At 69.9% G+C, this 55,356-nt stretch carries 58 protein-coding genes and 1 pseudogene (2 of these 59 cut by a window edge); 31 read left to right on the top strand and 28 right to left on the bottom strand.

Features of this window, described 5'->3' with window-relative positions:
• Together EAS64_RS27305 and dmpG are read left to right on the top strand one after the other, a co-directional pair.
• A protein-coding gene (locus tag EAS64_RS27305; protein ID WP_145856960.1) for an acetaldehyde dehydrogenase (acetylating) crosses the window boundary here: on the top strand, positions 1–577 show its 3' portion. The gene continues 323 nt to the left of window position 1, outside the view; only the last 577 of its 900 coding nucleotides appear in the window; its start codon lies off the left edge, out of view; the stop codon is at positions 575–577.
• Positions 578–598: 21 nt separating this feature from the next.
• Entirely contained in the window at positions 599–1,624 is a 1,026-nt protein-coding gene (gene dmpG / locus EAS64_RS27300; RefSeq protein ID WP_145857564.1) for a 4-hydroxy-2-oxovalerate aldolase, read from the top strand.
• A 116-nt stretch (positions 1,625–1,740) separates the two neighbouring features.
• Here dmpG and EAS64_RS27295 read toward each other — a convergent pair whose 3' ends face one another.
• On the bottom strand, positions 1,741–2,589 hold the full coding sequence (locus EAS64_RS27295) for an IclR family transcriptional regulator (protein WP_145857562.1): 849 nt from the start codon (positions 2,587–2,589) through the stop codon (positions 1,741–1,743).
• Positions 2,590–2,857: 268 nt separating this feature from the next.
• On the opposite strand from EAS64_RS27295, the gene EAS64_RS27290 reads away from it, so the two are divergent.
• Both EAS64_RS27290 and EAS64_RS27285 read left to right on the top strand, forming a co-directional pair.
• The gene (locus EAS64_RS27290) at positions 2,858–4,000 is read left to right on the top strand and encodes an acyl-CoA dehydrogenase family protein (RefSeq protein WP_187366213.1); all 1,143 of its coding nucleotides are present in this window, start codon (positions 2,858–2,860) and stop codon (positions 3,998–4,000) included.
• Positions 4,001–4,059: 59 nt separating this feature from the next.
• Positions 4,060–4,533, top strand: a complete 474-nt coding sequence (locus tag EAS64_RS27285) for a nuclear transport factor 2 family protein (RefSeq protein ID WP_145857558.1) — start codon at positions 4,060–4,062, stop codon at positions 4,531–4,533.
• Positions 4,534–4,549: 16 nt separating this feature from the next.
• Here the strand turns inward: EAS64_RS27285 and EAS64_RS27280 are convergent, their stop codons facing one another.
• Entirely contained in the window at positions 4,550–5,359 is an 810-nt protein-coding gene (locus tag EAS64_RS27280) for a FadR/GntR family transcriptional regulator (protein WP_145857556.1), read from the bottom strand.
• Positions 5,360–5,700: 341 nt separating this feature from the next.
• On the opposite strand from EAS64_RS27280, the gene EAS64_RS27275 reads away from it, so the two are divergent.
• From EAS64_RS27275 to EAS64_RS27265, 3 genes are read left to right on the top strand one after another with little or no spacing between them, the layout of a single operon-like run.
• Complete coding sequence (locus tag EAS64_RS27275; RefSeq protein WP_145857554.1) at positions 5,701–7,278, top strand: class I adenylate-forming enzyme family protein; 1,578 nt, start codon at positions 5,701–5,703, stop codon at positions 7,276–7,278.
• On the top strand, positions 7,275–8,528 hold the full coding sequence (locus EAS64_RS27270) for an FAS1-like dehydratase domain-containing protein (protein ID WP_145857552.1): 1,254 nt from the start codon (positions 7,275–7,277) through the stop codon (positions 8,526–8,528). Before EAS64_RS27275 ends, EAS64_RS27270 begins: the two co-directional genes overlap by 4 nt.
• Before the next feature lie 31 nt (positions 8,529–8,559).
• Positions 8,560–9,636 carry an acyl-CoA dehydrogenase family protein gene (locus tag EAS64_RS27265; protein WP_145857550.1) on the top strand — a complete coding sequence of 359 codons (1,077 nt, stop codon included), beginning with the start codon at positions 8,560–8,562 and terminating at the stop codon, positions 9,634–9,636.
• 83 nt (positions 9,637–9,719) lie between these two features.
• On the opposite strand, the gene EAS64_RS27260 is transcribed toward EAS64_RS27265, so the two are convergent.
• The 6 genes from EAS64_RS27260 to EAS64_RS27235 form a co-directional block, all read right to left on the bottom strand.
• Positions 9,720–10,886, bottom strand: coding sequence for an RNA-guided endonuclease InsQ/TnpB family protein (locus EAS64_RS27260; RefSeq protein WP_145857549.1), 1,167 nt, complete (start codon positions 10,884–10,886; stop codon positions 9,720–9,722).
• 211 nt (positions 10,887–11,097) lie between these two features.
• Positions 11,098–11,508: a nuclear transport factor 2 family protein gene (locus EAS64_RS27255; RefSeq protein WP_145857547.1), complete on the bottom strand. Its 411-nt coding sequence runs from the start codon at positions 11,506–11,508 to the stop codon at positions 11,098–11,100.
• Between the two features lie 28 nt (positions 11,509–11,536).
• Positions 11,537–13,060: a class I adenylate-forming enzyme family protein gene (locus EAS64_RS27250; protein WP_145857545.1), complete on the bottom strand. Its 1,524-nt coding sequence runs from the start codon at positions 13,058–13,060 to the stop codon at positions 11,537–11,539.
• Between the two features lie 13 nt (positions 13,061–13,073).
• Entirely contained in the window at positions 13,074–13,385 is a 312-nt protein-coding gene (locus EAS64_RS27245) for a hypothetical protein (protein WP_222849641.1), read from the bottom strand.
• 91 nt (positions 13,386–13,476) lie between these two features.
• A complete protein-coding gene (locus EAS64_RS27240; RefSeq protein ID WP_145857543.1) occupies positions 13,477–14,241 on the bottom strand; it encodes a crotonase/enoyl-CoA hydratase family protein in 765 nt (254 codons plus the stop codon).
• Between the two features lie 30 nt (positions 14,242–14,271).
• Positions 14,272–15,255, bottom strand: a complete 984-nt coding sequence (locus EAS64_RS27235) for an NADPH:quinone oxidoreductase family protein (protein ID WP_145857541.1) — start codon at positions 15,253–15,255, stop codon at positions 14,272–14,274.
• Positions 15,256–15,345: 90 nt separating this feature from the next.
• On the opposite strand from EAS64_RS27235, the gene EAS64_RS27230 reads away from it, so the two are divergent.
• Both EAS64_RS27230 and EAS64_RS27225 read left to right on the top strand, forming a co-directional pair.
• A complete protein-coding gene (locus tag EAS64_RS27230) occupies positions 15,346–16,380 on the top strand; it encodes a thiolase C-terminal domain-containing protein (protein ID WP_222849640.1) in 1,035 nt (344 codons plus the stop codon).
• A gap of 3 nt (positions 16,381–16,383) precedes the next feature.
• Positions 16,384–16,890, top strand: a complete 507-nt coding sequence (locus EAS64_RS27225; protein ID WP_145857539.1) for a Zn-ribbon domain-containing OB-fold protein — start codon at positions 16,384–16,386, stop codon at positions 16,888–16,890.
• Here EAS64_RS27225 and EAS64_RS27220 read toward each other — a convergent pair.
• The 5 genes from EAS64_RS27220 to EAS64_RS27200 form a co-directional block, all read right to left on the bottom strand.
• Entirely contained in the window at positions 16,872–17,528 is a 657-nt protein-coding gene (locus EAS64_RS27220; protein ID WP_187366212.1) for a cysteine hydrolase family protein, read from the bottom strand. The two genes, EAS64_RS27225 and EAS64_RS27220, sit on opposite strands and share 19 nt — an antisense overlap.
• 29 nt (positions 17,529–17,557) lie before the next feature.
• On the bottom strand, positions 17,558–17,881 hold the full coding sequence (locus tag EAS64_RS46890; protein WP_145857535.1) for an SDR family oxidoreductase: 324 nt from the start codon (positions 17,879–17,881) through the stop codon (positions 17,558–17,560).
• Positions 17,878–18,354, bottom strand: a complete 477-nt coding sequence (locus EAS64_RS46885; RefSeq protein WP_145857533.1) for an SDR family oxidoreductase — start codon at positions 18,352–18,354, stop codon at positions 17,878–17,880. The genes EAS64_RS46890 and EAS64_RS46885 overlap by 4 nt, the downstream gene beginning before the upstream one ends.
• A 22-nt stretch (positions 18,355–18,376) precedes the next feature.
• Positions 18,377–19,555: an acetyl-CoA C-acyltransferase gene (locus EAS64_RS27205; RefSeq protein ID WP_145857531.1), complete on the bottom strand. Its 1,179-nt coding sequence runs from the start codon at positions 19,553–19,555 to the stop codon at positions 18,377–18,379.
• Positions 19,556–19,660: 105 nt separating this feature from the next.
• The gene (locus EAS64_RS27200; RefSeq protein ID WP_145857529.1) at positions 19,661–20,506 is read right to left on the bottom strand and encodes an enoyl-CoA hydratase/isomerase family protein; all 846 of its coding nucleotides are present in this window, start codon (positions 20,504–20,506) and stop codon (positions 19,661–19,663) included.
• Between the two features lie 112 nt (positions 20,507–20,618).
• Here EAS64_RS27200 and EAS64_RS27195 point away from each other — a divergent pair, with 112 nt between their 5' ends.
• Positions 20,619–21,422: an NAD(P)-dependent oxidoreductase gene (locus tag EAS64_RS27195; protein WP_222849639.1), complete on the top strand. Its 804-nt coding sequence runs from the start codon at positions 20,619–20,621 to the stop codon at positions 21,420–21,422.
• 299 nt (positions 21,423–21,721) lie between these two features.
• Here the strand turns inward: EAS64_RS27195 and EAS64_RS27190 are convergent, their stop codons facing one another.
• On the bottom strand, positions 21,722–22,528 hold the full coding sequence (locus tag EAS64_RS27190) for a sugar phosphate isomerase/epimerase family protein (RefSeq protein ID WP_145857527.1): 807 nt from the start codon (positions 22,526–22,528) through the stop codon (positions 21,722–21,724).
• Positions 22,529–22,602: 74 nt separating this feature from the next.
• Entirely contained in the window at positions 22,603–23,658 is a 1,056-nt protein-coding gene (locus tag EAS64_RS27185; RefSeq protein WP_222849638.1) for a phosphotransferase family protein, read from the bottom strand.
• A gap of 108 nt (positions 23,659–23,766) precedes the next feature.
• Here EAS64_RS27185 and EAS64_RS27180 point away from each other — a divergent pair, with 108 nt between their 5' ends.
• The 6 genes from EAS64_RS27180 to EAS64_RS27155 all read left to right on the top strand — a co-directional run bounded on the left by EAS64_RS27180 (position 23,767) and on the right by EAS64_RS27155 (position 31,708).
• Entirely contained in the window at positions 23,767–25,068 is a 1,302-nt protein-coding gene (locus tag EAS64_RS27180; protein WP_145857525.1) for an acyl-CoA dehydrogenase family protein, read from the top strand.
• Positions 25,065–25,829, top strand: a complete 765-nt coding sequence (locus EAS64_RS27175; RefSeq protein WP_187366211.1) for an SDR family NAD(P)-dependent oxidoreductase — start codon at positions 25,065–25,067, stop codon at positions 25,827–25,829. The genes EAS64_RS27180 and EAS64_RS27175 overlap by 4 nt, the downstream gene beginning before the upstream one ends.
• A 33-nt stretch (positions 25,830–25,862) precedes the next feature.
• Positions 25,863–26,897 carry an NAD(P)H-dependent amine dehydrogenase family protein gene (locus EAS64_RS27170; RefSeq protein WP_145857523.1) on the top strand — a complete coding sequence of 345 codons (1,035 nt, stop codon included), beginning with the start codon at positions 25,863–25,865 and terminating at the stop codon, positions 26,895–26,897.
• A gap of 70 nt (positions 26,898–26,967) precedes the next feature.
• On the top strand, positions 26,968–27,813 hold the full coding sequence (locus EAS64_RS27165) for a mycofactocin-coupled SDR family oxidoreductase (protein ID WP_145857521.1): 846 nt from the start codon (positions 26,968–26,970) through the stop codon (positions 27,811–27,813).
• 47 nt (positions 27,814–27,860) lie between these two features.
• Positions 27,861–29,375 carry an aldehyde dehydrogenase family protein gene (locus EAS64_RS27160; RefSeq protein ID WP_145857519.1) on the top strand — a complete coding sequence of 505 codons (1,515 nt, stop codon included), beginning with the start codon at positions 27,861–27,863 and terminating at the stop codon, positions 29,373–29,375.
• Between the two features lie 161 nt (positions 29,376–29,536).
• On the top strand, positions 29,537–31,708 hold the full coding sequence (locus EAS64_RS27155) for a sensor histidine kinase (protein WP_187366210.1): 2,172 nt from the start codon (positions 29,537–29,539) through the stop codon (positions 31,706–31,708).
• A gap of 19 nt (positions 31,709–31,727) precedes the next feature.
• On the opposite strand, the gene EAS64_RS27150 is transcribed toward EAS64_RS27155, so the two are convergent.
• The gene (locus tag EAS64_RS27150; protein WP_145857515.1) at positions 31,728–32,297 is read right to left on the bottom strand and encodes an alpha/beta fold hydrolase; all 570 of its coding nucleotides are present in this window, start codon (positions 32,295–32,297) and stop codon (positions 31,728–31,730) included.
• A gap of 83 nt (positions 32,298–32,380) precedes the next feature.
• Positions 32,381–33,676, bottom strand: a complete 1,296-nt coding sequence (locus EAS64_RS27145; protein ID WP_145857513.1) for an amidohydrolase family protein — start codon at positions 33,674–33,676, stop codon at positions 32,381–32,383.
• Positions 33,677–33,938: 262 nt separating this feature from the next.
• Here EAS64_RS27145 and EAS64_RS27140 point away from each other — a divergent pair, with 262 nt between their 5' ends.
• The 7 genes from EAS64_RS27140 to EAS64_RS27110 all read left to right on the top strand — a co-directional run bounded on the left by EAS64_RS27140 (position 33,939) and on the right by EAS64_RS27110 (position 39,876).
• Positions 33,939–34,403 carry a VOC family protein gene (locus EAS64_RS27140; RefSeq protein ID WP_145857511.1) on the top strand — a complete coding sequence of 155 codons (465 nt, stop codon included), beginning with the start codon at positions 33,939–33,941 and terminating at the stop codon, positions 34,401–34,403.
• Between the two features lie 126 nt (positions 34,404–34,529).
• Entirely contained in the window at positions 34,530–35,225 is a 696-nt protein-coding gene (locus EAS64_RS27135) for an SDR family NAD(P)-dependent oxidoreductase (RefSeq protein ID WP_145857509.1), read from the top strand.
• 169 nt (positions 35,226–35,394) lie between these two features.
• Entirely contained in the window at positions 35,395–36,486 is a 1,092-nt protein-coding gene (locus EAS64_RS27130; RefSeq protein WP_145857506.1) for a Gfo/Idh/MocA family protein, read from the top strand.
• Positions 36,487–36,577: 91 nt separating this feature from the next.
• A complete protein-coding gene (locus EAS64_RS27125) occupies positions 36,578–37,366 on the top strand; it encodes an SDR family oxidoreductase (protein ID WP_145857504.1) in 789 nt (262 codons plus the stop codon).
• Between the two features lie 108 nt (positions 37,367–37,474).
• Positions 37,475–38,770, top strand: coding sequence for an amidohydrolase family protein (locus tag EAS64_RS27120; RefSeq protein WP_187366209.1), 1,296 nt, complete (start codon positions 37,475–37,477; stop codon positions 38,768–38,770).
• A 105-nt stretch (positions 38,771–38,875) separates the two neighbouring features.
• Positions 38,876–39,241: a nuclear transport factor 2 family protein gene (locus tag EAS64_RS27115; protein ID WP_145857500.1), complete on the top strand. Its 366-nt coding sequence runs from the start codon at positions 38,876–38,878 to the stop codon at positions 39,239–39,241.
• Positions 39,238–39,876, top strand: a complete 639-nt coding sequence (locus EAS64_RS27110; RefSeq protein ID WP_145857498.1) for a TetR/AcrR family transcriptional regulator — start codon at positions 39,238–39,240, stop codon at positions 39,874–39,876. Before EAS64_RS27115 ends, EAS64_RS27110 begins: the two co-directional genes overlap by 4 nt.
• 20 nt (positions 39,877–39,896) lie before the next feature.
• On the opposite strand, the gene EAS64_RS27105 is transcribed toward EAS64_RS27110, so the two are convergent.
• The gene (locus EAS64_RS27105) at positions 39,897–40,355 is read right to left on the bottom strand and encodes a putative glycolipid-binding domain-containing protein (RefSeq protein ID WP_145857496.1); all 459 of its coding nucleotides are present in this window, start codon (positions 40,353–40,355) and stop codon (positions 39,897–39,899) included.
• A 99-nt stretch (positions 40,356–40,454) separates the two neighbouring features.
• On the opposite strand from EAS64_RS27105, the gene EAS64_RS43865 reads away from it, so the two are divergent.
• Positions 40,455–40,595, top strand: coding sequence for a hypothetical protein (locus EAS64_RS43865; RefSeq protein WP_187366208.1), 141 nt, complete (start codon positions 40,455–40,457; stop codon positions 40,593–40,595).
• A gap of 14 nt (positions 40,596–40,609) precedes the next feature.
• Here the strand turns inward: EAS64_RS43865 and EAS64_RS27100 are convergent, their stop codons facing one another.
• Entirely contained in the window at positions 40,610–41,530 is a 921-nt protein-coding gene (locus tag EAS64_RS27100) for a TIGR03619 family F420-dependent LLM class oxidoreductase (protein ID WP_145857494.1), read from the bottom strand.
• Positions 41,527–42,378 carry a sugar phosphate isomerase/epimerase family protein gene (locus EAS64_RS27095; protein ID WP_145857492.1) on the bottom strand — a complete coding sequence of 284 codons (852 nt, stop codon included), beginning with the start codon at positions 42,376–42,378 and terminating at the stop codon, positions 41,527–41,529. Before EAS64_RS27095 ends, EAS64_RS27100 begins: the two co-directional genes overlap by 4 nt.
• A 128-nt stretch (positions 42,379–42,506) precedes the next feature.
• On the opposite strand from EAS64_RS27095, the gene EAS64_RS27090 reads away from it, so the two are divergent.
• The 3 genes from EAS64_RS27090 (at position 42,507) to EAS64_RS27080 (ending at position 45,136) form a co-directional block, all read left to right on the top strand.
• A complete protein-coding gene (locus EAS64_RS27090; protein ID WP_145857490.1) occupies positions 42,507–43,583 on the top strand; it encodes a zinc-binding dehydrogenase in 1,077 nt (358 codons plus the stop codon).
• Complete coding sequence (locus EAS64_RS27085; RefSeq protein WP_145857488.1) at positions 43,580–44,086, top strand: nuclear transport factor 2 family protein; 507 nt, start codon at positions 43,580–43,582, stop codon at positions 44,084–44,086. The genes EAS64_RS27090 and EAS64_RS27085 overlap by 4 nt, the downstream gene beginning before the upstream one ends.
• Positions 44,087–44,248: 162 nt before the next feature.
• Positions 44,249–45,136: an NAD(P)-dependent oxidoreductase gene (locus EAS64_RS27080; protein WP_145857486.1), complete on the top strand. Its 888-nt coding sequence runs from the start codon at positions 44,249–44,251 to the stop codon at positions 45,134–45,136.
• 79 nt (positions 45,137–45,215) lie between these two features.
• Here the strand turns inward: EAS64_RS27080 and EAS64_RS47610 are convergent.
• The 8 genes and pseudogenes from EAS64_RS47610 to EAS64_RS27040 form a co-directional block, all read right to left on the bottom strand.
• Positions 45,216–45,479, bottom strand: a pseudogene (locus tag EAS64_RS47610) (muconolactone Delta-isomerase family protein); the annotation flags it as partial.
• 110 nt (positions 45,480–45,589) lie between these two features.
• Entirely contained in the window at positions 45,590–46,153 is a 564-nt protein-coding gene (locus EAS64_RS27070; RefSeq protein WP_145857484.1) for a nuclear transport factor 2 family protein, read from the bottom strand.
• On the bottom strand, positions 46,150–47,013 hold the full coding sequence (locus EAS64_RS27065) for an SDR family NAD(P)-dependent oxidoreductase (protein WP_145857482.1): 864 nt from the start codon (positions 47,011–47,013) through the stop codon (positions 46,150–46,152). Before EAS64_RS27065 ends, EAS64_RS27070 begins: the two co-directional genes overlap by 4 nt.
• Complete coding sequence (locus tag EAS64_RS27060) at positions 47,010–47,933, bottom strand: LLM class F420-dependent oxidoreductase (protein ID WP_222849637.1); 924 nt, start codon at positions 47,931–47,933, stop codon at positions 47,010–47,012. The genes EAS64_RS27065 and EAS64_RS27060 overlap by 4 nt, the downstream gene beginning before the upstream one ends.
• Entirely contained in the window at positions 47,930–48,943 is a 1,014-nt protein-coding gene (locus tag EAS64_RS27055) for an LLM class flavin-dependent oxidoreductase (RefSeq protein ID WP_145857480.1), read from the bottom strand. Before EAS64_RS27055 ends, EAS64_RS27060 begins: the two co-directional genes overlap by 4 nt.
• A complete protein-coding gene (locus tag EAS64_RS27050; protein WP_145857478.1) occupies positions 48,940–50,130 on the bottom strand; it encodes an acyl-CoA dehydrogenase family protein in 1,191 nt (396 codons plus the stop codon). The genes EAS64_RS27055 and EAS64_RS27050 overlap by 4 nt, the downstream gene beginning before the upstream one ends.
• Before the next feature lie 33 nt (positions 50,131–50,163).
• Complete coding sequence (locus EAS64_RS27045) at positions 50,164–51,357, bottom strand: acyl-CoA dehydrogenase family protein (RefSeq protein WP_145857476.1); 1,194 nt, start codon at positions 51,355–51,357, stop codon at positions 50,164–50,166.
• Positions 51,358–51,366: 9 nt separating this feature from the next.
• Positions 51,367–52,482 (bottom strand): acyl-CoA dehydrogenase family protein, encoded by a 1,116-nt coding sequence (locus EAS64_RS27040; protein ID WP_145857473.1) that lies wholly within the window; start codon positions 52,480–52,482, stop codon positions 51,367–51,369.
• A gap of 125 nt (positions 52,483–52,607) precedes the next feature.
• On the opposite strand from EAS64_RS27040, the gene EAS64_RS27035 reads away from it, so the two are divergent.
• From EAS64_RS27035 to EAS64_RS27020, 4 genes are all read left to right on the top strand, one after another.
• Positions 52,608–53,387 (top strand): SDR family NAD(P)-dependent oxidoreductase, encoded by a 780-nt coding sequence (locus EAS64_RS27035; RefSeq protein ID WP_145857471.1) that lies wholly within the window; start codon positions 52,608–52,610, stop codon positions 53,385–53,387.
• Between the two features lie 78 nt (positions 53,388–53,465).
• A complete protein-coding gene (locus EAS64_RS27030; RefSeq protein ID WP_145857469.1) occupies positions 53,466–54,263 on the top strand; it encodes a FadR/GntR family transcriptional regulator in 798 nt (265 codons plus the stop codon).
• 20 nt (positions 54,264–54,283) lie between these two features.
• Positions 54,284–55,060: an enoyl-CoA hydratase gene (locus EAS64_RS27025; RefSeq protein WP_145857467.1), complete on the top strand. Its 777-nt coding sequence runs from the start codon at positions 54,284–54,286 to the stop codon at positions 55,058–55,060.
• A protein-coding gene (locus tag EAS64_RS27020; RefSeq protein ID WP_145857466.1) for an enoyl-CoA hydratase-related protein crosses the window boundary here: on the top strand, positions 55,057–55,356 show its 5' end (the start). Its footprint extends 513 nt past the window's final position; the window shows 300 of its 813 coding nt (coding positions 1–300); its start codon is at positions 55,057–55,059; the stop codon falls past the right edge of the window. Before EAS64_RS27025 ends, EAS64_RS27020 begins: the two co-directional genes overlap by 4 nt.

The raw sequence follows: 55,356 nt of genomic DNA, 5'->3' as shown, positions 1-55,356 counted from the left end.
GGTCAACCTCGGCGAGCACACGAGCGCGCCCAACGTCAGCCTGATCACCTGCGGCGGCCAGGCGACCATCCCGATGGTCTACGCGGTATCCCGCATCGTCCCGGTGGAGTACGCGGAGATCGTCGCCAGCGTCGCGTCCCCGTCCGCGGGCCCCGGCACCAGGGCCAACATCGACGAGTTCACCAAGACCACCGCGCGGGGCGTGGAGACGATCGGCGGCGCGCAGCGCGGCAAGGCCATCATCATCCTGAACCCGGCCGAGCCGCCGATGCTGATGCAGGACACGATCTTCTGCGCGATCCCGGCCGACGCCGACAGGGACGCCATCGCCGCCTCCATCAAGGAGATCGCGGCCGACGTCGCCGCCTACGTGCCCGGCTACCGGCTGCGCACCGAGCCGCAGTTCGACGACCCCACGCCGATGAGCGGCGGTCGCGCCCGCGTCGCGGTGTTCGTCGAAGTGGAGGGCGCCGGGGACTTCCTGCCGCCGTACTCGGGCAACCTCGACATCATGACCGCCGCCGCCACCAGGGTCGGGGAAGGGTTCGCCACGCGGATCCTCGCCGCGCGCGCCTAAGCCGGACAGGAGACCCCATTCATGTCATACAGCGCAGACCTCGATGTCCGCGTCACCGACTCCTCACTGCGCGACGGCTCGCACGCCATCAGGCACCAGTTCACCATCGAGAACGTGCGGACCATCGTGGCCGCGCTCGACGGAGCCGGCGTGCCGGTCATCGAGGTGACGCACGGCGACGGCCTTGGCGGCTCCTCGTTCAACTACGGCTTCAGCGCCGTGCCCGACCAGGACCTGATCTCCACCGCCGTGGCGACCGCCAGGCAGGCCAAGATCGCGTTCCTGATGCTGCCGGGCCTTGGCATCACCGACGACATCCGCCAGGCGGCCGGCAACGGCGCCTCGGTCTGCCGGATCGCCACCCATTGCACCGAGGCCGACATCTCCATCCAGCACTTCAAGGTGGCCCGCAGCATCGGCCTCGAAACGGTCGGCTTCCTGATGATGGCACACAGCCAGCCCCCCGAGGTGCTGGCGAAGCAGGCGCGGATCATGGCCGACGCCGGCGCCCAGTGCGTCTACGTGGTGGACTCGGCAGGCTCGCTGATCATGGACGGGGTCAGCGAGCGGATCGCCGCGCTGGTCGCCGAGCTCGGCGACGACGCGCAGGTCGGCTTCCACGGCCACGAGAACCTCGGGCTCGGCGTGGCCAACTCGGTGCTCGCCGCCCGGGCGGGCGCCAAGCAGATCGACGGTTCCACCCGCCGCTTCGGCGCCGGGGCGGGCAACACGCCGGTCGAGGCGTTCGCCGCGGTCACCGAGCGGCTCGGCATCAAGACCGGCATCGACACCGTGAAGATCATCGACGCCGCCGAGGAAACCGTCGCGCCGGTCCTCGCGAGCAACCCGCCCGAACTGAACCGGCTCTCGCTCACCATGGGCTACGCCGGCGTGTACTCAAGCTTCCTCAAGCACGCGGAGATCCAGGCGAACAAGTACGGCGTGTCCGGCGCCGAGATCCTCATCGAGGCCGGCCGCCGCAAGCTCGTCGGCGGCCAGGAAGACCAGCTCATCGAGATCGCGGTGGGCCTCGCCCAGCGCAAGTAACACCAAACCGATCGGTCCGAACGGGTGCGTGGTGACTCCTCCGGGTCACCGCGACCCGCGGGCGGGCTGGTCGCGCGGGACGCTTCTTGCTGTTATCGGATAGCGGCAGCGCGGGGCTAGCGGGCGGCGGCCAGCGGGCGGGGCAGCGGGACGACGTCGCCCGACCAGACGGCGGCGGCGGTGTTCCGCACCTCGTGGACCAGGGAATGCGCCCGGATCCTGGCGATCGGCCCGGTCACCGAGACGGCGCCGATGACCCGGTCGCCGCTGCGGATGGGGGACGCGACGCAGCCCAGGCCCTTGTAGGCCTCTTCCCTGTCGTAGGCGATACCGGTCTGCCGCGCGCTGTCCAGGCTGGCCTGGATCGCCCGCGGCTCGATGACGGTGAACTCGGTGCGGCGCCGCATGCCGGAGAGCGCCGACGCCTGGCGGGCCGGGTCCTCGAACGCCAGCATCACCTTGCCGAGCGCGGTGCAGTAGGCGGGCTGGCGGCCGCCGACCCGGGTGGGCAGCGAAACCCGGGTGGTGCTCACCCGGTCGAGGTAAACCACCTCGCCCTGGTCGAGGATGCCGAGGTGCACCACCAGGCCGGTGCGCAGGGCGAGGGAGTGCAGGTGCTTGAACGCGGCCTCGCGCAGCCCGGTCCGCTGGAGGGCGACGCTGCCGAGCTCGAGCAGCCTGAGCCCGACCCGGTAGCCGCCGCTGTTCCGCTCCAGCCAGCCCACCGCGCACAGCTGGTTGGCCAGCCGGTGCACGGTCGACTTGGGCAGGCCGACCCGGTGGCTGATCTCGCTCAGGCCCAGGGAATGGTCGCAGCCGTCGAACGAGGCGAGGATGGCCTCGAGCCGGCCCACCACCGTGCTCGCCTGGCCGTCGTCTTCCATGTCTTGGTTCGCTTTGCCGATCGGCCGGACGTTTCCGCGCCGGACCGCGGACGAGCCACCTGGGTACTGAAGCGCAGCCACTACCTGGTCACCTCCGTCTTCACTGACTGGTCAGTACATAATAAGAACACCCAGACGGCGACCGCAATGCACTGACGTGGTCAAAAGCTTACGAGTCGTCCCGGCCAGCCTGACCGACCAGTCAGTCTTGCTGGAAGCTGGCCTGGCCGCCCGAGCCGGGGCAACTGCGTCCCGCCTAGCAGAACGGCCAGCGTGACACCGGCGGGCGGCCACGGTAGCTTCGCGCTTGGTGAATAGTGTTTGGCGTGGCGACACGATGAGGAAGCCAATGACTGAAAACGCAGCATCTCAGCCGCAAAGCAGCGTGCTCGGCAACGTGCGGGCGCTGCTGCCAGAAATCAGCGCGCGTGCCGAGGAGATCGAGCAGGCGCGGGCGGTGCCGCGTGACCTCACGGAGAAGCTGCGGACTGCTGGCGTCTTCCGGCGGTACGTGCCGCGCTCGCACGGCGGTGACGAGATGTGGCCGGATGAGGGCCTGACCGTGATCGAGGAGCTGGCCAGGGCCGACGCCTCGGTCGCCTGGGTGGCGGCGGTCGGCTCTGAGGGACCGAGCTTCTACGCGTACCTGCCGCAGGACACCTACGACAAGATCTTCGCCGACGGCCCCGACGTCATCCACTCCGGCGTGATCAACCCGACAGGCAAGGCGGTGCGGGACAAGGGCGGGTTCCGCTTCAGCGGCCGGTGGTCGTTCGCCAGCGGCTCCAACAACGCCGACTACATCTGCATCCACGGCGTGCTCGACGACGGGTCAGGCACCAGGCTCGGCGTGGTCCCCGCCAGCCAGGTGCAGATCGACGACGTCTGGCACGTGAGCGGGCTCAAGGGGACCTCGAGCAACGACGTGGTGGTCAGCGACCTGTTCGTACCCGAAGAGTGGACCGGAACCTTCGCCGAGCTGCCGAAGGTCGCCCGGCATCCGCTCGACCAGCGGCAACTCGGCGCCCGCTTCGGTTCTGAGTTCGCCGCCGTCGCCATCGGGATCGCCCAGGCGGCGCTCGACGACATCACTGGTATCGCCCGCAACAAGATCCCGGCCACCTCGCGCAGCAAGCTCGCGCAGGACCCGGTCGCGCAGTACATGACCGGCCAGCTGGCCACCGACCTGTACATGGCGCGGACGCTGCTGCACCAGGTCGCCCGCGATGACCAGGCAAGCGTGGCGTTCGGCCCGCCGGACGACACCGCGACGATCATCAGGCGCGCCCGCCTGTCGCGGGCGGCGTCGGTGGCGGCGACCGTCGTCGAGGGCGCCTACAGCATCTCCGGCACCACCGGGCTGTTCGAGTCCTGCCCGCTGCAGCGCCGGCTGCGCGACGTGCGCGCCGTCACCCAGCACTACATGCTGTCCGCCCGCAGCGCCTACGGCCCGGTCGGCACCGCCATCCTGAGCGAGGACTCCGCGGGCTGAGCTTCCGCGGCCTGAGATTCCGCGGTCTGAGACTCGGCGGGCTGAACCTGGAGGTTGCGATGCCGGCCAGCGATTTGAGCAGGGTAGCCGTGGAGGCGATGCGGCTGCAGAACGGGTATGCGCTGGCGATCGACGCCCGCGACTGGGAACTGTTCCGCACCGTCTTCACCCCTGATGTGCAGGCCGACTACCCGCACAGCACATTCGACGGCATGGAAGCGTGGCTGGAGAACTTCATCCCGTTCCACGACACCTGCGCGTGGACGGTGCACGAGATCACCAACCATGTGGTCGGCGAGGACAGCCACGGAATCTGGGCCACCTGCTACGGGTGGGTGCGCTGGACGATGAAGGACAAGCCCGGCTACATCAACCGGGCCGAAGTGCTGTTCCGTGACCGGCTGCACGAGGACGGCGGTACGTGGCGCATCGCCCGGCGCAAGCTGCGGATGCTGTCGTCCATGCCGCAGGCGCCAATTCCCGCCGGGTACAACCTGCTCCAGTCCGTGCTTGACCTTGCCGACTGGACCTGACGGGCCTCGCGGCCCGTCAGGTGAACAGCTCTACCACCGGCGTGTCCCCCAGCTCGTCCTTGAGCAGGAAGACCGCGGCCGAGTCCATGTGGCTGCGCCACAGCCGCCGCGCGCCGTCGGCGTCGCCCGCCTCGATCAGCGCGACAAGCTTCCGGTACGACCTGACCGCCCGCCGGAACCGTTCCGGCGACTCGGCCGGGTCGAAGCTGCGCGACACCCGCAACTCGGTGTGCATCGCGACGATGTCGCGCAGCACCGCGCCCTGCAGCGCGAGTGTCTTGTTCCCCGACCGCTCCATGATCAGCTCATGGAAGCGGTGGCTGTGGCGCGTCCACTCGGCTAGGTCGGGCGCCCGGCCCTCGGTGGCGTCGATCGCGGCCTCGGCCTCGGCGATCACCGCGGCCAGGTCGGCGATGTCCTGCTCGGTGCGGCATTTGGCGAGCATGCCCGCGCAGTACGGCTCGGCCACCTTCCGCGCCTCGTATACGTCGTCGATTGTCGCACCCTGAAGCTGCAGCAGCAGGCCCACGTAGCGGGCCGCCACCGACGGATCAGGCGCCACCACCAGGGCGCCGCCGCGGCTACCGGGCCGGACCACGATCAGCCGTTCGGTCTCTAGAATGCGGAAGGCCTCGCGGATCGTCGGCCGGGAGACGCCGAAATGCTCCATCAGCTGGGTTTCCGGCGGCAGCTTCTCCCCCGGTCGCACCGCGCCCCTGACGATCTGGCGGCGCAACTGGGCCGCGATCAGCTCGGATGTCTTCGGTGCGCGCACCGGCTGGCCGATCTTGCCGTCAGGCAGCCGGGTGTGGTTGATCGCTGTCATCGCGGCTAGACCTTGCTCCTCGGGCAGAACTCATCTCTTGGATACATTAGAAGAGTTATCTAAATTAAACAACTGCGCGCGAAGGACGGCATGACCTCGGGTGCGGCCAGCTGTTCCTGCCAGGTCCCACCCGGCATGGCGAAGCCGGCCGGGCCATTTCGACAGCCCGGGCACACCTGTCCAGAGCTTCACCGTCACCTCTTCCGCCACACTGGCACCGCGGGCTGAGTAGACGATCTATGTTTTTGTTTAGTAATATGAATGTACCTTATGATCTCATGGACGGCCGGTAGCCGGAGCATGAGAGCACCACCCAGCCAGCTGACTGGAGGCCCGGACGGATGATCGACAACAGCTCTCGGGTACCCGACTCGTTGCTGTCGCGCCGGATCTGCCAGATGGTGAAGCTGGATCCGGACGCGCCAGCGGTGTTCTTCGACGGCCAGACGTTTACCTGGTCGTTCTACGCGGACGCGGTGGCAGACCTCGCATCGCTGCTTGCCGCCTATCCCGGCGCCCGGCGCGTCGGCATCGTGCTGCGGAACCGGCCGGGCCCGATCGCGGCCCTGATCGCCACCCTCGGCACCGGGCGCGAGGTAGTGACGCTGAGCCCGCACCTGGGTGACATCGGCCTGGAGCAGGACATCCTCGACTTGGCGCCTGACGTGATCGTGGCGGAGGATGCCGACTGGGCACGCGCGGCCGTGCTCGGCTCATCCGAAATGGTCGGCGCGATCGCGCTGCGGACCGGGGCCGACCGGGGCCTGGCAGCCCAGCCCGTCTCATGGTCGCCGCGCCCGTCCCTGCGGGACCCTGGCGATGTCGCGGTGCTGATGATGACGAGCGGCACCACCGGGCGGCCGAAGCGGGTCGAGCTGACCTACGACCGGATGACGGCGGCGTTCCGTGCGGCCGGGCTTGTCTTCGACGATGCGCACGAGCCGCACCTGCGCGGCCGCACCGACATCTTGTGGGCGTCGGTCGCGCACATCAGCGGCCTGTACTTCGCGGTCGCGCACGTGGTCGAAGGCCGCACCATCGCCCTGCTTGAGAAGTTCGAGGTCGTGGCGTGGACCGAGCTGGTCAGGCGGCACCGCCCCGGCTACGTGCGGCTGCCGCCGACCGCACTGCGGATGGTGCTGCAAGCCGGAGTGGACACCGAGACGTTCGACAGCGTGCGCGCGGTCGGCTCGGGCACCGCGCCGCTGCCGCCTGAGCTGATGGATGAGTTCGAGGCGCGCTACGGCATTCCCGTGCTCGGCAACTACGGCGCGACCGAGTTCGCGGGCGCGATCGCCGGGTGGACGCTGAAGGACAAGAAGCAGTGGGGACCGCGCAAGCGCGGCAGCGTCGGTCGTGCCCACCACGGCATCGAACTGCGCATCGTCGATGGGGAAACCGGCTCCGTCCTGCTGCCCGGCGAGACCGGCCTGCTGGAGGCGCGCGGCGGCCAGCTGCCGGGAGCGGACGGCGCCTGGCTGCGCACCACCGATCTCGCCACCATCGACGACGAGGGATTCCTGTTCATCCGCGGCCGGGCCGACGAGGCGATCAACCGGGGCGGCTTCAAGATCCCGCCGAGCGTGATCGAGGACGCGCTCGCCGCGCACCCGGCCGTCGACGAGGTCTCGGCGGTCGCGCTGCCCGACCCCCGGCTCGGCCAGGTGCCCGTGGCGGCCGTGACGCTGCTCAGCCCGGCCACCGAGGAGGAGCTCATGGAGTACCTCACCAGCCGGCTGACCAGGTACCAGCGCCCGGTGGCGATCAAGGTGGTGGACCAGATGCCACGGACGCCGTCGCTCAAGATCAGCCGCGCACTGGTCCGCGAGCACTATTTCGACGGCGACACCCAGCACGAAGCCGTCGAGGTACCCGAAACTTCGCCTGGGGACACGGCGATGACAGGAGAGCCCTCATGACGACTGATCAGGCCGGGTACGGGGTCCTCACCGACGAGTCGTTCGAGCGCTCGCGGCAGCGGATCGGCATTCCGATGCGGATCAACCCGGCGCACATCACCGAGGTGACGCCCGACGCCACCCGGCACTTCGCCTACGGGTACGGCGACGACAACCCGCTCTACTGCGACCCCGAGTACGGCAAGAACACCCGCTGGGGCGGGCTTGTCGCGCCGCCGAATTTCACCTACTGCATGGGCGAGAACGCGGCGCCGCCGCTCACCCCCGCGCAGAAGGAGCTGCTCAAGGGCGACCCGTTCGCCGGCCTCGGCTCCTACCAGGCGGCGATGGAGTTCGAGTACTACCGCCCGCTGACCGCGGGCGACCGCTGCCAGGTCATCCGCGCCCAGGTCGGGGTGGCGGACAAGCCGAGCCGGTTCGGCGGCCGCACCGCGCACGTGACCCACGACTTCCTGTACGCCAACGGGCACGGCCAGATCGTGACCGTCCAGCGCGGCACCTGGATCAACGCGGAACGGCACACGTCCCGTGAGCGATCTGCGGGGGCGGGCGGGGCGGGGGACAAACAGCCTGTCACCTTCGACGCCTACACCGACGAGCAGATGGCGGAGATCGATGCCGCCTACGACGCCGAGACCCGTCGCGGCCCGCGCACCAGGTACTTCGAGGACGTCGAGATCGGCGAGGAGATACAGACACGGGTCAAGGGCCCGCTGGTGGTCACCGACCTGGTGGTATGGCATCTCGGCTGGGGCATGCAGCTGACGCCGCCGGGCGCGTTCGGCATCGCGCGCAAGATCCGCCGCAAGGCGCCCGGCCTGTACCCGCCGAACGCGCGCAACATCCCTGACACCGTGCAGAGGCTGCACTGGGACCCGTCCCGGGCACAGGAACTCGGCATCCCGATGAGCTACGACTACGGCGCCATGCGGGAGACCTGGCTGACCCACGCGCTGACCGACTGGGCGGGCGACGACGGGTGGCTGGCGCGGCTGCGCTGCCAGCACCGCAAGTTCAACTACATCGGCGACACGACCTGGGTGCGCGGCAAGGTCGTGGACAAGGTCCAGGTAGACGGCCGTAACGAGGTCCACCTCGAGGTGGCATGCTGGAACCAGCGTGGCGAGCAGACCACCCCGGGCAGCGCGGTGGTGCTGCTGCCGACGCGGGACAGTGCGGTGGAGCTGCCGGCGCCGCCGGCCAGCTCGCTCGACGAGCTCCTCGCATCCGAGATCGCCCGCCACGCGTGACCGCGGGTACCGACATGACCATGGAGCCCAGGTGGACTTCGAGCTGACCGAGGAACAGGCCGCGCTGCGCGAGGTATCGCGCGGCATGCTCGCGGCGAACTGCCCGCCTCAGCTGGTGCGCTCGCTAGCGAGCGCGGGCAAGGACGTCGACGACAAGCTGTGGCGGCGCGGCGCGGAGCTTGGCTGGACCGGCCTCGCCGCCCCCGAGGAGTACGACGGCGCGGGCCAGGGGCTGGTCGAGCTGTGCCTGGTGGCCGAGGAGCTCGGCCGGGCGGCGGCGCCGGGTGCGTTCACCGACAGCGCGCTGACGGCGCTCGCCCTCGCACGGCTCGGCAAGCCGGAGCTGGTCCCCGCCCTCGCCGCGGGCGACGTCAAGGCCAGCCTCGCCTGCCACGGGGCGGTGGCGGCGCACGACGACGCGGACGACCTGGTGCTCAGCGGCCGCGCCACGGCCGTGCAGGCCGCCGCGGCGGCCGACTGGCTGCTGGTGACGGCGGCCAGCGACCGGGGCTCCGGTTCTCTGGCGGGCCGGCGCCTGGTTCTTGTCGAACGGGCCAAGGCCGCGGTCGAGCCCCGGCGGACGCTCGACGAGACCCGCCGCTGGTATGACGTGGTATTCGACGGGCTGCGGGTTCCCGCCACGGCGGTGGTCGCCGCCGACGAGGCGCAGATCCGGTGGCTGATCGACGCGGCCGCGGTGCTGAGCGCGGCCGACTCGCTCGGCGCGGGTGAGCGGCTGCTCGGCATGACCGTCGACTACGTCAAGGTGCGCGAGCAGTTCGGCCGCCCGCTCGGCAGCTTCCAGTCGGTGAAACACAAAGTGACCGACATGCTGACCACCCTGAAGGGCGCCCGGGCGGCGACGTATTACGCGGCGATGGCGCTGGACGCCGGGGACGCCGAGGCCACGATGGCGGCAAGCGCCGCCAAGGCGTTCACCGCCGAGGGGGTGGCCGCGCTGGCGGGCGAGGCCCTGCAGACCCACGGCGGCATCGGCTTCACCTGGGAGCACGACCTGCACCTGTACCTGCGGCGTGCGAAGGTCAACGAGATGCTCTTCGGGTCGCCCGCCGAGCACTACGAGCGGATCGCCGCGCTGATGGAGTAGGGCCTACCGTTGACGCGCTCCCCCGCCTGAAGGCGGGGACTCAGTCCGTGCCGGTTCACGCGGCACCTCTGCGGCTTCCCGCTTCACCGGCCGGCGCCGGCGTTTCCGCTGGTCTTACCTGGCCTCCACGGGCGTTGAGCCTCCCTGCGTCCCAGGGCGGCGATGTTCCTCGCGGCGTTCACGTCACGGTCGTGGACCATGCCGCACGCGGCGCACTGCCATTCGCGGACGCCGAGCGGCTTGGGGCCGTCCTTCACCCCGCACGCGCTGCACACCTGGCTCGTGGGCTCGAACCGGCCGGTCTTCCGGAACTGCCGCCCGTACAGCGTCGCCTTGTACTCCAGCATGCTCACGAACGCCGACCATCCGGCGTCGTAGACGGACTTCGCCAGCCGCGTCCGCGCGAGCCCCCGCACCGCAAGGTCTTCCACGGTCACCGCTTGGGTTTCGCGGATGACCTGGGTGGAGAGCTTGTGGTGGAAGTCGCGCCTTGCGTCGGCGACGTGCGCGTGCGCCCGCGCGACTCGCACACGGGCCTTCTCCCTGTTCTTGCTTCCTTTCTGCTTGCGGGACAGGTCCCGCTGCGCCGTCTTCAGCTTCCTTTCCGCCCGGCGCCAGAACTTCGGGGCGGTGACCTTGGTCCCGTCGTCCATGACGGCGAAATGGCTGAGCCCCAGGTCGATGCCGCATTCGCGGTCAGTCTCCGGCAGCGGACGGGGGGTGACCTCCACGACGAACGAGACGAAGTAACGGCCGGCCGCGTCGCGGGTGAGCGTGACCGACGTCGGCGCGGCGGGCAGCGGACGGCTCCACCGGACCTCGACGTCGCCGATCTTCGGCAGCCTCAGGCGCCCGTTCGGGAGGATCTTGAACCGGCTGTTGGCGGTGAACCGCAGCGACTGGCGGGAGTCCTTACGGGACTTGAACCGGGGCGCTCCAGCCTTCCGCCCCTTGCGCTTGCCGCTGAGGGAGCTGGAGAAGGCCCGGTAGGACTTGTTCAGGTCGGCGAGGGACTGCTGCAGGACAACCGAGGAGACCTCGTTCAGCCACGCCCGGTCCGGGGTCTCCTTCGACTTGGTGAGCCGGGCCGACATCTCCGCGTCCGTCGGGTACTTCTCCCCGGCCTCGTGCGCGGCCGTGCGGTGCGCGAGCGCGTCGTTCCACACAACGCGGGCGCACCCGAACGCCCGGCCGGCCGCGGAGCGCCCAGCCGGGGTCAGGTTCGCACGGTAGCTGTAACGAAGCTGCACGCCGCCAGTATGGCTGGCATGTCTGACAGCGACGATTGCCCGCACTGGCAGGCACCGTGCCTTCATCCCACGGCCGCCCTGTCGAAGCTGGTCAACTCCCTCAAAGGGGTTTCCTCACGGCGGATGCGGCTACATCGAGCAGCAAGGACCGGCCGGCGTAGTCACGGGCTGAGGCCCGGCCCCTTTCACCACCAGCCTGAAGGCCGGCGCACTAGGGGCCAACCCGGTAGCCGCGGATGGACTTGTCCTTGATTCGCCAGCCGGCCGGCGTGCGTACAAGGACATCGCGGTAGGCGATGTCGGCGATACCGCCCTCGTGCAGCGGAATCAGTGCCTTGGTTCGCGTGACGACCTCGTCGCCGGACGCGCTGTCGATGGTGTGGCTGACCAGCATGTGCTGAACCGGATGCCGCAGGGTGCGCATCGCACGGTCTATCTCAGCCAGTCCGGCGAACGGCCCCTCGCCTGACGGACGATAGTCAACGACCGCGTCGTCGGTGAATACCTCGCCCAGGCGGTCGAACTCGCGATCGTCGATGAGAAATCCGTACTTCATGATCACGTACTGGATGGCGAGGACGTCCTCGCTGCTGAGTCCGTGCAGATCGGATGGAACGGCCACGGCGAGCTCCCTGTTCGTAGACTGGTGCTTAGGGCCGGGGTGCGGCCGTCCGCTCGTCGCTATCGGCCTGTGCGACCAAGCCGGGGACCATGCGGCGCAGCAGCTTGCCTGTCTCGGTGCGCGGCAGCGCGTCGAGCACCCAGAAGCGGTCCGGGGTCTTGCTCGACCGCAGCGCCTGCAGGGTGAAGTCGCGCAGCTCGGCTGGATCGAGATCGGCATCCGGGCGGGCGACGACGGCGGCCTCGATCCGCTGTCCCCACTCGGAGTCGGGCACGCCGAACGCCACCGCGTCGAGCACCGCCGGGTGCCTGAGCAGGACGTCCTCAATCTCGGCGGGCGCGATGTTCTCCGCGCCGCGGATGATGGTGTCGTCGGTGCGCCCGCTGATGAAAAGGTATCCGTCGGAGTCCAGGTAGCCGTCGTCCCTGGTGTCAAAGAAGCCGCGGTCGTCTACCGCACGCCCAAGGCCCGCATACTCCGCCGACACCTGGCCGCCGCGCACGCAGATACGGCCGGGCTGCCCGGGGCCGACGACCTCACCGCCGGGGCCGCGGATTTCCAGTTCGATCCCGGGAAGCGGCCGGCCGACGGACGACAGCCGTGCCCGCACGGCGGGATCTGCCGACGCCAGCGCGGCCCGGTGGTCCTCCGGCCCGAGCAGGGCCACGGTGGAACTGGTCTCTGTCAGCCCGTAAGCGTTGACGAAAGCCACGCCTGGCCATTCCCGCAGTGCCCGCTCGATGAGCGCGGCAGGCATCGGGGCCCCGCCGTAGGAAAGCGAGCGCAGGGAAGGCACCGACCGGTCGGCGGCGCTTTCGATGATCCGGGCGAGCATGGTCGGCACCACCATCGCGCTGGTGACCGCCTCCTCGCGGACCGTGCGCAGCCACTGATCGGGGGTGAACCCCTCGAGCACGAGGGTGCGGCGGCCGGCGTAGAGGTTGGTGATCACGTTGGCGACGGCGGCGATGTGGTACGGGGGAACGCTGACCAGCGCCGCCTCCGTCTCGTCGGCCGCGGCGAACTCCACAGAACCGAGCACGTAGGAGACCAGGTTCTCGTGGCGCAGCAGCACGCCCTTGGGCGCGGATGTGGTCCCGCTGGTGTAGATGACGACGGCGACCGGGTTCTCGTCGCCGTCCGCCGGTTCGCCGGCCTCGCCGCGGTCGGCCGCGGTTTCCCGCAGCCACCCGTCGGCGGTCATCGCGTTGCGCCCTGCCCGCTCGAAATTGGCCAGCGCTCCCGGCGCGGCGATCGCCAGCGCATTCGGGTGCTTGGCGAGCAGGTCGTCGAGTTGCCGCTGCCCAAGCCGGTAGTTGAGCGGGACGAGCGGCACCCCGGCCCGGGCGGCCGCGAACAGGGCGACGGGAAAGGCGGGCCCGTTGACATCCAGGTAGACCAGGGAGTCGGCCGCGCGCTCGCGGATCAGCGCGGCACCGGAATGCGATCGCCGGGCAAGCTCGGCGGCGGTCATGCCGCCGGACCGCCGCCCGGCCAGGATTCGGTCGCCGAACCCGTCGGCGGCCATGTCGAGCAGCAGCGTCAAACGCACGGGAAATCCTTGCTCAGTCGGAGGCCGGCAGCGGCTTGGCCGCCTGGATCAGCAGCGCCTTGCCGTCAAGGGCCAGGGTGCCGCTGCCCGCCTTGGTGCACAGCAGCTGGATGGTCTCCGCCTCGTCCACGTAGCGCTTGCCGATCTGGGTGCCGCCCATCAGTGCCGGGTCGGCTTGTGCGGCCGTGACCGGCTCGTCGGGGGCCGCCATCGGCACCCCGCCGCAGGTCAGCGTGCACTCTACCGCGGGCGCCTTGATGACGATCACCGCGGTGCTGTCCACCGCGCTGACGAGCTGCTGCCCGGCCCGAAACTTCACAGCCATTCGCTGAACTCCCTGAACTGATAAGCCCGCCATCGCACTCGGCCTGCCGGCCGGATGACATCGATCGATAATATCAGTTTACTGATTTGAATTAAACACCGCGCCAGACCGGGGCTCGCTTCTCCGCGAAGGCGGCGGCGCCCTCGCGGGCGTCGGCCGATTCGAACACCGGCTTGTACAGTTCCTCTTGCCGCTGCCAGCCCTCCGCAACCGTCCAGTCGGCCTGGGCCCTGGCGATCTGCTTGGTGACCGCCACCGCCAGCGGTCCGTTGGCGGCGATCAGCCCGGCGAGCGCGAGCGCGCCGTCGAGCGCCGTGCCGTCAGGCACCAGGCGGTTGACAAGACCGAGCTCCGCGGCCCTGGCGGCGGTGATCTGTTCTCCGGTCAGCAGCAGCTCCATCGCCGCCGCGAACGGGATGCGGCGTGGCAGCAGCAGGGCCGCGCCACCGCCGGCCACCAGGGCGCGCTTGACCTCGGGCACGCCGAACTTGCTGCTCTCCCCCGCCACCACCAGGTCGCACGCCAGCATCAGCTCGAACCCGCCGGCCAGCGCGTAGCCTTCCACCGCGGCGATCAGCGGCTTGCGCGGCGGCGTGATGGTAATGCCGCCGAAGCCACGGCCCGGGATCATCGGCTTGTCGCCGCGCATCCAGGCCTTAAGGTCCATCCCCGCGCAGAACGTGCCGCCCGCCCCGGTCAGCACCCCGACCCGCAGCTCGTCGTCGCCGTCGAGCTCGTCGGCCGCCGCCGCCATGGCGCGGGCGGCGGCGCCGTCGAGCGCGTTCCTCGCCTCGGGCCGGCTGATGGTGATGACCTGAACATGGCCGCGCCGCTCGACCGTTACTGGCTCCGCCACTGTTCTCCTCCTGTTGTCGGGTCCTTGTGTCTACGCCAGGTCTGGGTTCACCCGGATGACGACCTTGCCCGTCGGCAGCCGGTCGGCGACCCGCCGCAGCGCTGTGCCGATGTCGGCCAGATCGTGCACCTCGGACACGGCGGGCCGCATGCCGCCGGCGACCAGGTCGGTCAGCGCCTGCCTGGCGCGTGCCGTTTCCTCCGGCATGCGCTCGGTCCATGTCCGCAGCTCAAGCCCGCGGACGGTGATGTTCTTGAGCAAGACGATGTTAAGCGGTATGCGGGGGATGTCGCCCCCGGCGTAGCCGACGGTCACGAACCGCCCGCCCCACCGGATCGCGCGCAGCGCGGGCTCGGCCCAGCGGTCGCCGACCGGGTCGACCACCAGGTCGGCGCCCTCGCCGGTGATCTCCTTGATCCGCTGCTTGAGGTCCTCGGTCACGTAGTCGACGCCCGCCTCGGCGCCAAGCTCCGCGCAGACCTTGAGCCGCTCGGCCGAGGAAGCCGCCGCGATCACCCTGGCGCCCAGCCGGACCGCGACATCGACCGTGGCCGAGCCGACGCCGCCGGCCGCGCCGAGTACGACCACCCACTGCCCTGGCCGCAGCTCCCCGGCGGTGACCAGCGAGTGGTAGGCGGTCAGATAGGTGACACGGAAGGCGGACGCCTCGGTGAGCGACAGGCCAGGCGGCACCGGCGCGACCGCGCGGGCCGGCACAAGCACCTGATCGGCCATCGCCCCGGTGAATACCGACCCGTAGACCAGGTCGCCGGCGGACACCCCGGTCACTCCCTCGCCCACCGCCGCCACCCGGCCGGCGAACTCGCTGCCGGGGGTGAACGGGAGCGGTGCGGGCACCTGGTACTTGTTGGCGATGAAGAGCAGGTCGGGGTAGTTGACCGCCGCCGCCGCGACGTCGACGAGCACGTGACCGGGGGTAACCTCCGGACTTGGTATGTCACGGATGACCACGTTCTCCGGACCGCCGTACTCCTCGCAGCGCGCTGCCCTCATGCGTCCTCCAGGTCTCGGCTTGCCGCAAATCGTATCACTAAATATATAATCATGCCCATTGGACGAAGAGCTCCCTTGGAGGTCACGGCAGTGCGCGAGGCAGCGGTGGCAGGCATCGGCCGGACCGAGTTCAGCAAGTGCTCAGGCCGCACGCCGCTCTCGATGGCGGCAGAGGCGGCGCGGGCGGCGCTTGCCGACGCGGGACTGCAGCCTTCTGACGTGGACGGGATCATCGACTTCAGCACCGGCGACTCGGCGTCCGGCCCGGACGTGGCCCGGGCGATCGGCGCGGTCGACCTGGGACTGGCGATGGACCTGCAGGGCGGCGGCAACCTCGCGGTCACCGTGGTCGGCCAGGCGTTCGCCGCCGTGCGATCGGGCACCTGCGACGTGGTGGTGGTGGTCCGCTCGCTCAACGGCCGGTCGGGCAGCCGCTACGGGCGCGGTGACAGGCCCGCCTTTGCGATGCGGAGCGAGATGCAGTTCGCCGCGCTGAACGGCTACGTCATCCCGCCGATGTGGATTGCCATGTTCGCGCAGCGCCACAAGCACGTGTACGGCACCACCGACGAGGACTTCGGGCAGATCGCGATCACCTTCAGGCGGCATGCCGCCGCCAACCCGCATGCGATGCAGCGCCAGCCCATCGGCATGGACGACTACCTGTCCGCCCGGTGGATCTGCGAGCCGTTCCGGCTCTACGACTGCTGCCTGGAGACCGACGGGGCGGTCGCGCTGGTCGTGACCAGCCTGGACCGGGCGAGGGACCTGCGGCACGTTCCGGTCCGGATGGCGGGCTTCGGCGAGGCCCACACGCACGGCGGCTCGTGGACGAATTTTCCCGACCTGTCCGAGATGTACTCGGCCTACGCGGCCAAGCGGCTGTGGTCGAGCACCGGGCTGCGGCCGTCCGACATCGATGTCGCCTGCATGTACGACTGCTTCACCGGCACCGTCATGGCGACCTTCGAGGACTTCGGGTTCTGCCCCAAGGGCCAGGTCGGGGCGTTCTTCGCCGAGGGGCGGGCAACTTACGGCGGCGACGTGGTGGTCAACCCGCATGGCGGGCTGCTGGGTAACGGCCGGGGCCGGCCCGGCAGGCGGGGCGCTCATCTACGAGGATGACCAGTGAGCGAGGCGCGGCCGGTGCTGATGAGGTCGGTGAACGAGGCGGGGCCAACAGGAACCAGTTCAATACGCGGGGAAGCGCGGGTGAGCGCGGACGGGCCGATGCCGCCCGCGCCGCCGGCCCCGCTGATCGACGCCGACAGCGCCGGGTTCTGGCAGGCGACCCGGGAGGGGCAGATCGCGCTGTGCCGGTGCACCGGGTGCGGCGCATGGCTGGCCCGGCCGCTTGAGCGCTGCAACCGCTGTGCCTCACCGACGACGTTCGCGCCGGTGGCGGGGTCCGGCGTGATCTACAGCTACATCGTCGTCCACCATCCCGCCGTCCCCGCCTTCGCGCACCTGGTCCCCTACGTCGTCGCCCTGGTCGAGTTCGACGAGGGGCCCCGGCTGCCCCGGCATACTGCTCGGCGAAAACGGGCCAGGCGTCGCCATCGGCCAGCGGGTGCGCGCGGAGTTGACCGCGTTCCCCGGCGCGGCCGAGCGCGCGGTCACGTACCGGCGGGCTGAGCCGAATGCGGCGGCTGGCTGACCGGCAGCGACGCGATGACCGACGCCGCGTCGGTGATGGTGGCCAGCAGCCGCAGGTGCTCGGTGATCTGCATGTGGTGGGTCTCCAGGGTGGCGCCCGCGGCGCAGTCCTCGGCAAGCACGACGTTGTAGCCGAGCCCGACCGCCTCGGTCGCCGCGCCGGGCAGCGCGATGTTGGTCGAGACACCGGCGAGCACCACCGTGTCGATGCCGTAGCCGCGCAGGGTGGCGTCCAGGTTGGTGCCGGTGAACGGCGCCATGCCGTGCGACCGGCGGCAGACGATATCGGACGGCTCGACGGCCAGGTCGTCGTGGATGGCGGCGTTGGCGGTGCCCTCGACCAGGTGCCCCTTGCGGCGGATGCCGGCCGCGAGGGCGCAGTTGACACGGAAGCCCTCGAAGTCGGCGCTGCGGGCGGCGATCGTGCAGAAGATCACCGGCGCGCCGACCGCACGGAACGCCGCCGTCAGGGCGTTGATCCTGGCGACGATGCCGCGCGCAGCCACCTGGCTGGTCAGCGGCGTTTCAATGTAGGCCAGGTTGGCGATGGCGTTCTGCATCTCGTTGACGACCAGCGCCGCCCGATTCCCTGGTTCAAGTCCGCGTACCGCCGGCATGACCCCTCCCATCTCGCTGATGCCTGCTGTCACAGGCCCTTGGTCCTGCCACCGTCCACGTCGATGACCGCGCCCTGCAGCCAGTCGCCGCCCGGCGAGAGCAGGAAGGCGACCACGCCGGCCACGTCCTCGGGCGTGCCGAGGCGGGTAACGTGGTCCCGCCGCACCATGCCGGCCACCGCCTCGTCGAGGGTGAGCCCGGCGGCTTCCGCCCGGGCGGTGAGCATGGCGACGGTGCGCGGGGTCAGCACCGCGCCCGGATTGACGGCGTTGACCCGGACGCCGTCGGTGATACCGCGGTCGGCGAAAACCTTGGTGAGCGCGAGCAATGCGGCGCTGAGCGGGCCGGTCATGGCGAACGCGTCGCGCGGCGTGCGCGCGCGCCGATGCCGCCGATGTTGACGACCGAGCCGCGGGCGGCGGCCAGGTGCGGCCAGGCGGCCCGCATCATGCGCAGCGCGCCGAACACCTTCACCTGGAACGCCTGGACCCACTCGTCGTCGGTGAACGAGTCCGCCGCACCCGTCCGGGTGGCGCTGGCGCAGTTGACCAGCGCGTCGATCCGCCCGCAGGCCGCCGCGACGGCAGCCACTGCCCGCTCCGCGTCGGCGGCCCTGGTGACGTCGCATCCGGCAGCGAACGCCGACGGCCCCGCCTCGGCGGCAGCCGCGTCCAGCTTGGCGGACGGGCGGGCGACCATGGCGACCCGGTACCGATCGGCCGCCAGCCGGCGGGCGATCGCCCGGCCGATGCCCTCGCTGGCCCCGGTGACGACGGCGACCGGGCCGTCCCCGGCGGTCCGGTCGCCTGGTGCGTCCGCGCTCACGCGACGGGGCGCGGTGGCACGGTCAGAGCCGCTCGATGATCGTGGCGTTGGCCATCCCGCCGCCCTCGCACATGGTCTGCAGGCCGTAGCGGCCGCCGGTGGCCTCGAGGTAGTTCAGCAGGGTGGCCATCAGCTTGGTGCCCGAGCCGCCGAGCGGGTGGCCAAGGGCGATCGCGCCGCCGCGCGGGTTGAGCTTGTCCTGGTCGGCGCCGAACCCCTGCGCCCAGGCCAGCGGCACCGGCGCGAACGCCTCGTTGACCTCGTAGGCGTCGATCGCGTCGATGGACAGTCCGCTGCGCTCAAGCACCTTCGCGGTGGCCGGGATGACGCCGGTCAGCATCAGCAGCGGGTCGCTGCCCGTCACGGCGAAGGCGTGGAACCTGGCCCGGGGCCGCAGGCCGAGCTCGGCCGCCTTCTCCTCGCTCATGATCAGCGCGGCGGAGGCGCCGTCGGTCAGCGGGGAGGAGCTGCCGGGGGTGACGTGCCAGCCGATCTCGGGGAAGCGCTCGGCGTAGGCCTCGGTGTAGTAGGCGGGCTTCAGCCCGGCAAGTCCCGCGGCGGTGGTGCTAGGCCGCACGGTCTCGTCCACCGTGTGGGTGCCGCCGTCGGGCAGCCGGACGCCGATGATCTCGTTGTCGAAGCCGCCGCTGGCGGCGGCCGCGGCGGCCCGCGCGTGGGACCTGGCCGAGTAGGCGTCGAGCGCCTCGCGGTCGAGCTTCCACCGCGCCGCGATGAGCTCGGCGCCGATTCCCTGGTTGGCCAGGCCCTCGGGGTAACGCTCCGCGAGCGGCTCGACCGGGTTGCGGCCCGCCCGCGACGATCCCATCGGAACCCGGCTCATCGACTCCACGCCGCAGGCGATGACGATGTCGTAGGCGCCGGCGATCACTCCCTGGGCGGCGAAGTGGGCCGCCTGCTGGCTGGACCCGCACTGCCTGTCGACGGAGGTGCCAGGGACGCTCTCCGGGAAGCCGGCGGCCAGCAGGGCGGTGCGCGCGATGTTCAGCGACTGCTCGCCGACCTGCCCCACGCAGCCCGCGATCACGTCGTCGACAAGCGCGGTGTCCAGGCCGTTCCGCTCGACCAGGGCAGTCAGCGTCTGCGCGAGCAGGGCGGCGGGGTGCACCCCGGACAGGGCGCCGCCTGGCTTGCCCTTGCCCGAGGGGGTACGGATGATGTCGACGATGACGGCTGTGGTCATGGCTCCTCGCGATCCACTCGCAGATTCACAGGTATTAGTAATCTAATTTATCTAGGTTAAGAACGCCAGCGGACCGGCGCGGGGGACGGGGCTGAGGCTGGCAGGTCAGGCGCGCGCGTCGCGCCGCAGCGCCTCGGGCACCCAGTTCGGCGAGCGCTTCTCGATGAAGGCGGCGAAGCCCTCCCTGGACTCGGGGCGCTGCAGGCTGTCGAAGAAGGCGATCCGGTCCTGCAAGCCGACGTACTGGTCGAGGACGCGCTTGATGTCCCTGCGGGCCTCGGGGGCGGTCTGGACGATCTGGATCAGCGCATCGGTGGCCGCGCCGGCCAGCTCGTCGTGCGGGACGACCCGGCTCACCAGGCCCCACTCCAGGGCCTCGGCGGCGGTCAGGCGGCGGCCGGTGAACATGAGGTCACGGGTGCGCACCGGGCCGATGAGGCGCACGAGCAGCTGCGCGTAGTAGGTGTCCGAGATGCCGCGCAGCAGCTCCGGCACCCGGAAGGTGGCGCGCTCGCTCACCACCGCGAGGTCGGAGCACATCGCGATGAGCAGGCCGCCACCCTGGCAGATCCCGTTGACGGCGGAGACGACCGGCTTGACGCTCTGCCGCAGCACGTCGAACGGCAGCACGTCAAACGCGCCGGGCGCCGCGTTGAAGTCCGCCCACTTGTCGACAGCCTGCTTGCCGAGGTCGCCGCCGGGGATGAACACGTCGCCGGTGCCGGTGATCAGCAGTCCCGCCAGGTCCGGGTCGGCGTCCACCCGGCGCACCGCGTAGCGGATGCCGAAGTACATCGCCTGGGTCAGCGCGTTCCTGGCCTCCGGGCGGTCGACGGTGAGGTGCGCGAACGGCGGGCGGCGCTCGAACCTCAGGTAGGGAGTGCCCAGCCAGTCGCCCTCGGGCGGGCGCGGCGCCCCGGAGGGCGCGGAACCGTTGGCAGCGTCAGACATGAGACCTCCAGCGCGTCTGCGTGCCGGCGGCACGACGAGCCTGCTTGTACAAAATCGTATAACTAAATAATCTACTATGGTCTGATCGGCGAGCTGGTATCGGGAGGCAGCGGTGGGTTCCATGCGGGTCGGGTTCGTCGGGGCGGGACGGATGGGCTTTCCGATGGTCGAGCGGCTCGCCGCCGCCGGGCATGACCTGGTGGTGTACGCCCGCAGGTCCGAGGCAGCGGCCGCCCTGGCCGGGCTCGGCGTCCGGCACACGGCCGAACTGGCCGAGGTGGCCGCCGGCGCCGACGTGCTGCTGCTTTGCGTGTTCAACGACGAGCAGCTGAACGAGATCGCCGAGCCGCTCGCCGCCGCGCTCCCGGACGGCGCCGTGTTCGCGTCCCACGTGACCGGCCGGGAGTCGGTGCTGCGATCGCTTGCCGCCCGGTTCCCCGGCATCGCGGTTGTGGACGCGCCGGTGAGCGGCGGACCCGACGAGATCAGGGCGGGCAGGCTGACCATCCTGCTCGGCGGCGACCCGGCTGCCAGGGCGCGGGCGGCCGACGCCGTACGCGCGTACGGCGACCCCCTGATCGAAACCGGCGAGCTGGGCACCGCCCTCGCGGTCAAGCTGGTCAACAACTTCCTGTTCGCCGCCAACACGCAGCTGGCGGCGGAGGCGGTCAGGCTCGGCGAGGCGCTCGGCGTTGCGCCAGATCAGCTGCTTGGCGCGCTTAAGCACATGAGCGGCGGCAGCCAGGCGAGCCGCCGCGCCGCCGAGGGTGGCGGTGACATGGCGGCCTTCGCCACCAGGATCGGCCCGTTCATGAAAAAGGACGTGGCGGCCTGCCTGGAGCAGGCGGCCGAGCGCGGTGTCGACCCTGGGCTGCTGATCGACGTGGTGCGCCGGGGCCAGCTGGCGCTCGTCTAGCGGTAACGACAGAATCCGCCAGCACAGCCGCCGGTCCGCTCGCTGCTGCCGGCACCCGTCGCCGGGCGACCTAGCTGCGTTCGCCTTTATGCGTGTTACCAAGCTTGATCCAGCGCATGGCGCGCGGCTCTTTAAGTGCGACTGCAGCGGCCGGAAGAGCGGGCTTCGGTCGGCGAGGTTCACGAACGCCAACCGACGGCGGCCTTCTGGGCCACCCCGGAAGATGGCTGCGGACCCAGTGCACTGCGGCGGCCAAACCAGGCATGTTCGCACGCCGGCGTTGTTGCGTCATATCTCGATTATGCACCCAGTTCTTCGAGCAGCTTGTCCAGCCAGTTCGCGGACTGCGCGGCGGCCGCGTGGTGGCCGATGGCGTCGATGGCGGGCCCGTTGAGCTCGAGGTCGAAGACTCCCGAGTACCCGGCGTCGAGCAGCCACTGGACAACCGCGGCGAGCGGCACGTCGCCGGCGCCGGGAACGGTACGGCAGGGCAGCGACCGCGATCCCCGCGTCATGTCGCTGACCTGCACGTGCGCGATCAGGCTGGCGTGCTCGCCGATCTCCTCGCGCAGCCCGGCCTCGGTCCAGACGTGGAACGCGTCCAGGCAGATCCCCATCCCGGCCCTGGGGGCGACAAGCAGCGCGTCGTGGAACGTGTGGATGAACGTTAGGTCGGAGTACAGCCAGCTGGTCGGCTCGATGGCGAGGGTCACACCGCGGGCGGCCGCGTAGCCGGCAAGGTCGCCGATCGCGTTCACATAGGCGTCGGCGCAGGCGTCCCAGCGGGCCGAGGTTCGTGGCCCGGTCAGCCCGTACATCGTCGCGGCCCCCACCGCCGCCGCCAGGTCGATGTCCTTCTCCACGAGCTGCCGCGACTCGGCCGAGGCCGCCACCGAGGACAGGTTGATGGCGAGCGTGCCGGTCGTGGTGACGATCTTCACCCCGTGCCGGCGGGCCGCCGCGGCTACCACCTCCGCCCCGGCCGCGCGGACCTTGGCCCCGGTGAGCGACGCGCTGGCGACGCCGAGGCCGGCGATGGCCTCGATCGCCTCGGGAGCAGGCAACTCGGGAAAGCAGAGTCCGCTGACCGATACCTTCTGATGCACTGAACTAGTCCCTTTCCGTGCCGGATTCGGCCGAACCCGTTCGGGATGATCCCTTCAGTCGCCCGGCGCGGCCGTCAGCCGCTCACGATGCGGATGGCCTCCTGGACGAGGCGGGGCAGTTCCGGCTGCATCCGCGCCATCGATTCCTTTACCGGCCGGCCGAGCTTCAGCGCGCGCTTGAGCAGCAGGCCGGTGGTGGCGGCCTCCTTATAGCGGGTGAGCGCGTCGAACCAGCCGAGCTCTGGCACCGGCCGGCCGATCGCGTCCTCGTAGGCCCGGACGACCTCGCGGCCGGCCGGGGTGCCCGCGACCGTCCCCGGCGCGACGGCGGGATGCCCGGCATCGTCGGTGAAGTAGGTCAGCCAGGACAGGTCGACGCGCGGGTCGCCCACCGACCAGATCTCCCAGTCGATGACCGCGTTGACCCGGTCGCCCTCGCACAGGGTGTTCCCGAGCCGGAAGTCGCCGTGGTTGAACGCGGGCGGCAGCGGCGCGGGCATGGTCGCCCGCAGCGCCTTCGCGGCCCGCTCGTAGTCGCCCGCCATCTCCGGCGGCAGGGTGGTGAACGCGCGGGTCCACCGGTCCACCTCGTCGGCGAGCCCGACGACGGGCTCATCGCCAAGCCCCACCTCGGCCGGGACGAGCGCGTGCAACTGCGCGAGCACCCGCACGGCGTCGAAGAACCGGGCCCTTACCTGGACGGGAGCGGGCCGCTCGGCGTCATCGCACAGCACCGGCTCCACGCACTCCCCCGCGACCAGGTTCATCGCCATGAACGGCGGAACCTCCGGCGGCTCGCCAGGATCGGAGAAGAGCACGTCAGGTGCCAGCGGCCGCGGGGTGCCCTGGATCGTCTGCTGCAGCCGCGCCTGGCGCAGCACGTCACGGTTGCGGAGCGGGGCGAGCCCGGGCGGAGCGACCTTGAGGACCACCGGGGTCTCCACTGCGGCCACGCCGGCCAGGTCGACAATGAAGGTAAGGCTGGAGGTGCCGCCGGTCAGCGGTGACACGCCGCGTACCCGCGCGCCGGGACGCCAGTCGGTTACCCGCTGCCCAACCCGGTCATGCAGCTGACCCAGCATTATCTCGTCGGCCTGGCTGGCGGCCATTGCGTTCTCCCCCTCGTCCATGAAACAACTATCTTCTAGTATTTAGTAATACGATTCTCGTCTGAGGACCGACGATACCCGGCCACCGCGGATCCCGCCAGGCCGGGGGCGACACGGCAGGAGCAGTGCATGTGGGATTTCTGCACCGAACCCGAGTTCCAGGAGAAGCTGGACTGGATGGCCGCCTTCGTACGGGACGAGTGCGAGCCACTTGACTTGCTCTTCCCGCGCCCGGGTGACCCGTACGACGTGCAGAACAAGGCATCGAGGGCGATCTTGGCGCCGCTGCGCGAGAAGGTGAAGGAGCAGGGCCTGTGGGCCTGCCACCTCGGGCCCGAGCTGGGCGGCCAGGGCTTCGGTCAGCTCAAGCTGGCGCTGATGAACGAGATCCTCGGCCGCTCGCAGTGGGCGCCGACCGTCTTCGGCACCGCCGCCCCCGACACGGGCAACGCCGAGATCCTCGCGTTGTACGGCACCGAGGCACAGAAGGCGCGTTACCTCCAGCCGCTGCTTGAGGGAAACATCGTGTCCACCTTCTCCATGACCGAGCCACAAGGGGGTTCCGACCCCAAGGAGTTCGTGTGCAAGGCCACCAGGGACGGTGACGAGTGGGTGATCGACGGCGAGAAATGGTTCTCCAGCCACGCCCGCTACGCCTCGTTCTTCATCGTCATGGTGGTCACGGACCCCGACGCGAAGCCATACGAGCGGATGTCGATGCTCATCGTGCCGGCCGAGACACCGGGGATCGAGATCATCCGCAACGTCGCGACAATGAACGAGCGCGACGACCTGGACGAGGGCACAGAAGGCTACATCCGCTACAACCAGGTCCGCGTGCCGCTCGACGCCATGCTCGGCGCACCCGGCGAGGGCTTCAAGGTCGCCCAGGCGCGGCTGGGCGGCGGCCGGGTACACCACGCCATGCGGGTTGTCGGCAAGTGCCAGCGGGCCTTCGACATGATGTGCGAGCGCGCGCTGTCGCGCCGGACGCAGGGCAAGCTGCTGTCCGAGCACCAGTTCGTCCAGGGCTTCATCGCCGACTCGGCCATCCAGCTGCAGCAGTTCCGGCTGCTTGTGCTGCAGACGGCGTGGATCATCGACAACCAGCCGCACGGTGCCGCCCGCACCCACATCGCGATGTGCAAGGTGGCGCTGGCCGCGGTGCTGCACGATGTCCTGCAGCGGGCGGTGCAGCTGCACGGGTCGCTCGGCACCACCCAGGAGACTCCGCTCGGCCCCTGGTGGGCCTATGCGCCGCAGCTCGCGCTGGCCGACGGGCCGACCGAGGTGCACAAGGCGGCCGTCGCCAAGGGCATGCTGCGCGGCTATGACCCGGCCCCGGGCCTGTTCCCCACCGAACACATCCCCACCCGGCGGGCCGCGGCACGTGCGCGGTACGCGGCACTCCTCGAGGAGCACGGGCTGTGAGCGACGCCCCTGCCGGGCCTGCGGCGCTGTTCGACCTGACCGGGAAGGTCGCCCTGGTCACCGGCGGGAGCCGCGGGCTTGGCCGGGAGATGGTGCTGGCCTTCGCCGCCGCGGGCGCCGACGTGGTCATCGCCAGCCGCAAGCTTGACAGCTGCCAGGCACTGGCCAAGGAGATCGAGGCGAACGGGCGGCGGGCGCTGCCTGTCGCCTGCCACGTGGGGCACTGGAACGAGTGCGACGAGCTCGCCGAGCGCGCCTACGAGCACTTCGGCAAGGTCGACATCCTGGTCAACAACGCCGGCATGTCACCGCTCGCGCCGTCGTCGGCGGAGACGTCGGAGGAGCTGTTCGACAAGGTGATCGGGGTCAACTTCAAGGGCCCGTTCCGGCTAACCGCGCTGATCGGCCAGCGGATGTACGACGGGGACGGGGGCTCCGTCATCAACATCTCGTCGAGCGGCGCCCTGTTCCCGGCCCCCCGGTTCGGGCCCTACGCGGGCGCCAAGGCCGCGCTTAACGCGCTCACCACGGTCTTCGCCAGGGAGTTCGCGCCCCGGGTGCGGGTGAACACCATCTCGGCCGGGCCGTTCCTCACCGACATCTCCAAGCACTGGCCGGAGCCTAGCAAGCGGACCTGGCACAACGCGGCCGGACGCGCGGGCGAGCCCGCGGAGATTGTGACCACGGCACTGTACCTGGCGTCGGGCGCGTCGAGCTTCACCACCGGCTCGCTGATCCGGGTGGACGGCGGCCTGTACTGAACTGATCGTTTCACCCCCCGAGAGGAACACATCATGACCGGACTTCGCGTCGTGCAATGGGCGACGGGCAACATCGGCAGCCGCTCGCTCCGCCAGGTCATCGAGCACCCCGCGCTCACCCTGGCGGGCGTCTACGTCACCTCGCCCGCCAAGGCCGGCCGGGACGCTGGCGACCTGTGCGGCCTGCCGCCGACCGGGGTCACCGCCACCAATGACATCGCGGAGATCCTCGCGCTCGGCGCGGACTGCGTGCTGTACATGCCCGCCGTCTGCGACCTCGACCAGGTGTGCGCCATCCTGGCCGACGGCACCAACATCGTGACCACGCGGGGAGAGTTCCACCACCCGGGCAGCATGCCGCCGGCCGACAGGGAACGCGTCGAGCGGGCGTGCGCCGAGGGCGGCACCTCGATTCACAGCACCGGCTCGAGCCCGGGCTTCATCAGCGAGGCGGTCCCGCTGGTCCTGGCGTCGATCCAGCGCCGGCTCGACGGCATGGCGATCAACGAGTACGCCGACCTGGCCAGCCGGAACTCGCCGGAGATGCTGTTCGACCTGATGGGTTTCGGCCACTCGGTGGCGGAATTCCCGCCGGAGCGTTTCGCCTTCGGCGCCTATTCGTTCGGCCCGTCGATGCGCCTGGTCGCCGAGGCGGTCGGGCTGCCGCTCGACTCGGTCACCGCGACCGGGGAGGTGACGGTCACGCCGGAGAAGCTCACCATCGCGGCCGGCACCCTGGAGGCGGGCACGGTGGCCGGCCAGCGGACGATCGTCACCGGGACGCATGCCGGCCGTCCGCTGATGACGTTCACCGCGACCTGGTACTGCACGGAACACCTGGAGCCGGCCTGGACGGTGCCCGGCTGGGACGGCTGGAAGGTGCACGTCGACGGTGATGCCCCAGTCGACGTCGACATCCGCTTCGATATCCCCGTCGAGCGGATGGGCGAGATGACACCTGGCTACACGGCCAACCGCCCGGTGAACGCGATTCCCTACGTGTGCGCCGCCGCGCCCGGTATCCGCACCACCGTCGACCTGCCGCAGATCATCCCGGTGCTGGCCTGACCGGCCAGCCCTGACCGGCCAGCACGGCCTTCATCGTTCGCCGTATCCAAGAAGAGAGATAGAGACGGAAATGACCGGAAGAGTCCAGGGCAAGGTCGCCCTCATCACCGGCGGCGGCCGCGGGCAGGGACGCAGCCACGCGCTCAAGCTGGCGGCCGAAGGCGCCGACATCGTGGCATTCGATCTCTGTCACGACCTGAAGTCGGTCGCCTACGAGCTCGCCACCCCGGACGATCTCAACCAGACGGTGGCCGAGGTGGAGGCGCTCGACCGGCGGGCGCTCGGCATCCAGGGCGACGTGCGCGACCTGAGCGCGCTCACCGAGGCGGTCAGCAGGACCATCGACACGTTCGGCAGGCTGGACATCGTCTGCGCCAACGCGGGCATCGCCAGCTTCACACCCGGCCTCGGCATGGAAGGCTGGGCCGAGGTCGCCGGCACCAACCTGGTCGGTGTGATGAATACCCTGCACGCGACGCTTCCGGCGATGAGCGCGGGCGGCTCGGCCATCGTCACCGGGTCGTTCGCCGCGATGATCAAGGGCGGTGTCGGCGGAGAGCCGGGCGGGCTCGCCTACAGCTACGCCAAGCGGCAGCTCGTCGACTATGTCAAGTGGGTGGCGGCCGCGGCAGCGCTGCAGGGCATCCGGGTCAACGGAATTCATCCGACCAACTGCAACACCCGTCTGCTGCACAACGACGGCGTCTACGCCCGGTTCCGGCCCGACCTGGAGAACCCGACTCGCGACGACGTCCTGCCGGCCTTCGCCACCCTGCAGCTGATGCCCAACGTGCCGTACATCGAGCCGGAGGACATCAGCAACGCCGTGGTGTTCCTCGCCTCGGACGAGGCCCGCTACATCACCGGGGAGTTTATCAGCGTCGATGCCGGCGCCCACCTGAAGCTACTTGAGTAGCAGGCGCCGGCTGTCTCGTCCTTGCACCAACGCGAAGGAGTGCACCAGTGACTAGCATCGCGACCGATGGCGGAACCGGCGTGCTGGCCGGCGAGCAGCGGATGCTCATCGACGGCGAGCTGACCGGCGCCTGCGGCGGGGTGACGTTCGACGTGATCAACCCGGCCACCGAAGAGGTGGCCGGGGTCGCCGCGGACGGACGGCCCGCCGACTTCGACCGGGCGGTCGCGGCCGCGCGCCGCGCGTTCGACGCCAACGCCGGGAACTGGCGCGATGTCGTGGAGTTCCGCGCGCACTGCGTCACCCAGCTCCGCGACGGCCTGGTTCGCACGCAGGAGCGGCTGCGGCGCATCCTGGTCACCGAGATCGGCACGCCGATCGCGATGACCTACGGCATTCAGCTCGCCTTCCCCATCGAGGAGGCCGGCTTCTGGCCTGACCAGGCGCGCAGCTTCGCGTTTCTGCGCGATGCGGGCATCCATTCCGGCCTTGGCCGCAGCTTCCGGCAGAAGCTGCAGTACATCCCGGTCGGCGTGGTCGCCGCCATAACCCCGTGGAACGCGCCGCTCTACCTCAACGTCACCGAGAGCGTTCCCGCGCTGCTCGCGGGCAACGCGGTGATACTCAAGCCGGCCCAGCTCACCCCGTGGGCCGGGCTCGAGCTCGGCAGGATCGTGGCGGAGGAGACCGACATCCCGCCCGGCATCTTCCAGGTCGTCGTGTCCAACGACAACGACGTGGCCGCCATGCTGACGGCCGATCCGCGGGTGGACATGGTCACCTTCACCGGCTCCACCGCGGTGGGCCGCAAGATCCTCGCGGCGACCGCGCCGACGGTGAAGAAGACCATCATGGAGCTGGGCGGCAAGTCAACGCACATCGTGCTCGACGATGCCGACCTGGCCGCGGTGCTCCCGTCGGCGGCCGGCGGCGTGTGCACGATGTCGGGGCAGGGCTGCACCAACGCCACCCGGATCCTGCTGCCGCGGGCCATGCTGGCCGAGGGGCTCGCGATTCTGAAGGCGAGCATCGAGCGGTTCCCGTACGGCGACCCCTGGGACATGGGGAACTACTCGGGTCCGGCCATCAGCGACGTCCAGCGGGCCAAGGTACTCGGCATGATCGAGGACGCCGTGGCGGCCGGCGCGACGCTGCTCGCCGGGGGCGGCAAGCCGGCCCACCTGCCTGCCGGGTACTACATCGAGCCGACGCTGCTGTCCGACGTGGACCCGCGCTCCGTCATCGGCCAGGAGGAAACCTTCGGGCCGGTCGTCACGGTGACACCGTACGACACGGAGGACGAGGCGGTCGCGATCGCCAACGACACCGTCTACGGCCTGGCCGGCCAGGTGTCGAGCGGCGACGACGACCACGCGCTCGCGGTCGCGCTGCGGATCCGCACCGGCACCGTCGGCGCCAACGTGGCCAGCACCTTCAGCATGACGAGCCCGCTCGGCGGCGTCGGACAAAGCGGGCTCGGCCGCCGGTACGGCGAGCACGGCTTCGAGGAGTACCTGGAGGTCAAGGCGATCGGCCTGCCCGTGCCTTCGCCTTCCGCCTAATGCCTCGGCCGTCCTCATCCCGTGGGCGTTCCATTAGCATTTCGGGCAAGGTGGCGGTGGCCAGGCACGTTTACCTGGGGTTAACCTTCTGGGATGACTGTGTTTGGCTGCGGCGGAAGGCTGGGGGTAGGGCATCCGGGGCTGCTGCCCGGGCGGCATTGATGGATGCCCGGGCAGACGACCGGATCGCCGAGGAACTGACCGCGCTGCGGCGGCTGGCGACGCTGGCCGCCGCAGGCACGGAGCCGCAGGAGGTGTTCGCCGCCGTCGCCGCCGAGGCAGGGCAGCTGCTTGACGCTGACCTGGCGGGCGTCGGCCGCTACGACCAGGGCGGAGCGACGACCTACCTCGCGCGGTGGAGCGCGGCTCGCCAGGACCTCGGAGAGGATGCGCGTCCGCGCCAATCCGGTCCCAACGTGAGCACGCTCGTCATGGAGACCGGCCAGCCGGCCCGCATCGATGAATTCTCCCAGGCTTCCGGTCACACCGCTGAAGTCATCCGCACATTCGGCATCCGCTCCACTGTGGGGGCGCCAATCAGGGTCGAGGGCCGACTGTGGGGTGTGCTGTCCGTCGCGTCCACGAGCGAGGAGCGGCTGCCGGCGGACACCGAGGCGCGGCTAGCCGCCTTCACCGAACTGGCCGCTACCGCGATCGCCGGCGCGCAGGCCCGGATGGATCTGCGCGGCTATGCCGAGGAACAGGCCGCGCTGCGCCGGGTCGCCACGCTGGTCGCCACCGGCACGGCTCCGGAGGACGTCTACGCCGCCGTCGCCGCCGAAGCCGGGCGACTGCTAGGCGCCGACCTCACCGCTGTGGCCCGCTACGAGCCTGGTGAGATGCTGACCGTGCTCGGCGCCTGGAAGAGCGCTGGCACGATCCTGCCATTTACCGTGGGCACCCGGACAGCCCTCGGCGGGCGGAACCTGTCCACGCTGGTCTTCCGGACCGGCGGGCCGATCCGGATCGACGACTACAGCGGCGCCACAGGCGCGGCCGCCGCCATCGGGCGCGACTGGGGGTACCGGGCGGCTGTCGGCGTGCCGATCAGCGTCGAGGGAAAGCTCTGGGGCGTCATGACCGCCGTGTCTACCCGCGAGGAACGGCTGCGAGCGGACGCCGAGGCGCGGCTGGCGGGATTCGCGGAGCTGGCCGGCACCGCGATCGCAAACGCCCAGGCCCGCGTGGACCTGCGCGGCTACGCCGACGAACAGGCCGCGCTGCGCCGAGTCGCGACGCTGGTCGCCAGGGGCTCGGCACCTGACGAGGTGTTCGCCGCCGTCGCCGAGGAGATCGGGCGGGTGCTCGGCGCGGATTTCACGGGCATGAGCCGGTATGACGCGGATGGCATGGCAACGGCCATGGGCATGTGGACGAGCACGGACACTCCCTGGCCGATGGCGATCGGCGACCGGGTGGAACTCGGCGGGAAAAACGTGAGCACGATCGTGGGCCAGACGGGCCAGCCCGCTCGGGTCGAGGACTATCGCAGCTCGTCGGGCGCCTTCGCCATGGCAGGCCGCGGCTGGGGCTTCGGTTCGGCCGTCGGGGTGCCGATCAGGGTCGAGGACCGCCTGTGGGGCGTCGTCACCGTGGCCTACGCGCGGATGGCCGCCCTGCCGCCGGACATTGAGGCGCGGCTGGCAGGCTTCACCGAACTTGTCGGCACCGCGATCGCGAACGCCGAGGCGCAGGCCGCGCTCGCAGCCTCCCGCACCCGCATCGTCGCCGCCGCCGACGAAGCCAGACGGCGCATCGAACGCGACCTGCACGACGGCGCACAGCAGCGCCTGGTAACCCTGGCCCTGCGGCTGCGAGAGGCCAAGGCGACGGCGCCCTCAGGCACCGAAGCCCTGATCAGCCGGCTGGATGAGATGGTAGACGGGCTGGAGGCCGCACTGGAGGAGCTGCGCGAGATCGCCCGTGGCATCCACCCGGCCGTACTTGCCAATGGCGGGCTGCGCCCGGCCCTTCGCGCACTGGCCCGACGCTCCCCCGTTCCGGTCGACCTGCGGGTGCAGGTCAAGGGCCGGCTGCCAGACCCGGTCGAAATCGCCGCGTACTACGTCGTGTCCGAGGCGCTGACCAACACCGCCAGGCACGCCTGTGCAACCGACGTTTGCGTAGAGGTGGCCGTCGGCGAGACGACGCTGCGGATCAGCGTCCGCGATGACGGGCGCGGCGGCGCGGACGTAGGCGGCGGCTCGGGCCTGACCGGACTCAAAGACCGGGTCGAGGCGCTTAGCGGCCGGACCACGCTGCACAGTCCGTCGGGCGCGGGCACAGCCCTTGAGGTCCATATCCCGTTGCGGCCAGCGGGGCATACCGGCTAGCAGGAACGCTTGGGACGAGCTAGCGGTATCCGGACCTGACGGCCGGCCTGCTCGCCGCATGGGCGACGGCCCAGGTGACCGCCCGGTCCGCCACGTCGTCGGTGGTCGCGGCGAAGAAGTGATCGGCGGACCGCACGGTCTGCTGCTCGCAGGCGACCCACTCGGCGACGAGCGGATCGATCACGTCGGCTCCGAACCACGCATCTCTTTCCGCGATCACGGCCAGCTTCGGCCGTGGATCAGTCGCGACCGGCGGTTGCGCGGGGGGGCGGAGTGGCGACGCCGGCGAGACGAACTGCGGGACGGCCAGTGCCGGTGCGATCAACGCCCAGCCCGCGACGGCCGGGTGGGTGATGGTGGCGGCCACTGCCGCGCCGAACGAGTAGCCGATCAGCAACACGGGACCGTCGCAGGCCTCGATCTGAGCCACAGTATCCGCTTGGGCGACCGACTCCGTGACGGACGAGAAGTCGAACCGGTGCGGCACGACCGGGGTGGCCAGCAAGCGATCGTAGATCGCACTGATGACACGGTTATGCTGCCCCCCGCCATGCGCGAAGTAAGGCGGCAGTAGAACGGCATGAGTCATGGCGGGTCCTGCTCGTATCGAGGGTCGCTGGTGTGATGTGCCAGGCCTGGTGATGTTCCGATCGGTGCGGCCCCGTCGGTCATTCAGACCGGGAGGACTTCGCCGGTCGGTGCGACGGGCGCGAATTTCTTCGACGAGTCGAAGCCCATGATCTTGGCCAGGGTGCCGCCGAGCATCTTGGCGCGCTCGTCTTGCGGAACGTCGAACATCTGCTCGGAGATAACGGCCTGGCTGCCGAGGAAGGTGCCCTCGGCGTGCGGGTAGTCGTTACCCCAGTAGATGGTGTCCACGCCGGTGATGTGCCGGGCCTGCACCGCCATCCGGTCGTCGGCGAACTGGACGCGGATGTTGCGCTTGACGTACTCGCTTGGCTTGAGGTCGTAGGGCCAGCGCTCGTTGATCAGGAACAGCTGGCCGAACAGGTCCTGCTCTTCCCACGGCTTGCCCTCCTGCAGGAACCCCATCCACCACTCCGAGTCCTGTCCGGTCCCGGTGCGCCAGCCCTTATCCATCATGGACATGAAGTGGGCCAGCCAGCCCGCGTTGTACTCGATGGTGTTCCAGAGCAGGTTCGGGTGCCGGTCGCAGGCGCCGGACGCGATCAGTTCGGAGATGATCCTCATCGGCACCGCGCCGCTGGAGTTGCCACCGCCCATCGTCCGCGCGGCCAGCGTCGCGTTGCTCAGCTCTTTGTTCTTACCCATCGCCATCGCGGTCAAGATGCCCTTGACAGCGTCGCCGGTGATCGAGCTCCCGGTCTTGGTGTTCGCACCGCCGGCCGCGAGGTGGAAGAAGATCGGCAGGCCGTTGGCCTCCGCGGCCGCCCACAACGGCTCGTACTCATCCGAGTGGTAGGGCAGCGGCTGCGGGTGCTCGGGCAGGAACAGGCCCCGTAGTCCCAGGTTCACGGCCCGCTCGATCTCCTTGACCGCGTCCCCGATGTCGGTGGTGGGGATCGCCGCCAACGGCCGCATCCGGTCCGAGTACGGCCCGTAGGTCTCGGCCACCCAGTCGTTGTAGACACGAGCGTGAGCCAGGGCCACCTCGTGATCGTCGGTGTAGGTCGCGAACAGCGCGAAGTTCGAGAACAGGACCGTCGCGTCCACGCCGTCGCGGTCCATGTCCCGCAGGATCCCGTCCGGCATCCAGTCCGGCGTCGGGCCGGTGTGCTGCCGGTACCGCGACACCGTCCAGCCCTCATATCCCGGGGCGTGAACGGTGCGGAACACCGTATGGCCGCCCGGTACCAGCGGCTCCTCGAGCTCGAATTCCGTCTGCGTCAGCGCCTTGTCCCGCAGGTTCTTCGGAAGCCGCTCGGTGAACAGATCCATGGGCTCCACCACATGGCTGTCACCCGAGACAACGAACTCTTGTGTCATACCGGCTCCCACCGATCTTCCGTACTTGAGCGGATTGAACCTTCAGTATCAAAGATGACACTGGAGTACCACAAACCTACGCCTCCCGGCGGCGACCGTCAACGCCCAATCGTCACCGGCTCTGCGCTTTACATCGACGGTGGTTACAGGGCGCGCTGACGTGTGTAACCCGCAACCGTTCGGTAGGAAAAGACGGTTCAGCCGAACGGGCGCCGGTACTGTCGGCACCGCGACGATTCAACTGAGGAGTTCAGGTACAGGCATGCTTGAGGGCCAGCATTACCAGAACGCGTACGTCACGAGGAACATCGACGATGCGGTCGCGCGGGTCACCGCCCGCGCGGACGCGCGGAGCGTGGTCCAGTTCGACGCCACGACCGAGGTGCTGACCGCCTTCGGCAGGAGGCCGCACACCATCAAGCTCGCCTTCGCCTGGATCGGTGATCTGCAGTACGAGTTCATCGAGCCGGTGGCGGAGGCCGTCCCGATGTTCGCCCCGATGCTCCCCGACGACGACCTGCCGAGGTTCCATCACAGCTGCGCGCGGGTGCCCGACTGGGAAGACTTCCGCCGCCGGGTGGACGAACAGCCCTATCCGGTCGTGATCGAGGGGGCAGGCGGCAGCGGCCTCAAGTTCCTGTTCCTCGACACCAGGGACCTGCTCGGCCACTACCTCGAGTACACCTGGATGACCGACGCCTCGTGGGAGCGGATGGGCGGCCGGTAACGAGTCACCGCCTGCCCCACAAGTACCCTCACTAGCAACAGGCCAGGCGGATCTCAGCCTTGCTGTGGCTCTCCCGGCCGCCTTCGCGAGCCGCCCTAAGGCGGTCGACGAGAAAGGAACGGCACCATGCCTAACGAGCGAGAAGGCGACCACGGCCCTGTCGATGGCCGCCATCTGCTGCTGGTCGGCGCGGGACCTGGCCTTGGCATGGCCGTGGCACGCCGCTTCGCCGCGGGCGGCTACCGGGTAACCGTGGTAGCGCGCAGCCCCGACGGCCTCCGCGACCTCGCGAGCACCCTGGCCGATACCGGTGCCACGATCAACACCGTGGCGGCCGATGCCGGCGATTCCGATGGCCTGGGCGCCCGGATGAGGGAGCTCTATCTCGCAGGCGGCGCACCGGGCGTCGTGGTCTATAACGCCGTCATGGGAGCCCCGGACCGGCTGCTTGACTCAAGTGCCGCCCACCTGCAGGCGGCGTACGCGGTCGACGTCATCGGCGCCATCGTCGTCGCACAGGCGGCCGTCCCGGCCATGCGGGCCGCTGGCTTCGGGACGATCCTCGTCACCGGGGGCGGGTTCGCCGACTACCCGGTCTCGGCTTTCGCGACCGTGTCCCTCGGCAAGGCGGCGCTCCGGTCGGCCGCGACAATGCTCGGCGCCGACCTTGCACCGGACGGCATCCGGGTGGCCACACTGACGATCGCAGGGCAGATAGCCGCGGGTACCTCGTTTGACCCGGAGCGCATCGCCGAACGCTACTGGGAGATCGTCCACGCGGACAGTCCGTGGCAGGCAGAATTCCGCTTCACCGGCGAGTAGTCGCCTTTCATGCATGTCGCATGATGAATGACCTGGCGTGACGCCCACGACGACCACCAGCTCCGCGAAACTCCGGCAGAGCCGATATGGACCTTGCCCTGCCTGAAATGGAAGACTGATTCTCAAATCAGGCTCGCCCCGGTCAAGGGTGGCGACGTGGGGAGAGCGCATGGGTGAGAGATCGGCACGTAGCGCGGTGGTCCTCGGCACCGGTGTCGGCTGCCAGACGCACGTGCCCGCCCTGCGGGCAGCCGGCTTCGACGTCGCCGGGCTGGTGGGCCGCGATGCCGCCAGGACGGCGCGGCGCGCGGCGCGCGTCGGCGTACCCAGTGCCTTCACGTCGCTGACCGAGGCGCTGACCCGCACGGACGCCTATGCGGTGGTGGTGGCGACGCCGCCGAACACCCACGCGGAACTCGTGCTCGAGGCCGTCGCCGCCGGAAAGCACGTGGTGTGCGAGAAACCGTTCGCGCGGGACAAGAACGAGGCACTCGCGATGCTGGCCGCGGCCGACGAGGCGGGTGTCGTGCACCTGGTCGGCACCGAGTACCGGTGGGGGGCCACTCAGGGTGTGGCCACCCGCGCGATCGCCGAGGGCGTGGTGGGAACTCCGCGGCTTGCGACGTTCCTCCTTTTCGGAGGGTTCCTCGCCGACCCGGATGCCGGCGTACCTGACTGGTGGGGCGCGGCCGACCAGGGCGGCGGATGGCTGCAAGCCCACGCACCGCACCTGATCGACCAGGTGCGGAGCAGTCTCGGCGAGTTCGCGGCGGTCAGCGCGGGATTGCCGCGCGTGGTGGAGCACACGTGGGCGGCGGAGGACAGTTTCTCGGTCCGCTTCCGGCTGACGAACGGTGTCGAGGGCGTGATGCACGAGTCCGCCAGTGACTGGGGCCCGCCGATGTTCATGACCCGGATAGGCGGCACGTCGGGAACGCTGTGGATCGAAGGCGGCGCGGTGCACGTGGCCGACGCCGCGGGGACCAGGAAGCTCCCGGTGCCCGATGACCTGGCGGCGCTCCCGTCTGAACGGCCACCGGCGGACCTGCTGGTGAGCGCCTACGACCGGATGCGGTCCGGCGCCGGGGAGATCCCGCCGTTCACCCGGCTGTACAGGACGTTCGGCGACCTGATCGACGGCAAGCCTGTCCCGGCCGACCCCCGGCCGGCAACCTTCGCCGACGGAGTCGCCGCCATGGCGGTGATCGACGCCATCCGGCAGTCGGCGGCCACCGGGGGCACGTGGGTCGCCGTCGACTGACAACTCGTCCGAGGGTGCATCAGCGGGGCTCCCGCCTGAAGAGATGAAATGATAACGTGTCCTCCGTTTTACTTTTCCGAAGGAGAACGTCATGGGCGACCTCGACAACAAGACGATTATCGTCGCGGGAGCCGGCCCTGGCCTGGGCAGGGAAACGGCGCTGGCCAGCTTCCGGCAAGGAGCGAACGTCGTCCTCGCTGCCCGCACCGCCGCGCGGCTCGACGCGATCGCCCAGGAGGTCGACGCCACCGGGCAGCGGGTCGCCAGGGTCGTCGCCGATATCACGGATGAGGACGGCTGCCACTCCATACTCACGACAACCTTGGACCGGTTCGGCGCCGTTGACGGCATCGTGAACGTCGCGGTGAAGAGTTCCGGCGGCGGCGGGCTGCAATCGGCCGGCGACTTCTCCACCTGGCGGGAAACCTTCGAGGTCAACGTCTTCGGAACAATGCGGCTCATCCAGTTCGCGCTTGACGAGCTCAAGAAGTCCAAGGGCGCCGTGGTGATGGTCAGTGCCCAGACCTACCACGCTCCGCCGCCCGCCCATATTCAGATCGAATACGCCTCATCGAAGTCGGCGCTGACCGGGGCGATGCGCCACCTGGCGGCCGAGGTCGGGCCCGACGGGATCCGGGTCAACGAGGTCACGCCGGGCTGGATGCTCGGCCCCCCAGTCGAGAGCTACGTGGAGAGAACCGCCCGGGAGCGCGGCGTCGACGCCGGCACCGTGCTCGCCGAGCTGACCGCCCGCATGCCGCTGCGCCGGATGGCATCGGACGGGGATGTGGCCGAGGCCATCGCCTTCCTGCTGTCGGACCGGGCTCGCGGTATCACCGGCCAAACCCTGATGGTCAACGCCGGCGAGGTCATGCACTGAGCAAGCGGCACGTGCTCTTGACACCCCGAAATGGGCGAGCCTAATTTGAGAATCGGTCTTCCATTTTGGAGGCAGGGTCGATCGCGGACCGCACAGCGAGGAGTCAGCATGTCTCTCAGTCAGGCAGCGCCTGTCATCATCGTGTCGGCTGATTCGCATGTAGGCCCGCGGCTCCGCGAGGACCTGCGCGCTTACTGCCCGGCCCGCCGCCTGGACGATTACGACGCGCTGATCGCGCAGACCGGCCCGATCGTCAACGGCCAGGCGCTCCTCGGGCACCCGAACGCGGGCCCCGGGCACTACGACCCGGCTGCCCGCCTGGCGGACATGGACAGCGACGGCGTGGCCGCCGAGGTCATCTACCACGGCAGCCAGAACGGTGAGCCTCTGCCGTGGGGCGGCAGCGCCAAGTTCGGGATCGGCACCTTCGACGCCTTCGACAGCTCCCTGCTTGAGCTGTCTGAGCTCGGGTGCGATATCTACGACCGGTGGCTGGCCGATTTCTGCTCGGCGGACCCGAAGCGGCTCCTTGGGCTGTTCCACATCCCGGCGTGGGACATCGGCAAGAGCGTCGAGGTGGTCAGGCGGGCCGGGGCGGCCGGGCTGACGGGAGTCAACTTCCCGGTTTGCGGCCGGGCCGGGATACGACCCTACAACGACCCGGCCTGGGACCCGTTCTGGGCGGCCTGCGTCGAGAACGGGATCACGCTGCACACGCACGGCAACGGCGCGCCGATCTTCGATGCGGCGACCGGCCCGGGCGCCGAGGAAATCACCATCACCGACGTCGGGGGTTGGACCTCGCGCCGCGCCGCCCACTACCTGATCTATGGGCAGGTGTTCGACCGGTTCCCAGGCCTGACGCTGGTGATCACGGAGATCGAAGAGCAGTGGTACCAGAGCACGCAGTGGGCCCTCGACTCCCAGTACCGGCGCTTCGGCCACACGCCGCTCAAGAAGGGCCTGCCGAGCGCCTACTTCCCGACGAACATCTACATGGGCGCCAGCTTCATGTCCCCCGCGCAGGCGGTGGAGGCGTCCAGGGACGGCTACGCAGGCAACGTCATCTGGGGCCGCGACTACCCGCACATGGAAGGCGCCCACCAGGCCGGCGACTTCGCCGAGCCGGTCCATCTGGTCGCACTGCGCAACGTCATGTCCCGGGTCCCGCAGCACGACGCGGTCAACATGGCGGGCCTGAACGGCGTGCGCGCCATGGGACTTGACGGCGACTACCTGGCAAGCGTCGCCGCCCGGATCGGCGCACCCACCGCGGAGCGGCTCACTACCCCGGTCGAGTCCTTCCCCGAGGTCCTTCCCCTGTGCATGGCCTTCGCGGGCCAGTCCGGCCCGCGGCCCCTCGACAAGGAGGAAATGGAGAGGTTCAAGCTCGCGCCCCGATAGACGACGCAGTTCCGCACATGGTAGGGGGTTATTTCCATTACTGATTATCCAGGGCGAATCCCGGACGTGCAGGAGCTAGGCCTGCGAGCCGCCGCGGAACGCCTGGTGAGCGAGTATTTCGCCCGGCTCGACCGCGCGGACGTAGAAGGCGTGCTCGAGTTGTACGCCGATAATGCCGTCCTCCAGGACGCCAAGGGCAAGGCTGCGATCCGGCAGATCATCCTGAGCACTTCAGCGGCCGTGGCCGGCAAGAACTCGCCCCATATTCCGACGAACATCAGGGCCGCGTCGATCGACGACGGCGTGGCCGTTGACTATACGGTGGTCGCGTACCTGCAGGAGGGGCCTGGCCCGTATCCGGCAATCGCCATCCTCAACCAGCGGCAGATCCTGAAGCGGTCGGCCGCAGATGGCATGCTGCGGATCGTGGAGCACCGAGTTCAGGGTTTCGACCCAGAGCGGCAGGAATGACCGGCGTCGCCAAGCCGATCAGAAAGGACGTCGCGCGAAACCGGGGCCTCCTTATGCGGTCGGCCGAGGAGTTGTTCGCCGAGCGGGGCACCGAAGTAACTCTGGAAGAGATCGCGCGCCACGCCGGCGTGGGGGTAGCGACGGCCTACCGCCACTTCGAGAGCAAGTCAGCAATTGTGGAGGCGATGTTCGAGAGCCGGATCGGAAAGTTCCTGGCCGTCCTCCACGAATGCGAGTCGATCGCCGATCCGCGAGAAGCGTTCGAGACCTATCTCTACCGCATCTGCGAACTGCAGGCCACGGACCGCGGTATGCGTCAGGCGATTTCAGCGAACCACGGGATAGACAAGGTCGCCGAGTTCCGAGATCGGGGAAGGCCGCTAGTCCAGCGGCTATTCGATCGAGCCAAACAGGCCGGCGCATTTCGCCCTGAGTGCGAACTAAGCGACATTGTCGTCGCATTCTGGATGATCAGCAAGGTCAGCGACTCAACGGACCGGAGTTCTCCCGAGCAATGGCGCCGTCAGCTGACCTTCCTGCTCGATGGACTGCGGGCTGAGGCAATGCCTCGCCAAACGCCAGCCACGCCGCCGCTGTCGATGGAGCAGATCGAGACAATAATGGCGACCATTTGATCGGTTTTGATCAGCACGCCTCACCCGACCCGTTCGAGATAGTCCTGGTAGAGAGTGACGAATCCTTCTGCATCGAAGCTGATGTCGGCCTGGTAGCCGCTGGAGTGGTAGCGCACCACCCGGTTCCCGAGCGGCTCGTATCGCTGCCATGCTGGCTGCGCGGTCAGTTCCGGGACGCGCACGAATCGCATGGTGTACTCGCGGGCCGGCGCGCCTTCCTCGAGGAGCATGTCGCGGGCGACGGGCAGGGAGTTGAAGAACGCCGAATGCTGCAGGTCGAAGAAGTCCGCGTCGCCCAGCTCAACCCGGACACTTGGGCCGTCGTCCATCGTGAGCTCCAGCACCGCTCCGTCTAGCTTCCAGCGCAACTCGTAGGCAATGCCGATCTGCGTGCCGTGGGCACGATCGAGGCTTTCGACGCGCACGATCTCCAGCCTTGGCGCGTCGAGCCCGCGCCAGAGGAGGGTCCGTATTGCCATGATCACTCCGTAGGGCCGTCCGGCCGGCAGTCGTTGCTCTCGGCGGCCGGCTGCCTGAACTTGGCAGCCTACTGGAACCACCTCAATGAAGGATCGTTGGTGCGCGCAAGCCGGCTCGGCCAGGGACCCGACCTGAGCTTCGCTGAGCAGTCCTTCGGTGCTACCGCCCGCGGAGCGGCGAGGTATGCCGGGCACACTGAGATCGTCGCGCTGATCGACGGATGGATCGCGTCTTCCTGACGCTATGGCGTTCGTCAGGACACCCTGGGCATGACCTCCTCGGCGAGCCAGTGCAGCCGCTCCAGGTACCGCTGATAGCTCGCGAGCCTGGGCAGCGGCGGGGTCACCTCGGTCACCCCGAGATCCCTGACCCAGCAGAGCTGGTCGACAAGCTGCTGCGCGTTCCACGTATCGAAGTCGTGGTCATCGGGCTTGCTGCGGTGCGATTCGCCGAGCCTCAGGTTGGCGAGGTTGTAGAAGACCCCGATCTCCTGGCCCCGGTAGCCCGGGTGCGACTGGATCCGTTCTATGCCCTCGGCGATCTTCTCCGGCGGCGTCAGGCGCGGTGACCAGCCGACGCCCCACCTGGCGACGCGTGCGAAGGTCTGCGCCACGTCGCCCGCGAACCACAGCGGTACCCCGCCGTGCTGCAGGGGCTTCGGCTCGGACGCGATCTCCCGAAATCCCACGAACTCACCGTCGTAGCTGGCAAGGCCGGGTGACCATATCTCCCGCATCGCCGCGATGTGCTCATCAAGGCGGCGGCCCCTGGTGCGGAAGTCGACCCCGAGAATCTCGAACTCTTCGGGCAGCCAGCCCACCCCGACCATCAGGTCGGCACGTCCGCCGCTTAGCCAGTCGAGCACGGCCCACTGCTTGGCAGCCGCGATGGGGTGCTTGAGGGCAACGATGCTGACGTTCGACGCCAGCCGGATCCGCGAGGTGTGGCCGGCCAGGTAGGCCAGGGCGGTCGGCGCGTCCACATGGTGCGCGCCGGACAGTTCGACGTGGTGCCTCGGCATGAGAAAGTGCTCGCCGACGGTCAGCCGGCTGAAGCCCAGCCGGTCCGCTAGGGCCGCGACCTCGCCGATCTGCGCGCCGCCGACCTCCTCCTGCCAGGGTTGCCGCAGGGCGGTCACCTTGTTGTTGTTGGGGATCGTCAGGCTGATCTTCACCGGGCCTGCCCAGGGTTAGCCCGCTTCGCCCTGACCTCGGCGAGCACGCCGCGCGCGCCCTCGACGGCCAGGCCAGCACATTCCCGTGCCGACATGCCCTGGGCGGCACGGGTCCGCATCGGGGCCTCCACGCCGAGCGGCAGCCACTCGGGCAACGCCAGCAGGATTTCGACCAGCGGCAGCTCACCCTCGCCGGGAACGGCGCGGTCGCTTGAGTCGTCCCGGTACACCTCGTTTTGCTGCTCAAGCGCGGCGTCGCATAGCTGCACGTACCCGAACAGGGACGCGTCGAGAGCCGCCAGGTCAGCGGCCGTCGAGCCGGACCGCACAACATGCATGGTGTCGATCAGCAGCCGGAAATCGTCGCGCCCCACGTGCCGGGCCGCCGCCACGGCGGTGTCCAGGTCGGTCAGCGTGAGGGACTTCGCGAACTCCAGCGTGGTCTGCATGCCGCGGCCGGCCGCGGCCTCGGCGAACGCCGCGAACTGATCGAAGCTGCGGGCCAGGTCCGCGTCGAGTGTGACCACGTTGGCTCTCGTCGCCCCGAGTTCGCGCATCACGTCCAGGCTGGCCAGGTCGTCTGTCAGGTTCCGCCCTGGCAGCACGACGAATCCTTCCGCCAGCGAGATGGAGACGTCACGGTCCTTCAGCGCGGCGGCCATCCGCCGCCGGGCGCCCTCATCGTCGACGAATGAGAAGTCGTCGTACCCGTACGGGTTGTAGGGGTTGTACGACCCGGTGCTCGCCTTCATCGAGATGGCGCGGCAGCCCAGATCGGCCGCCAGGTGCACGAACTCAACCGGCGGGCAGCCCAGCACCGTCTGGTACTCGATTCCCACGTCATCCATGGATTGCCCCTTCTCGCGATTCCGCTCGTGGCCGACGCGAGCAGCCCGCCCGCCTCCACCTATAAATAGTAATCTCATCGATCTATAGTGATTTATCGCACTGATCAGCCCAACCCCGAGGAGAGCACATGCGCGCTGCGGTTCTGCGGCAGGGCCGGGTTGAGACGCGGGCGGTTCCTGACCCGGTTCCCGGTCCGGGTCAGGTACTCGTTCGCACGCTCGCCACTGCGATCTGTGCCTCGGATCTGCACTACATGGATCACCCCGAGGCGGGAGCGGACGACGATAGCGGCTGGTCGACCTATGACCAGGATGTGGACATCGTCATGGGTCACGAGTACTGCGCCGAGGTGGTGGATTACGGGCCGGGCAGCCGGCGCCCGCTGGCTGCCGGGACGCGGGTGAGTTCGCGGCCGGTGATGTTCGGCGGCGGCGGCATGAAGATCATCGGGCAGAACCCCGAGACGCCTGGCGGGTTCGGTGAGTTCTTCCTGCTGGACGAGACGCTGCTCAAGCCGGTCCGGTCTGACCTGCCGAGCGAGACGGTATGCGTGTCCGACGCGGTCGCCGTGGGCTGGTCGGCGGCCAAACGGGCCCAGGTCAGGCCGAACGACGTGCCACTGGTGATCGGCTGCGGAGCGATCGCGCTATCGGTTATCGCGACGCTGAAGCGGCTTGGCGCGGGACCCATTCTGGCCGCCGACTTTGTCCCGTCCCGGCGGGCGCTGGCCCTCGCGATGGGGGCCGACGTGGTCATCGATCCCGGGGAGGTCTCGCCTTTCCAGGCCTGGCGGGACGTGACCGCCGACTCGCATGAGGCCACGAAGAACATGATGGCGGCGGCTGGATCGTCGGCGTGCGTGGTGATCGAGTGCGTCGGGGTACCCGGCGTTCTCGAATCGATTATCCGCGGGTGCGAGCGCGGCACGCGCATCATGTCGCTCGGCGGGGCGCCGGAGGGCGATCACCTGAGCACGCTGACCGCGAAGCGGAAGGGGCTGAACATTCAGTTCGGCGGTGGCCCGCTGCCAGAACACTGGAACGAGGCGTTCGAGGCCGTCTGTTCCGGCAGCCTCGACGTATCTCCGCTGCTCGGCCGGACGGTCGGCCTGGAGGAGGTGGCTGAGGCACTCGACGCCGCGCGCGACGCGAACGGCCCGGCCCGCATCGTCGTGGTCCCCGACGCGGAGAGGGCCAGCCAGTGAGCGAGATCGACGAGTTGCGCGCGACCGTGGACCAGCTGGTGGGCCGGGTTCGGGCGCTTGAGGACCAAGTCGAGATCATGCAGTTGGTCGCCCAGTACGGCCCGTCGGTCGACAGCGGCCGGGGCGAGGCAACCGCGGCGCTGTGGACGGAGGATGGCTCCTTCGATGCCGTTCCGTTCTACGAGATGCGAGGCCGTGACGACATCGCGGCGATGGTCCACGGCCCCGGGCATCAGCGGCTGATCACCAACGGCTGCGGTCACGTGCTGACCGTGCCGCACATTGTCGTGGACGGCGACGAGGCGACCGGGCGCAGCTACGCCCTCAACATCCGGTGGGATGCCGAGGCGGACCGCTTCTGGGTGGCCCGGGTCTCGGCCAACACCTGGCGATGGGTCCGGACGCCCCAGGGCTGGCGGATCGCCGACCGGGTCAACGCCGCGCTCGACGGCACGGCCGAGCACCGAGAGATGCTCGCGCCCCCGGCCGGCACGATGGCCTGACTATGGATGGCGGTACTGGCGCGCCGGGCACTCTCCATGGCAAGACGGCACTGGTGACCGGCGGCGGCCGGTGCGGGCCGGATGCCGGGTTCATCACCGGAACCACCATGCCGGTTGACGGCGGCCGCAGCTACCTCAGATGACCTGACCCAGGAGAACGTTATGCGTATCGGGGTTATCGGCGCTGGCCGCATGGGCCGCCCGATCGTTGACCGGCTCCGAGCGGCCGGGCATGAGCCTGTCGTCCTGACCCGGCGGCCGGCGGCCCGGGCTGCTGCCGAAGCGTCCGGTTTGCGGTGCGCCGGCACCATGAAGGAAACGGTGCGGGATGCGGACGTGGTCATTACCGTCGTCTTCGATGACACGCAGCTGCGGGCGGCGGTCCTCGGCGAGGACGGCGTGCTCGCCGCCATGCCCGCCGGCGGTGTCCTGGTCCAGCACACGACCTGCGACCCGGCGACGATGACGCTGCTCGCCGAGGTGGGGGCGCGGCAGGGGATCGCGGTGCTCGACGCCGCACTGTCCGGCAACCCGCGCGACATCGCCGACGGCCGGCTCACCCTGTGGGTGGGCGGTGACGAGACAGCTCTCGCGCGTGTCCGTCCGCTGCTTGACAGCTACGCCTCTCCCGTCCTGTTCGTTGGCCACGTCGGCGACGGACAGCGGATCAAGCTGGTCAACAACGCGCTGTTCGTCGCGCAGGTCGGCCTGGCGGTTGACGCGGTCCGGCTCGCCGGCTCGCTCGGGATCACCGAGGAGCAGATCCTGGCCGCCGTCCAGCAGGGAAGCGGTGGCAGCCGCGCGCTCAGCGCGGTGGCCTGGATAGGGGCGAGTGCGGTGGGAACGCGCCTCGCCGAACTCATGTCCAAGGATGTCGACGTCGTCCGCGCGGCCGCCCGGCGCGCGGGAGCCGATCTTGGCCTGATCGGCGACGTCCTGTCCTCCGACGTCGTAGTGGCGCAGGTGCTGGCTGGCGGCACCCCGCCCGACAGGGCATCCGCGGGAAACAGCAAGGCCGCTCCTGCCCCGATGAAGGAGACGCCCGGGTGAAAGATCTCAGTCGAGGCGCGATACCTGGTAGTGGGCGATCCGCCAGCCGTCGGCGTCCTTGCGGAGGGTCGCTGGGGTGCGCCGTCAGTGGCGTTACCGTGTCGTGCCGCCAGACGCGCAGCGGCATCGACGACAGCACGCTCTCCAGTTCGGCCGCGTCCGCGGCCTGGAACAGGCCCCAGGTACGCCACTCGCCGGCGCCAAGCGGCGGACGAAACAGCCGTAGCAGGTGACCTTGCGCGGCCAGTTCCCGAGATCGTGCCGCCTCCCGGGTCCGGATCGCGTCGACCTCCGTGTCCCTGGTGCCATCCGGCGTCGAGTGGCATCTCAGCAAGGTGTACACCAAACTTGGCGTCGGATCGCGCCGGGAGCTGCGGCAGGCATTGGCCGGCCTCGGGCGGGCAGACCCGCATCCCTAGCGCGCCGCCCACGGTCCTTACTTGGTTGTCGCAGTCATCGTCCGTCCCACAGGAGAGTCGGTGAGTCAAGCCGCAGCGGGCGTGCGTACGACAGGTCCCCGGTGTCCCACGCGCCCTTGGGGAAGGTCTCGCAGATCTCGTTCTGCGGCCACGTCGCGTCGCCCTCGGCTTCCACCTCGATGGTGGTGCGTCGGACCAGGATCCGCCACTCCCCGTCGCGCCGCTCCAGCCGGTCGAGGTAGCGGCCGCTGACGAACCTGGCCCGGCCGGGTATGGGCCTGGGCAGCATGGCCCCGATCACGTAGGTCTCGCAGTGCGCCGTGTCGCCGTCGATCTCGCACGTGTGATTGGTGATGTTGTGCATGTGCAGGAAGTAGCCGGCCGAGTGAACCGTGTTCGCCCAGTCCCCGTATTCGGGCCCCGGCGTGACGAACTGGCCGTGCTCATCGACGCCATCGTCCCAGAAGCAGCTGTTCATCAGCTCGGCGTCGTGGCGATCGTGGCCGCGGGCCTGGCGCATGATGACGTCGAGGATCGCCTGGCGGTCCTTCAGGTACTGCACGTCCTGCAGCAGCTGCTGCAGCTGGTCGTCGGTCATCGTCCGGCCTTTCCCTGGTAGTTGACTGGCTCGACGGACATCAGCTCGCGCATCGACGGCGGCCGCCGCCCGCCGGCGTCGGTGATCCCGTACTGCTGCGCCACTTCCGCGCCGATCAGCGTGCGTCCGCTGACCGCCAGCACGTCGGGGTCCGCGGCCAGCGCGGCGATGACGTGCCCGGTGAACTCCGGCGTCTCCGCGATGCCCGCGAGGTAGGCGAACTCGGGACCGCTGTCGATGATCTGCCGCAGCCGCTCGGTCAGCACGGCGCCCATCCAGATCGACACCGCCGCTACGCCGAATGGCCGGAAGTCGACGGCCATGTCGGCGGCGAACTTGTCCAGGCTTGCCTTGTGCGCGCCGTAGGCCGCTCCGTACTGGTAGCGCACGGCGCCGGGCGCCGAGGTGAACACCACAAGGCCGCGGCCCGTCTCGACAAGCAGCGGCGCCGCGTAGTAGCTGGCGACGAGGCTGCTGCGCAGTCCGACGTCGAGCAGGTCGGTGCTCGCGGCCAGGGGCTTATCCCAGAACGGTACGGAACGTTGGAGTTCTTCGCGGATCAGCGCCGCGTTGTTGACGAGAATGTCGAGGCGGCCTTCATCCGCGGCGACCCGCTGGAACAGTGCCGCGGTCTCCCCGTCGTCACGATGGTCGACGGGCACCGCCACGCCGTTGCCGCCTGCCGCGCTGACAGCCGCGGCGGTGTCGTGGATGGTGCCGCCCCACTGCGACTCGCCTTCGCGCTGCGTCCGGCCCGTCACGTACACCGTGTAGCCGTGGGAGCCGAGCGCGATGGCGATGCCGCGGCCGGCGCCGCGGCTGGCGCCAGTGACCACGGCCACCCCGGTCTTCGTCGTCACGCGGCCGCCCACCCCTTCAGGAAGGTCTGCGCGTACTGGTGCAGCGCCTCGACCGTGTGGTCGGCGCTGTCGCCAGGCGGCCGCAGCACGAACGAGTCCACTCCGGCGTCGGCGAGCTGGCCGAGGTGATCCCTGTGCTCCTCGGCCGAACCCGGCCGCTGCATGAAGCCGGCCTGCGGCGTGTGGACCTGGATGGTCAGCGGGGCGTCGGTCCCCTTGACCGCCGCCGCCGCGTCGCGTACCTGCTTGACCTGGGCGGCCAGCTCGGCGACGGTGGCGATGCCCGGCGTGCGCGAGGTGCGCGCCACCTCGGGGCTCACCATCAGCGGGCTCCAGCCCTGGTTGCGGGCGGCGCGCGCCCTGGCGCGGGCGCTGTTGCCGCCGATCAGCACCGGCGGGCCGCCGGGCTGCACCGGGGCGGGCAGGGAAGCCACGCCGCGGGCGGTGAAGTGCTTGCCCTGGTAGGCGAACGGGACCTCGCTCCATGCGCCGCGCAGCACCTCGAGCGACTCGTCGAAGAGCTCGTTGCGTGCGGTCATGTCGACGTTGAGTGCGAGAAACTCGGAGCGCAGGTAGCCCGTGCCCGCGACCACCGTGAGGCGTCCGCCGGACAGCACGTCCACCGTGCTCAGCGCCTTGGCTGTCAGGAAAGGGTTGTGGTACGGCAGCACGAGCAGGTAGGTCATCAGCCGCAGCCGGCTGGTGACGGCAGCACAGAAAGCCAGGGCGGAAGTCTGGTCGAGCGACTCGTGACCGCCGGCGCTGAGCCACTTGTGCGACGGTGCCGGGTGCTCGCTGAACGAGATCGCGTCATACCCGCACTCCTCGGCCGCCCTGGCAACCCTGGTCATGCCCGCCGCGGTGACCAGCGCCGGGTCGTAGCCGACATTGACGATCGGGTAGTCGACGGTGAACTTCACGGTGTTCCCTCCAGCAGCGCCAGGCTGGCGAGCGCGTAGCGCTGGCCGCGGCGCTCGCTCACCATGAAAGACGGGGGGGCCAGGTAGGCGACGTCACGGGGCAGCGAGTCGCCGCGGCGGGCGAGCGCGGCGCGGCCGTCGGCGGTGGTGCCGCACACGGCGATCGCCTCAAGCATGTCGTCGGTGACCGCCCGGGCCATGGCGGTGGTGTCGCGGGCGGCGAACGCCTCGCGGATAGCGGCGGTCTGGGCGGTCCAGCCGTGGTGCTCGACGTAGGGGTCGTAGGTCTTCACGGTCAGGTAGAAGGCGATCATCCGGCGGGCGTCCATGACGGCGCGCTCCGGGTCGTCATCGTCGATGGCGGTGATCACCCAGCCGTGCTCTCGCGGTGCCGCCTCGTGCTCGGCCTGGGCGGCGCCCTTCGCCACAGCGGGCCGGACCACGTCCTCCCACCAGGACCTGGTGAACAGGCCATGGGCGATGACCCCGTTGGCTGCCCGGCCGGCGGCCGACGCCATCAGCTTGTTGAACGCGCCGAGCAGGATCGGCGCGTCGATGCGGCCGAGCACCGGCGCGCCGACCACGGCGTCGACGCGATAGAACTCCCCGTCGTAGCTGACCCGCTGCCCGTTCTCCGCGTGCAGCCAGGCGCGGACGGCGCCGACCAGGTCGGCCATGCGCGCGACCGGCCGGCTGGCGTCCACGCCGAACCAGTCGCGGTTGATCTTGAACGCCCCCGACCCAAGGCCGAGGAAGACCCGCCCCGGTGCGTGCCGCCAGGCGCCGCGGATGCCGGCCGCGTGTGCGTACGGGGTGCGGGCGAACGCGTAGGCGATACCCGGACCCACCAGGGCCCGCTCCGTGTGCAGTGCCATCTCCGCCAGCGTCGAGTACGCCTCGTGGTCGACGAACTCGCCGCTGCAGAACGCGGCGACGCCGGCCGCCTCGGCGCCGCGGGCCACCTCCGCTCCGCGCCAGGGCAGGCCGTACCGCCGGCCCTCGGCGGTCATCGCTTGTCCCGTGGCAGGCCGAGGGCGCGTTCTGCGACCACCGTCTTGAGCACCTCGTTGGCGCCGCCAGCGATCGTGTAGGCCCGGGCATACAGGTACGCGTCCTGCCACCAGCCGTCCGCGTAGGCCCGCTCGTCGCCTTCGACCGCCATGCCGCCGACTCCCTGCATGGCGACGCCGAACTCCGTCATGGCCAGGTTGACCTCGCTGAAGAAGATCTTGGTGAGCGGGCCGTCGGCGGCGTCTTCCGTGCCGTTGGCGATCCTGGACTGCACGGACTTGCTCATCACGTCGGTGACGTGCGCGAGGGCGGCGAGCCTGCCGATCCGCTGACGGGTGGCGCCGTCCGCGATGGCCGGCTGCCCGGCCGCGGTGGTGGTGCGGCGCGCGAGCTCCACCAATTCGTCGAGCTGAGCGTAGAGCTCCACCGCACGGGCACCCACGCCGCTGCGCTCGTGGCCGAGGCTGGCGTTGGCGACCCGCCAGCCGTCGTCCACCTGCCCGATCACCTGGCTGGCCGGGATGCGCACGTTGTCGAGGAAGACCTCGTTGAAGTCGCTGGTTCCGGTGATCTCGCGCAACGGGCGGACGTCGACGCCCGGCGTCCGCATGTCGAGGGCGAAGGCGGTGATGCCGGCCTGCTTGGCGACGTCGGGGTTGGTGCGCGCGAGCAGGTAGCCGAGATCGGCGTAGTGGCCGTTGGTGGTCCACACCTTCTGGCCGGTAACGACGAAATCGTCGCCGTCACGCACCGCCCGGGTCTTCAGGCTGGCGAGGTCGCTGCCCGCGCCCGGCTCGCTGAAGAGCTGGCACCACAGGTCCTCGCCGGAGCGAATCCCCGGCAGGTAGCGCTGGCGCTGCTGTTCGCTGCCAAAGGCCAGGATGGCTCCCGCCGCGAGCGCGCCGGCGCCGATCTCGCCCCAGGTCCTCGCGCGGGCGATCTCCTCGGCGACGATGAACGCGTGCTCGATGGTGGCGCCGGGACGGCCGCCGTACTCCGCCGGCCATGTCTGGCCGAGGTACCCCGCGGCGTACAGGCGGGCGACCCAGGCACGCAGCACGGGAACCTGTTCCGGGTCGGGCGCCCGCACTCCGACGTGCTTGCGCGGTCCCGGCCCGTGCCGCGCGATGAAGTCCCGGACCTCGGCCCGGTACTCCTCGAGTTCTTGGCTGTAGTCAAGCCGCATGGGTTCTCCTGTGGGTGGGTCGGCAAGCGGCGTTCAGCGGGGCGGCATGCCGGGGTCGTGCGGCAGCCCGAGCAGCTGCTCGGCGACCGTGTTCAGCTGGATCTCCCTGGTCCCCGCGCCGATGGTGGAGGCGCGCGTGCGCAGGAAGCCGGTCAGCCAGCGGGAGCGCTGCACCGCCTGCGGCTCGGACTTCCCGAGAAGCCCGGCCGGGCCGAGCAGGTCAACGGCGAACTCGTGGATGTCCTGCTCAAACGCGGTGATCAGCAGCCGCGAGACCGACGACGTCGCGCCGGCGTCACCGCGGGCGAGAATACCGCCGATCGTCCGCTCTGCGTTGTAGCGAATGATCCTGACCCCGATCTCCAGGTCGGTGAAGCGGTCGCGTACCAGCGGATCCGACAGCTGGCCGCGTTCGCGGGCGAGCTCTTCGAGTTCGGTCAGCACCCGGCGGTACATGGCCGCCTGGTTCAGCGCACCGGCCGCCCGCTCGTGGCCGAGGCTGGTCCTGGCCAGCCGCCAGCCGTCGTTCTCCGCACCGATCCGGTTCGCGACGGGGACCCGCACGTCGTCGAAGAACACCTCGGCGAACAGGTGTCCACCGGTCAGGTCCCGCAGCGGCCGCACCTGCACTCCTGGCGCGTGCGCGTCGATGACGAGATAGGTGATGCCCTTCTGCCTGCTCTCCCTGGTTCCCGTGCGGACCAGGGAGAAGAAGATGTCGGCGTCGCCCGCGTGCGACGTCCACACCTTCTGTCCGTTGACGATGTACTCGTCGCCGTCATGGCGGGCGGTCGTGCGCAGGCTCGGCAGGTCAGAGCCGGCTTCCGGTTCCGAGTAGCCCTGCGCCCAGATCACGTCGCCCCTGAGCATCGGAGCAAGCCACCGTTCCTTCTGCTCCTGGGTGCCGTACTTGATGATGGTGGGCGCGGCGATGTTGAGGCCGGTGCCAAGCGGTCCCGGCACCCGGGCGCGTGCGACTTCCTCGTGGTAGGTCAGCTGATGCGCGAACGACAGATCCATGCCGCCGAACTCGCGCGGCCAGCTCGGGCCGGCGAATCCGGCGTCGAACAGGGTCGCCAGCCATGCCTTGGTCCAGGCCAGGCGCTCGCGCGGGTCTTTCGGCGGCCGCCCCGGGTGATGGGCGGCGAAGAAGTCCCGCAGCCGGGCGCGGAAAGCATCGTCGTCGGGCACCGCCGCGGAGACGGCTGCCTCGCGTTCCAGGGTCATCGCCGTCCCTCAGATTCCGGCCAGCTCGGCCAGCCGCGCCCGCTGCCTGGCGGGCTGCCCGAACAGCAGCTCAGACGACTTCGCCCGGCGCAGGTACAGGTGGGCATCGTGCTCCCAGGTGTAGCCGATGCCGCCGTGGATCTGGATGCATTCCTTGGCGGCACGGGTGAAGGCCCCCGAGCAGTAGGTGTAGGCGAGCACGGCGGCGAGCCGCCCGTCCGGCTGCGCGCCGGCGAGCGCCTCGCGGGCGTGGTACACCGCCGACCTGCCGCACTCCACCTCGAGCAGCATGTTCGCGCACTTGTGCTTGATGGCCTGGAAGGAGCCGATCGGCCGGCCAAACTGCTCACGGACCTTGGCGTACTCGACCGACATGTCCAGGCAGCGAGCGGCGCCGCCGAGCTGCTCGGCGGCCAGCGCGGCGAGAATCAGGTCCCGTACCTCCGATAGCCACGCCGCCGTGTCCCGGCCGGCGCCGACCCGGACGGCTCGCGCCCCGTGCAGGCTAACCGCCCCGAGGGGACGCGTGAGGTCGAGTGAGTCAAGCCGCACCCGTTCGGTACCTGCTGTATCGCCTTCGATCGCGAAGACGCCGGGCCCGTCGGGTGCGTGCGCGACGACAAGTAGCAGATCGGCGGTGTGGCCGTCGATGACGAAGAGCTTGGTCCCGGTGACGGCCCAGCCGTCGCCGGCCGGCTCCGCGGTCGCGGCGACCTCGGCCAGGTCCCACGATCCGGACTCCTCCGCGACCGCAAGGGTGGCGGTGAGCGAACCGTCGGCGATGCCGGACAGCCAGCGTGCCATCGCGTCCTCATCGCCCGAGGCAGCGAGGGCCTGGCCGGCCAGGGCGACGGTGGCGAAGTACGGTGCCACCACGAGGGCGCCGCCCATCTCCTCGAGCACGATCCCGAGCTCGACCGGGCCGTAACCGGCGCCGCCGTACTTTTCTGGCACGGCGATCCCCGTCAGCCCAAGCTGTCCGGCGAGCAGCGCCCACACAAGTTCGTCGCGGCTCTCCCCCGCCTCCATCAGGCGGCGTACCTCGCTGCTCGGCGACCTTTCGCCGAGGAACTCGCGGACGACGTGGCGCAGCTCGTCGTGTTCCGTGCTGTCGCCGGCGCTCATCGATTGCCCCTCGCGTGGTCTCTCACAGCAGGTTAGTATAGTGCAATTAGCTAACTATGACAGCTCTCGTACGGGAGCAATCGCCGGGTCCGGCCTCGGTTGACCCTCGGTTTGAAAGGCGAACGATGGACATCAAGGGAGCAGTGGCGCTCATCGCCGGCGGCGGCGGAGGTTTCGGCGCCGCTACCGCCCGCCGGCTGCACGCGGCCGGCGCCCGGGTCGTGGTCAGCGACCTCGACGAGGCCAAGGGAAAGGCCGTGGCGGACGACCTGGGCGACGGTGCCGTGTTCGTGCGGACCGACGTGACCGACGAAGACAGCGTGCGGCAGGCCATCGACGCGGCCGCGCAGCTCGGCCCGCTGCGGATCACCGTCGTGGCCCACGGCGGCGGCGGCGGGCCGCGGACGCTCGACAAGGAGAGCCGCCCCGCCCCGCAGGTGTCGTTCACCAAGGTGCTCGACATCTTCCTCGCGGCCACCTACAACATCGACCGGCTGGCCGCCGCCGCCATCGCCGCCACCGAGCCGCTCGAGCACGGCGAGCGCGGCGTCATCATCAACACCGCGTCGATCGCCGCCTACGACGGCACCATCGGCCAGGCCGCCTACGCCGCGGCCAAGGGCGGCATCGTCTCGATGACGCTGCCCCTCGCCCGTGACCTCGCACCGCTCGGGATCCGGGTGGTGACGATCGCGCCTGGCACTTTCCTCACGCCCGCCTTCGGCGACGCCGAACCGGAACAACTCGACGCCTACTGGGGCGCCGCTGTCCCCTTTCCCAAGCGGATGGGCCGGGCGGAGGAATACGCTCAGCTGGCGCAGCAGATCGCGGAGAACGTGTACCTCAACGGCGAGACGATCCGCCTGGACGGTGCCCTGCGCTTCACTCCCAAGGGAGCCAAATAGCAATGCGGCCGGCGACGTGCGCGCGTAATTAATTGGATGGGTTCGCTCTTTAAGTTATGTGACAGATAGGATTAAGGCGTGACTACGGTAAGCAGCTCAACCGCCCAGATCGGTACGGTCGTCCGCGCGCCCAAGACGGGTGAGCTGATCGCCACCCACCTGCGGCGCCAGATCGTCCGCGGTGAACTGCGCCCCGGCGAGACCCTCCCCGCCGAGAGCCAGCTCATGGAGCAGTTCGGCGTGTCACGCCCGACCCTGCGCGAGGCGTTCCGCATCCTGGAGGCTGAGACGCTCATCAGCGTGCGGCGCGGCAGCCGCGGCGGCGCCCGGGTCGTCTCTCCCGACGCCTCCGTCGCCGCGCGCTACGTCGGACTGCTGCTGCAGATGCAGGGTGCCACCATTAACGACGTCTACGAGGCCCGGATGATCTCCGAGCCCCCGTGCGCCAGGCTGCTCGCACTGCACCGCACCGACGAGGACATCGAGAAGCTCACCCAGGTGGTGGAGGCGCTCAAGGCCGAGATTGCCGTCAGGAAGCCGTTCATCCCCGACCCGTACATCTGGGCCAGCCTCACCTACCGCTTCCACGAGCTGATCCTGGAGGGCTGCGGCAACAAGACCATGGCCATCCAGGGAGCCGTGCTGCAGGACATCGTCGCCACTCACCTGCGCACCAAGATCGCGCAGCGCGACGACAATGACACCGACGAGCGCTTCCAGCGGGCCATCCGGTCCTACGAGAAGCTCATCAGCCTGGTCAAGGCGGGGAACGCGGCCGGGGCGGAGAAGCACTGGCGCTCGCACATGGAGGGCGCCGCTCTGTACCTGCTCAAGGATGACCTGAAGACCAAGCCGGTCGTCGACCTGTTCGCCTGACGGCTTTTCGCGGCCCGTTCATGAGCCGGCCGGTGATCGTCGAGGATGCCGCGGGCGTGCGCGTGCTGACGCTGAACCGGCCGGAGGCGCGCAACGCTCTCGACGGCGCGCTGATCAGTGCGCTGTACCAGGCCCTGGTCGAGGCCGATGCGGAGCCCAGTGTCCGCGCTGTGGTGCTGACGGGCGCCGACCCGGCGTTCTGCGCCGGGATCGACCTCAAGGAGGCGGCCCGCGACGGCGAGGCGTACTTCGACAAGCACCGGGCGCAGCCGTGCATCCCCCAGGTCGCCCGCATGGCGACGCCGGTCATCGGTGCGATCAACGGCGCGACGTTCACCGGCGGGCTTGAGCTCGCGCTCGGGTGCGATTTCCTCATCGCCTCCGAGCGCGCGGTGTTCGCCGATACGCACGCGCGGGTGGGCATCCTGCCCGGCGGCGGGCTGACCGCCCGGCTGCCGCCGCTTGTCGGTTCCGGGTGGGCCCGGCGGATGTCCTACGCCAGCGAGGTGATCGACGCCGACCGCGCCCTGCGCATCGGACTCGTCACCGAGGTGGTGGCGCACGACCGCCTGCTTGACCGGGCCGCCGAGCTTGCCGCCATGGTCGCCGAGGTCCCCGCGGAGACAATGCGCGCGCTGAAAGGCGTCTACGTCAGCGGGGCCGCGGGCACCATCGACGCGGCGCTCGCGGCCGAGCGGGCCGCGTCGGCTGAGCAGCGACCAGACCTGGCGCACCTCGAGCAGCGGCGGGCGGCGGTAACGGAACGCAACCGTCGCCAGGTACGGTCGGGTCCATGACCTCAGGTAACGATCCACTGCTGACGCCTGCGGCCGTTTCCGGTGATGACGGCCCGGCCAGCCCGTGCGTCCATTACGAGCGGCGCGGTCACATCCTGCTGATCCGCATGGAACGCGAGGCGAAGCGCAACGCGATCGACAAGGCGATGACGCACGGCATCGACGAGGCGCTCAACCTGCTCGACGACGATGACGACCTGTGGGCCGGCGTCATCACCGGCACCACGACGGTGTTCTCGGCCGGCACCGACCTGAAGGACGGCAGCGGACGCACCGAGCGCGGCGGCGAGTACGGC

The sequence above is a fragment of the Trebonia kvetii genome (assembly GCF_007827045.1).
Taxonomy (GTDB): Bacteria; Actinomycetota; Actinomycetes; order Streptosporangiales; family Streptosporangiaceae; genus Trebonia; species Trebonia kvetii.
This window is presented reverse-complemented; position numbering and strand designations above follow the sequence as displayed.

Excerpts from the sequence above, each read along its gene's own strand:
- EAS64_RS27135 (WP_145857509.1), top strand. The coding sequence starts at position 34,530 with ATGCCTAACGAGCGAGAAGGCGACCACGGCCCTGTCGATGGCCGCCAT.
- EAS64_RS27070 (WP_145857484.1), bottom strand. The coding sequence starts at position 46,153 with ATGACCGACGACCAGCTGCAGCAGCTGCTGCAGGACGTGCAGTACCTG.
- EAS64_RS27120 (WP_187366209.1), top strand. The coding sequence starts at position 37,475 with ATGTCTCTCAGTCAGGCAGCGCCTGTCATCATCGTGTCGGCTGATTCG.
- EAS64_RS27130 (WP_145857506.1), top strand. The coding sequence starts at position 35,395 with ATGGGTGAGAGATCGGCACGTAGCGCGGTGGTCCTCGGCACCGGTGTC.
- EAS64_RS27095 (WP_145857492.1), bottom strand. The coding sequence starts at position 42,378 with ATGGATGACGTGGGAATCGAGTACCAGACGGTGCTGGGCTGCCCGCCG.
- EAS64_RS27105 (WP_145857496.1), bottom strand. The coding sequence starts at position 40,355 with ATGGCAATACGGACCCTCCTCTGGCGCGGGCTCGACGCGCCAAGGCTG.
- EAS64_RS27205 (WP_145857531.1), bottom strand. The coding sequence starts at position 19,555 with ATGACCACAGCCGTCATCGTCGACATCATCCGTACCCCCTCGGGCAAG.
- EAS64_RS27090 (WP_145857490.1), top strand. The coding sequence starts at position 42,507 with ATGCGCGCTGCGGTTCTGCGGCAGGGCCGGGTTGAGACGCGGGCGGTT.
- EAS64_RS27180 (WP_145857525.1), top strand. The coding sequence starts at position 23,767 with ATGTGGGATTTCTGCACCGAACCCGAGTTCCAGGAGAAGCTGGACTGG.
- EAS64_RS27035 (WP_145857471.1), top strand. The coding sequence starts at position 52,608 with ATGGACATCAAGGGAGCAGTGGCGCTCATCGCCGGCGGCGGCGGAGGT.
- EAS64_RS27165 (WP_145857521.1), top strand. The coding sequence starts at position 26,968 with ATGACCGGAAGAGTCCAGGGCAAGGTCGCCCTCATCACCGGCGGCGGC.
- EAS64_RS46890 (WP_145857535.1), bottom strand. The coding sequence starts at position 17,881 with ATGACCGGCCCGCTCAGCGCCGCATTGCTCGCGCTCACCAAGGTTTTC.
- EAS64_RS27285 (WP_145857558.1), top strand. The coding sequence starts at position 4,060 with ATGCCGGCCAGCGATTTGAGCAGGGTAGCCGTGGAGGCGATGCGGCTG.
- EAS64_RS27110 (WP_145857498.1), top strand. The coding sequence starts at position 39,238 with ATGACCGGCGTCGCCAAGCCGATCAGAAAGGACGTCGCGCGAAACCGG.
- EAS64_RS27140 (WP_145857511.1), top strand. The coding sequence starts at position 33,939 with ATGCTTGAGGGCCAGCATTACCAGAACGCGTACGTCACGAGGAACATC.
- EAS64_RS27185 (WP_222849638.1), bottom strand. The coding sequence starts at position 23,658 with ATGGACGAGGGGGAGAACGCAATGGCCGCCAGCCAGGCCGACGAGATA.
- EAS64_RS27280 (WP_145857556.1), bottom strand. The coding sequence starts at position 5,359 with ATGACAGCGATCAACCACACCCGGCTGCCTGACGGCAAGATCGGCCAG.
- EAS64_RS27040 (WP_145857473.1), bottom strand. The coding sequence starts at position 52,482 with ATGAGCGCCGGCGACAGCACGGAACACGACGAGCTGCGCCACGTCGTC.
- EAS64_RS27045 (WP_145857476.1), bottom strand. The coding sequence starts at position 51,357 with ATGACCCTGGAACGCGAGGCAGCCGTCTCCGCGGCGGTGCCCGACGAC.
- EAS64_RS27125 (WP_145857504.1), top strand. The coding sequence starts at position 36,578 with ATGGGCGACCTCGACAACAAGACGATTATCGTCGCGGGAGCCGGCCCT.
- EAS64_RS27170 (WP_145857523.1), top strand. The coding sequence starts at position 25,863 with ATGACCGGACTTCGCGTCGTGCAATGGGCGACGGGCAACATCGGCAGC.
- EAS64_RS27270 (WP_145857552.1), top strand. The coding sequence starts at position 7,275 with ATGACGACTGATCAGGCCGGGTACGGGGTCCTCACCGACGAGTCGTTC.
- EAS64_RS27155 (WP_187366210.1), top strand. The coding sequence starts at position 29,537 with ATGGATGCCCGGGCAGACGACCGGATCGCCGAGGAACTGACCGCGCTG.
- EAS64_RS27235 (WP_145857541.1), bottom strand. The coding sequence starts at position 15,255 with ATGAGGGCAGCGCGCTGCGAGGAGTACGGCGGTCCGGAGAACGTGGTC.
- EAS64_RS27050 (WP_145857478.1), bottom strand. The coding sequence starts at position 50,130 with ATGCGGCTTGACTACAGCCAAGAACTCGAGGAGTACCGGGCCGAGGTC.
- EAS64_RS27150 (WP_145857515.1), bottom strand. The coding sequence starts at position 32,297 with ATGACTCATGCCGTTCTACTGCCGCCTTACTTCGCGCATGGCGGGGGG.
- EAS64_RS27145 (WP_145857513.1), bottom strand. The coding sequence starts at position 33,676 with ATGACACAAGAGTTCGTTGTCTCGGGTGACAGCCATGTGGTGGAGCCC.
- EAS64_RS27220 (WP_187366212.1), bottom strand. The coding sequence starts at position 17,528 with ATGCCGGCGGTACGCGGACTTGAACCAGGGAATCGGGCGGCGCTGGTC.
- EAS64_RS27080 (WP_145857486.1), top strand. The coding sequence starts at position 44,249 with ATGCGTATCGGGGTTATCGGCGCTGGCCGCATGGGCCGCCCGATCGTT.
- EAS64_RS27245 (WP_222849641.1), bottom strand. The coding sequence starts at position 13,385 with ATGGCTGTGAAGTTTCGGGCCGGGCAGCAGCTCGTCAGCGCGGTGGAC.
- EAS64_RS27275 (WP_145857554.1), top strand. The coding sequence starts at position 5,701 with ATGATCGACAACAGCTCTCGGGTACCCGACTCGTTGCTGTCGCGCCGG.
- EAS64_RS27055 (WP_145857480.1), bottom strand. The coding sequence starts at position 48,943 with ATGACCGCCGAGGGCCGGCGGTACGGCCTGCCCTGGCGCGGAGCGGAG.
- EAS64_RS27025 (WP_145857467.1), top strand. The coding sequence starts at position 54,284 with ATGAGCCGGCCGGTGATCGTCGAGGATGCCGCGGGCGTGCGCGTGCTG.
- EAS64_RS27290 (WP_187366213.1), top strand. The coding sequence starts at position 2,858 with ATGACTGAAAACGCAGCATCTCAGCCGCAAAGCAGCGTGCTCGGCAAC.
- dmpG (WP_145857564.1), top strand. The coding sequence starts at position 599 with ATGTCATACAGCGCAGACCTCGATGTCCGCGTCACCGACTCCTCACTG.
- EAS64_RS27200 (WP_145857529.1), bottom strand. The coding sequence starts at position 20,506 with ATGTCTGACGCTGCCAACGGTTCCGCGCCCTCCGGGGCGCCGCGCCCG.